The sequence below is a fragment of the Streptomyces hokutonensis genome, assembly GCF_042751305.1.
GTDB lineage: Bacteria > Actinomycetota > Actinomycetes > Streptomycetales > Streptomycetaceae > Streptomyces > Streptomyces hokutonensis_A.
This window is the reverse complement of record NZ_JBHYWD010000010.1, coordinates 128,975-184,425: the sequence shown is the minus strand read 5'-3', so window position 1 is coordinate 184,425 and position 55,451 is coordinate 128,975. Positions and strand designations below refer to the sequence as shown.

Annotated in this window: 56 protein-coding genes and 2 tRNA genes (1 of these 58 cut by a window edge); 34 read left to right on the top strand and 24 right to left on the bottom strand. The window is 70.2% G+C overall.

The genetic code is table 11. The features are described 5' to 3' along the window. The first annotated feature begins 181 nt into the window (after nt 1-181). Both ACFXC1_RS26510 and ACFXC1_RS26505 read left to right on the top strand, forming a co-directional pair. Nucleotides 182-310 (top strand): DLW-39 family protein, encoded by a 129-nt coding sequence (locus ACFXC1_RS26510; RefSeq protein WP_003999697.1) that lies wholly within the window; start codon nt 182-184, stop codon nt 308-310. A gap of 152 nt (nt 311-462) precedes the next feature. Beyond that, nucleotides 463-1,893: a hypothetical protein gene (locus ACFXC1_RS26505; RefSeq protein WP_381246508.1), complete on the top strand. Its 1,431-nt coding sequence runs from the start codon at nt 463-465 to the stop codon at nt 1,891-1,893. A gap of 25 nt (nt 1,894-1,918) precedes the next feature. Here the strand turns inward: ACFXC1_RS26505 and ACFXC1_RS26500 are convergent, their stop codons facing one another. Together ACFXC1_RS26500 and ACFXC1_RS26495 are read right to left on the bottom strand one after the other, a co-directional pair. Next, nucleotides 1,919-3,220 carry a serine/threonine-protein kinase gene (locus ACFXC1_RS26500; protein WP_381246504.1) on the bottom strand — a complete coding sequence of 434 codons (1,302 nt, stop codon included), beginning with the start codon at nt 3,218-3,220 and terminating at the stop codon, nt 1,919-1,921. Between the two features lie 130 nt (nt 3,221-3,350). Further along, complete coding sequence (locus ACFXC1_RS26495; protein ID WP_381246501.1) at nt 3,351-3,899, bottom strand: helix-turn-helix domain-containing protein; 549 nt, start codon at nt 3,897-3,899, stop codon at nt 3,351-3,353. A 180-nt stretch (nt 3,900-4,079) separates the two neighbouring features. Between ACFXC1_RS26495 and ACFXC1_RS26490 the strand changes: the two genes are divergently transcribed. After that, nucleotides 4,080-4,152 (top strand) — tRNA-Ala (locus tag ACFXC1_RS26490). Between the two features lie 419 nt (nt 4,153-4,571). On the opposite strand, the gene ACFXC1_RS26485 is transcribed toward ACFXC1_RS26490, so the two are convergent. Beyond that, a complete protein-coding gene (locus ACFXC1_RS26485) occupies nt 4,572-5,276 on the bottom strand; it encodes a DUF5324 family protein (protein ID WP_381246498.1) in 705 nt (234 codons plus the stop codon). A 326-nt stretch (nt 5,277-5,602) separates the two neighbouring features. On the opposite strand from ACFXC1_RS26485, the gene ACFXC1_RS26480 reads away from it, so the two are divergent. Both ACFXC1_RS26480 and ACFXC1_RS26475 read left to right on the top strand, forming a co-directional pair. Then, on the top strand, nt 5,603-6,130 hold the full coding sequence (locus tag ACFXC1_RS26480) for a peptidylprolyl isomerase (protein ID WP_359610696.1): 528 nt from the start codon (nt 5,603-5,605) through the stop codon (nt 6,128-6,130). A 104-nt stretch (nt 6,131-6,234) separates the two neighbouring features. Beyond that, nucleotides 6,235-7,146 carry a rhomboid family intramembrane serine protease gene (locus ACFXC1_RS26475; protein ID WP_381246494.1) on the top strand — a complete coding sequence of 304 codons (912 nt, stop codon included), beginning with the start codon at nt 6,235-6,237 and terminating at the stop codon, nt 7,144-7,146. Between the two features lie 282 nt (nt 7,147-7,428). On the opposite strand, the gene crgA is transcribed toward ACFXC1_RS26475, so the two are convergent. After that, nucleotides 7,429-7,683 (bottom strand): cell division protein CrgA, encoded by a 255-nt coding sequence (crgA, locus tag ACFXC1_RS26470; protein WP_019073554.1) that lies wholly within the window; start codon nt 7,681-7,683, stop codon nt 7,429-7,431. A 142-nt stretch (nt 7,684-7,825) separates the two neighbouring features. On the opposite strand from crgA, the gene ACFXC1_RS26465 reads away from it, so the two are divergent. Genes ACFXC1_RS26465 through ACFXC1_RS26440 form a run of 6 tightly spaced genes read left to right on the top strand, consistent with a single transcriptional unit; the run spans nt 7,826 to nt 12,021 of the window. Continuing rightward, entirely contained in the window at nt 7,826-8,605 is a 780-nt protein-coding gene (locus tag ACFXC1_RS26465; protein WP_381246491.1) for a DUF881 domain-containing protein, read from the top strand. A 21-nt stretch (nt 8,606-8,626) separates the two neighbouring features. Then, a complete protein-coding gene (locus ACFXC1_RS26460) occupies nt 8,627-9,310 on the top strand; it encodes a class E sortase (protein WP_381246488.1) in 684 nt (227 codons plus the stop codon). Nucleotides 9,311-9,326: 16 nt separating this feature from the next. Next, nucleotides 9,327-9,524 carry a hypothetical protein gene (locus ACFXC1_RS26455; protein WP_174479444.1) on the top strand — a complete coding sequence of 66 codons (198 nt, stop codon included), beginning with the start codon at nt 9,327-9,329 and terminating at the stop codon, nt 9,522-9,524. Further along, nucleotides 9,521-10,159: an aminodeoxychorismate/anthranilate synthase component II gene (locus ACFXC1_RS26450; protein ID WP_381246485.1), complete on the top strand. Its 639-nt coding sequence runs from the start codon at nt 9,521-9,523 to the stop codon at nt 10,157-10,159. Before ACFXC1_RS26455 ends, ACFXC1_RS26450 begins: the two co-directional genes overlap by 4 nt. Next, entirely contained in the window at nt 10,156-11,259 is a 1,104-nt protein-coding gene (locus ACFXC1_RS26445) for a class E sortase (protein WP_381246482.1), read from the top strand. The genes ACFXC1_RS26450 and ACFXC1_RS26445 overlap by 4 nt, the downstream gene beginning before the upstream one ends. Before the next feature lie 6 nt (nt 11,260-11,265). After that, nucleotides 11,266-12,021: a class E sortase gene (locus ACFXC1_RS26440; protein ID WP_381246480.1), complete on the top strand. Its 756-nt coding sequence runs from the start codon at nt 11,266-11,268 to the stop codon at nt 12,019-12,021. A gap of 76 nt (nt 12,022-12,097) precedes the next feature. On the opposite strand, the gene pknB is transcribed toward ACFXC1_RS26440, so the two are convergent. From pknB to ACFXC1_RS26410, 6 genes are all read right to left on the bottom strand, one after another. Further along, on the bottom strand, nt 12,098-14,089 hold the full coding sequence (gene pknB / locus ACFXC1_RS26435; RefSeq protein WP_381246478.1) for a Stk1 family PASTA domain-containing Ser/Thr kinase: 1,992 nt from the start codon (nt 14,087-14,089) through the stop codon (nt 12,098-12,100). Between the two features lie 170 nt (nt 14,090-14,259). After that, a complete protein-coding gene (locus ACFXC1_RS26430) occupies nt 14,260-15,747 on the bottom strand; it encodes a peptidoglycan D,D-transpeptidase FtsI family protein (protein ID WP_381246475.1) in 1,488 nt (495 codons plus the stop codon). Then, complete coding sequence (locus ACFXC1_RS26425; protein WP_381246472.1) at nt 15,744-17,183, bottom strand: FtsW/RodA/SpoVE family cell cycle protein; 1,440 nt, start codon at nt 17,181-17,183, stop codon at nt 15,744-15,746. Before ACFXC1_RS26425 ends, ACFXC1_RS26430 begins: the two co-directional genes overlap by 4 nt. Nucleotides 17,184-17,210: 27 nt before the next feature. Beyond that, nucleotides 17,211-18,740 (bottom strand): Stp1/IreP family PP2C-type Ser/Thr phosphatase, encoded by a 1,530-nt coding sequence (locus ACFXC1_RS26420; protein WP_381246929.1) that lies wholly within the window; start codon nt 18,738-18,740, stop codon nt 17,211-17,213. A 98-nt stretch (nt 18,741-18,838) separates the two neighbouring features. After that, the gene (locus ACFXC1_RS26415) at nt 18,839-19,360 is read right to left on the bottom strand and encodes an FHA domain-containing protein FhaB/FipA (RefSeq protein ID WP_381246469.1); all 522 of its coding nucleotides are present in this window, start codon (nt 19,358-19,360) and stop codon (nt 18,839-18,841) included. A gap of 10 nt (nt 19,361-19,370) precedes the next feature. Next, nucleotides 19,371-20,219, bottom strand: a complete 849-nt coding sequence (locus ACFXC1_RS26410; RefSeq protein ID WP_359610682.1) for a DUF3662 and FHA domain-containing protein — start codon at nt 20,217-20,219, stop codon at nt 19,371-19,373. A gap of 419 nt (nt 20,220-20,638) precedes the next feature. Here ACFXC1_RS26410 and ACFXC1_RS26405 point away from each other — a divergent pair. Then, nucleotides 20,639-20,722 (top strand) — tRNA-Leu (locus ACFXC1_RS26405). Nucleotides 20,723-20,803: 81 nt separating this feature from the next. Here ACFXC1_RS26405 and ACFXC1_RS26400 read toward each other — a convergent pair. After that, nucleotides 20,804-21,457, bottom strand: coding sequence for an FMN-dependent NADH-azoreductase (locus tag ACFXC1_RS26400; RefSeq protein WP_381246467.1), 654 nt, complete (start codon nt 21,455-21,457; stop codon nt 20,804-20,806). 129 nt (nt 21,458-21,586) lie between these two features. Here ACFXC1_RS26400 and ACFXC1_RS26395 point away from each other — a divergent pair, with 129 nt between their 5' ends. The 5 genes from ACFXC1_RS26395 (at nt 21,587) to ACFXC1_RS26375 (ending at nt 25,305) form a co-directional block, all read left to right on the top strand. Continuing rightward, nucleotides 21,587-21,949, top strand: coding sequence for a winged helix-turn-helix transcriptional regulator (locus tag ACFXC1_RS26395; RefSeq protein ID WP_381246464.1), 363 nt, complete (start codon nt 21,587-21,589; stop codon nt 21,947-21,949). A gap of 147 nt (nt 21,950-22,096) precedes the next feature. Next, the gene (locus tag ACFXC1_RS26390; protein ID WP_381246461.1) at nt 22,097-23,506 is read left to right on the top strand and encodes a DUF2252 domain-containing protein; all 1,410 of its coding nucleotides are present in this window, start codon (nt 22,097-22,099) and stop codon (nt 23,504-23,506) included. After that, nucleotides 23,503-24,024, top strand: coding sequence for a hypothetical protein (locus ACFXC1_RS26385; RefSeq protein ID WP_381246458.1), 522 nt, complete (start codon nt 23,503-23,505; stop codon nt 24,022-24,024). The genes ACFXC1_RS26390 and ACFXC1_RS26385 overlap by 4 nt, the downstream gene beginning before the upstream one ends. Beyond that, on the top strand, nt 24,005-24,961 hold the full coding sequence (locus tag ACFXC1_RS26380; protein ID WP_381246455.1) for a J domain-containing protein: 957 nt from the start codon (nt 24,005-24,007) through the stop codon (nt 24,959-24,961). The genes ACFXC1_RS26385 and ACFXC1_RS26380 overlap by 20 nt, the downstream gene beginning before the upstream one ends. Before the next feature lie 14 nt (nt 24,962-24,975). After that, nucleotides 24,976-25,305, top strand: a complete 330-nt coding sequence (locus ACFXC1_RS26375) for a rhodanese-like domain-containing protein (RefSeq protein ID WP_093627907.1) — start codon at nt 24,976-24,978, stop codon at nt 25,303-25,305. A gap of 22 nt (nt 25,306-25,327) precedes the next feature. On the opposite strand, the gene ACFXC1_RS26370 is transcribed toward ACFXC1_RS26375, so the two are convergent. After that, nucleotides 25,328-26,461 (bottom strand): acyl-CoA dehydrogenase family protein, encoded by a 1,134-nt coding sequence (locus ACFXC1_RS26370; RefSeq protein ID WP_381246453.1) that lies wholly within the window; start codon nt 26,459-26,461, stop codon nt 25,328-25,330. Between the two features lie 194 nt (nt 26,462-26,655). Here ACFXC1_RS26370 and ACFXC1_RS26365 point away from each other — a divergent pair, with 194 nt between their 5' ends. The 3 genes from ACFXC1_RS26365 to ACFXC1_RS26355 are packed head-to-tail and all read left to right on the top strand — an operon-like array spanning nt 26,656 to nt 29,370. Further along, nucleotides 26,656-27,423, top strand: a complete 768-nt coding sequence (locus tag ACFXC1_RS26365) for a DUF5819 family protein (RefSeq protein WP_381246450.1) — start codon at nt 26,656-26,658, stop codon at nt 27,421-27,423. Then, a complete protein-coding gene (locus ACFXC1_RS26360) occupies nt 27,420-28,613 on the top strand; it encodes an HTTM domain-containing protein (protein ID WP_381246447.1) in 1,194 nt (397 codons plus the stop codon). The genes ACFXC1_RS26365 and ACFXC1_RS26360 overlap by 4 nt, the downstream gene beginning before the upstream one ends. A 10-nt stretch (nt 28,614-28,623) precedes the next feature. Beyond that, the gene (locus ACFXC1_RS26355) at nt 28,624-29,370 is read left to right on the top strand and encodes a TrmH family RNA methyltransferase (protein WP_381246444.1); all 747 of its coding nucleotides are present in this window, start codon (nt 28,624-28,626) and stop codon (nt 29,368-29,370) included. A gap of 69 nt (nt 29,371-29,439) precedes the next feature. Here ACFXC1_RS26355 and paaN read toward each other — a convergent pair whose 3' ends face one another. Continuing rightward, entirely contained in the window at nt 29,440-31,131 is a 1,692-nt protein-coding gene (gene paaN, locus ACFXC1_RS26350) for a phenylacetic acid degradation protein PaaN (protein ID WP_381246441.1), read from the bottom strand. A gap of 172 nt (nt 31,132-31,303) precedes the next feature. On the opposite strand from paaN, the gene ACFXC1_RS26345 reads away from it, so the two are divergent. Further along, nucleotides 31,304-32,818 (top strand): 3-hydroxyacyl-CoA dehydrogenase, encoded by a 1,515-nt coding sequence (locus tag ACFXC1_RS26345; protein ID WP_381246438.1) that lies wholly within the window; start codon nt 31,304-31,306, stop codon nt 32,816-32,818. Next, nucleotides 32,815-33,405, top strand: coding sequence for a TetR/AcrR family transcriptional regulator (locus ACFXC1_RS26340; protein ID WP_359612912.1), 591 nt, complete (start codon nt 32,815-32,817; stop codon nt 33,403-33,405). Before ACFXC1_RS26345 ends, ACFXC1_RS26340 begins: the two co-directional genes overlap by 4 nt. 6 nt (nt 33,406-33,411) lie before the next feature. On the opposite strand, the gene ACFXC1_RS26335 is transcribed toward ACFXC1_RS26340, so the two are convergent. Then, on the bottom strand, nt 33,412-33,912 hold the full coding sequence (locus ACFXC1_RS26335; protein WP_381246435.1) for an Lrp/AsnC family transcriptional regulator: 501 nt from the start codon (nt 33,910-33,912) through the stop codon (nt 33,412-33,414). Nucleotides 33,913-34,086: 174 nt separating this feature from the next. Here ACFXC1_RS26335 and pdhA (ACFXC1_RS26330) point away from each other — a divergent pair, with 174 nt between their 5' ends. The 7 genes from pdhA (ACFXC1_RS26330) to ACFXC1_RS26300 are packed head-to-tail and all read left to right on the top strand — an operon-like array spanning nt 34,087 to nt 42,078. Then, entirely contained in the window at nt 34,087-35,223 is a 1,137-nt protein-coding gene (gene pdhA, locus ACFXC1_RS26330) for a pyruvate dehydrogenase (acetyl-transferring) E1 component subunit alpha (RefSeq protein ID WP_381246432.1), read from the top strand. Continuing rightward, entirely contained in the window at nt 35,220-36,224 is a 1,005-nt protein-coding gene (locus ACFXC1_RS26325) for an alpha-ketoacid dehydrogenase subunit beta (protein WP_381246430.1), read from the top strand. Before pdhA (ACFXC1_RS26330) ends, ACFXC1_RS26325 begins: the two co-directional genes overlap by 4 nt. After that, on the top strand, nt 36,224-37,567 hold the full coding sequence (locus tag ACFXC1_RS26320; RefSeq protein ID WP_381246427.1) for a dihydrolipoamide acetyltransferase family protein: 1,344 nt from the start codon (nt 36,224-36,226) through the stop codon (nt 37,565-37,567). The genes ACFXC1_RS26325 and ACFXC1_RS26320 overlap by 1 nt, the downstream gene beginning before the upstream one ends. Nucleotides 37,568-37,621: 54 nt before the next feature. Then, complete coding sequence (locus ACFXC1_RS26315; RefSeq protein ID WP_381246424.1) at nt 37,622-38,578, top strand: NTP transferase domain-containing protein; 957 nt, start codon at nt 37,622-37,624, stop codon at nt 38,576-38,578. Next, nucleotides 38,575-39,960 carry a molybdopterin molybdotransferase MoeA gene (locus ACFXC1_RS26310; protein ID WP_381246422.1) on the top strand — a complete coding sequence of 462 codons (1,386 nt, stop codon included), beginning with the start codon at nt 38,575-38,577 and terminating at the stop codon, nt 39,958-39,960. Before ACFXC1_RS26315 ends, ACFXC1_RS26310 begins: the two co-directional genes overlap by 4 nt. Then, entirely contained in the window at nt 39,957-41,051 is a 1,095-nt protein-coding gene (locus ACFXC1_RS26305; RefSeq protein ID WP_381246419.1) for a potassium channel family protein, read from the top strand. The genes ACFXC1_RS26310 and ACFXC1_RS26305 overlap by 4 nt, the downstream gene beginning before the upstream one ends. Before the next feature lie 46 nt (nt 41,052-41,097). After that, nucleotides 41,098-42,078, top strand: a complete 981-nt coding sequence (locus tag ACFXC1_RS26300) for an NAD(P)H-quinone oxidoreductase (protein ID WP_381246416.1) — start codon at nt 41,098-41,100, stop codon at nt 42,076-42,078. Between the two features lie 12 nt (nt 42,079-42,090). Here the strand turns inward: ACFXC1_RS26300 and ACFXC1_RS26295 are convergent, their stop codons facing one another. Then, nucleotides 42,091-42,681 carry a hypothetical protein gene (locus tag ACFXC1_RS26295; protein WP_381246414.1) on the bottom strand — a complete coding sequence of 197 codons (591 nt, stop codon included), beginning with the start codon at nt 42,679-42,681 and terminating at the stop codon, nt 42,091-42,093. A 116-nt stretch (nt 42,682-42,797) separates the two neighbouring features. Between ACFXC1_RS26295 and ACFXC1_RS26290 the strand changes: the two genes are divergently transcribed. Then, nucleotides 42,798-43,337: a bacterial proteasome activator family protein gene (locus ACFXC1_RS26290; RefSeq protein ID WP_019073519.1), complete on the top strand. Its 540-nt coding sequence runs from the start codon at nt 42,798-42,800 to the stop codon at nt 43,335-43,337. A 63-nt stretch (nt 43,338-43,400) separates the two neighbouring features. Here the strand turns inward: ACFXC1_RS26290 and ACFXC1_RS26285 are convergent, their stop codons facing one another. Further along, entirely contained in the window at nt 43,401-45,041 is a 1,641-nt protein-coding gene (locus ACFXC1_RS26285; RefSeq protein ID WP_381246410.1) for a protein kinase domain-containing protein, read from the bottom strand. Between the two features lie 321 nt (nt 45,042-45,362). Here ACFXC1_RS26285 and ACFXC1_RS26280 point away from each other — a divergent pair, with 321 nt between their 5' ends. Further along, on the top strand, nt 45,363-46,943 hold the full coding sequence (locus ACFXC1_RS26280) for a protein kinase domain-containing protein (protein ID WP_381246407.1): 1,581 nt from the start codon (nt 45,363-45,365) through the stop codon (nt 46,941-46,943). A 74-nt stretch (nt 46,944-47,017) separates the two neighbouring features. Here ACFXC1_RS26280 and ACFXC1_RS26275 read toward each other — a convergent pair whose 3' ends face one another. The 3 genes from ACFXC1_RS26275 to ACFXC1_RS26265 all read right to left on the bottom strand — a co-directional run bounded on the left by ACFXC1_RS26275 (nt 47,018) and on the right by ACFXC1_RS26265 (nt 49,249). After that, entirely contained in the window at nt 47,018-48,022 is a 1,005-nt protein-coding gene (locus ACFXC1_RS26275) for a phosphotransferase (RefSeq protein WP_381246404.1), read from the bottom strand. Between the two features lie 113 nt (nt 48,023-48,135). Continuing rightward, complete coding sequence (locus ACFXC1_RS26270; RefSeq protein ID WP_381246401.1) at nt 48,136-48,537, bottom strand: pyridoxamine 5'-phosphate oxidase family protein; 402 nt, start codon at nt 48,535-48,537, stop codon at nt 48,136-48,138. 49 nt (nt 48,538-48,586) lie between these two features. Further along, entirely contained in the window at nt 48,587-49,249 is a 663-nt protein-coding gene (locus tag ACFXC1_RS26265; RefSeq protein ID WP_381246398.1) for a response regulator, read from the bottom strand. A 322-nt stretch (nt 49,250-49,571) separates the two neighbouring features. Here ACFXC1_RS26265 and pdhA (ACFXC1_RS26260) point away from each other — a divergent pair, with 322 nt between their 5' ends. From pdhA (ACFXC1_RS26260) to ACFXC1_RS26250, 3 genes are read left to right on the top strand one after another with little or no spacing between them, the layout of a single operon-like run. Then, nucleotides 49,572-50,729, top strand: coding sequence for a pyruvate dehydrogenase (acetyl-transferring) E1 component subunit alpha (pdhA, locus tag ACFXC1_RS26260; RefSeq protein WP_381246395.1), 1,158 nt, complete (start codon nt 49,572-49,574; stop codon nt 50,727-50,729). 1 nt (nt 50,730) lies between these two features. Continuing rightward, nucleotides 50,731-51,723: an alpha-ketoacid dehydrogenase subunit beta gene (locus ACFXC1_RS26255; RefSeq protein WP_381246392.1), complete on the top strand. Its 993-nt coding sequence runs from the start codon at nt 50,731-50,733 to the stop codon at nt 51,721-51,723. Between the two features lie 10 nt (nt 51,724-51,733). Beyond that, entirely contained in the window at nt 51,734-53,128 is a 1,395-nt protein-coding gene (locus ACFXC1_RS26250) for a dihydrolipoamide acetyltransferase family protein (RefSeq protein WP_381246389.1), read from the top strand. Nucleotides 53,129-53,179: 51 nt separating this feature from the next. Here the strand turns inward: ACFXC1_RS26250 and ACFXC1_RS26245 are convergent, their stop codons facing one another. The 5 genes from ACFXC1_RS26245 to ACFXC1_RS26225 form a co-directional block, all read right to left on the bottom strand. Then, nucleotides 53,180-53,620: a hypothetical protein gene (locus ACFXC1_RS26245; RefSeq protein ID WP_381246386.1), complete on the bottom strand. Its 441-nt coding sequence runs from the start codon at nt 53,618-53,620 to the stop codon at nt 53,180-53,182. Nucleotides 53,621-53,693: 73 nt separating this feature from the next. Further along, entirely contained in the window at nt 53,694-54,374 is a 681-nt protein-coding gene (locus ACFXC1_RS26240; protein WP_381246383.1) for a contact-dependent growth inhibition system immunity protein, read from the bottom strand. Nucleotides 54,375-54,401: 27 nt separating this feature from the next. Then, complete coding sequence (locus tag ACFXC1_RS26235) at nt 54,402-54,701, bottom strand: RNase A-like domain-containing protein (RefSeq protein ID WP_381246380.1); 300 nt, start codon at nt 54,699-54,701, stop codon at nt 54,402-54,404. Nucleotides 54,702-54,714: 13 nt separating this feature from the next. Continuing rightward, the gene (locus ACFXC1_RS26230; protein ID WP_381246377.1) at nt 54,715-55,272 is read right to left on the bottom strand and encodes a hypothetical protein; all 558 of its coding nucleotides are present in this window, start codon (nt 55,270-55,272) and stop codon (nt 54,715-54,717) included. A 28-nt stretch (nt 55,273-55,300) separates the two neighbouring features. Next, a protein-coding gene (locus tag ACFXC1_RS26225; protein ID WP_381246375.1) for an RNase A-like domain-containing protein crosses the window boundary here: on the bottom strand, nt 55,301-55,451 show its end. It continues 1,529 nt past the right edge of the window; only the last 151 of its 1,680 coding nucleotides appear in the window; its start codon lies off the right edge, out of view; the stop codon is at nt 55,301-55,303.

Here is a 55,451-nt window from a genome sequence, read left to right as displayed (position 1 = left end):
TGGGACCAACTTCACGGTCAGTGGAGATGTGATCACCCTCCGATCGGAGCGGTTCCATCCGCTTCTACTGCGCTGTCCCGGGCGGGAGTTGGCCCCGGAGGCAGGTCACCGATCGGTATCGGTCGGTGTGTATAGTCGGGCGACAGAGGTCCCCTACGTCAAGGAAAGACGAGGTCGCGCGGTGAAGAAGCTTCTCCTGGTCGCACTGGCCGCCATCGGCGGGCTCCTCGTGTACCGCCAGATCCAGGCGGATCGCGCCGAGCAGGATCTGTGGACGGAGGCGACCGACTCCGTGCCCACGGGTTCGTGAGTACCGAGATCCAGTTCTGAGCACGCCCCGACCGCCTGGCGGTCGGGGCTTTGTGTTGCGCCGTCACACGAACACGGTTACGGCCGCCACGACCCAGGCGTTTCGGACGCTCGTACGCATTGCCGGGATGCCACGCGCGCGTGCGGGGCAGGATGGGCCACGTCCGGAGCAACGACGAGGGGTGGCGCGTGATGGGGCGGCGGCGTACGGCGTGGTGGCGGACGCGAGCACAGGGCGGCGGCCGTACACCCGTTGCCCGGGCGGCCGTACGACCCGTCGGCGCGGCCGTACGACCCGCCGGTGACGTACGACGGCGCCGGGCCGGTGTCGTACGACGCGTCGGAGCCGTCGTAGCCGTGCTGTGTGCGACCGCGGCCCTGGCCGGGCAGCCCGCCACCGCTGCCGGCACGCCGGGCTCCTACGGCTACGACAAGGGTGACCGGGCCGTCAACGGCGCGACCGTCGCGGACGACGCCGTAGGCCTGAATCCGGGCGGGACGTACCGGAGTTCCCTCCCGAAGGGCGCCAGTTTCTACTACGGCCTCACTCTCGACGCCGTGTCCGACGTCTACGTCTCCGTCACCGCCGTGCCCCCGGCCGGCACCACGGTTGCCGCCACCGACGGGATCAGGGTGTCGCTGCGGGACGCCGGCGGCACCGGCTGCACCCACCAGAGCGCCACCTTCGGGGCCAGCAGGAGCCCGCACCCCGTGGCCGCCTGGGCCGCGCGGGAGACGGGCAGGGCGCTGTGCAAGGGGGCCGGGCAGTACTACGTACTCGTCGAACGCGTCGACGCGTCGGGTTCCTCGTCGGACACCTGGGGACTGGAACTCACCGTGGTGTCGGAGCCGCCGCTCGAGCGGGCCAGTACCTCCGGCGCGCCGCAGGTCTGGGACTCCGAGTCGCCCGAGCCCGTCACGGGGGAGGCCCGCAGCCGTGGCGGCGGCTCGGGGTTCGCCGGGGCGGTCGCCGTGGGACAGGGCGTGTGGCGAGGAGACATCGCGCCCGGCGGGACCCTCTTCTACAAGGTGCCGGTCGACTGGGGGCAGCAGCTCTCCGTCAGCGCCGACCTGGACGCCTCGGACGCCGGCAGCGGCTATGTGAGCCGCGCGCTGGACCTGGCGCTCTACAACCCCGTGCGCGCCTCGGTCGACGAGGCGGGCGTCGGCTATCAGGGCAGTCCGAGATCGGCCGCGCTCGAGGCCCTGCCGCCCGTCGAGTACCGCAACCGCTACTTCGTCGTCGACCACGAGAGCGCGATGCGCTTCGCCGGGTCGTACTACCTCGTCGTGCATCTCGCCGCGCAGGTGGCCGACGACTTCGGCCAGGGGCCGTTCCCGGTGACGCTGCGGGTGCGGGTCGCCGGTACGGCGCACGGCGGGCCCGGGTACGAGGGGCGGTCCGAGCCCCGGAACGTCTTCGACGTCACCTCCCAGGACCGCGCGGCGGCCGTGACGGGGACCGGCGGGGGAGGCGACACCGCGATGAAGGTGCTCGCGGTGGCCGGGATCGGCGCGGGCAGCCTGCTGCTGGCGACACTCGGCGCTTGGACGGTGGCGGCCCGCCGCCGGGCCACGACGTAGCCGTACGCCTTCAGGCACCGGTCGGTCAGACGCGGGTCAGCGCCCAGAACCCCACGGCGTAGCAGGCCAGCGCCAGCAGGAGGACCGGTATCGCCACCTTCGCGGGCGGCCCGGGGCGACGCCGGGCACGCCTGCCATGGTGCTGCGGAAACGGCGGCGCGGTGGGCGGAACCAGCGGGACCTGAGCGGTGTATGAAGCAGTAGAGGGTTCGGCGCGCGGCTGGGGGGAGGGCAGGACATGGGGGATCTGCGGAGTCTGCGGGGGCGGCAGATGGAAGCTGCCGGTGTCCGACATCGGGGTCGGGGTCGGGGAGGACGGCTGGGAGACGACGTCCTGCCGTGGATCGAGAGAGACGGAGCCCGTGCCGTTCGTACCCGTACCGATACCCGTGTCGGGTCCCGTCACCCGCGACAGGGTCGACCCCGTGTCCACCCCGGAAGCCCGGTTCAGCGGACCCTCGGGTGCGAACCCGGCCGGCAGCGGCCCGACTTGGTCGAAGATCTCGATCAACTCGTCGTCGGGGCCGGGCTCCGGCAGGAGTTCCACCGCCGCCGCGAGCGCCTTGCGCGCCCCCGTGGCCGTACGGAAGCGAGCCTGTGGATCAGGCTGCAGCAGCATCGCCACGACCTGCCACAGCGGCTCGGGAACGCCCTTGGGCGCCCCCGGGGTCCCGTGCTCGGCGAAGTACTGGATGAGCGCCTTGGCATCCGGCTTGGCCCCCTCCAGCAGATACAGCGCCACCAGTCCTACGGCGAACAGGTCGGCGGGGAAGTCGGGTTCCGCGCCCATCATCTGCTCGGGCGCGAGGTAACCCGGCGTGCCCACCACGAGGTTGGTCTCCGTCAGGCGCGCTTCGCCCAGCCGCATCGCGATGCCGAAGTCGGACAGGCGCAGCCGCGGACGGGCCGTGCCGGTGGCTTCGAGGAGCAGGTTGGCGGGCTTGATGTCACGGTGCACGACACCCTCCGCGTGCACCGCGGCGAGCCCGGAGAGGAGCTGGTCGAGCAGTGTGCAGACGAACGCGGGGGGCAACGGACCGTAGTCCCCGATGAGATGGACCAGCGAACCGCCGGCCACCAGGTCCATGGTGAACAGGACCTTGTCGTCGTCGGCGGCCCAGCTGGCCGGTGCCAGCACATGGGGGTGGTCGATGCGCAGCGCCTGTTCGCGGACGAAGCGCAGCAGCGAGTGCGCGTCGCTCTGCTGCAGGACCTTGGCCGCGACATAGCGGCGCCGCCGGTGGTCCCAGGCACGCCAGACCGCGCCGACACCCCCGCGCCCGATCGGGTCGACCAGTTCGTACCGGCCGGCGAAGACCTCACCCATGGCTGTCCGTCGCTCCTCCCCCTTCGGCTACCTCCGTTGCTTCCCCCGAGACGAGCGATACGACTCCCCCTCGCGCCAGTTGCCGTGTGCCCGGCTGCCGAACCCCCGATCGACGGCCGGGCCGTGCTGCTCAGCTCTGGTGGGACTGGTAGTGCGCGACCGCGTCGGAGGTACGGCCGGCGCCGTACACCCGCAGGAACTCTGCCAGTTCGGGGTGGCTCGGGGCGAGGGTGTCGGCCGCGTCGATGATGTCGCCGGCGGCGGACACCGAGCGCAGCAGCGACTGGATCTCGCGGACCACCCGTTTGACCGTGGGCGCTCCCGAACTGCTTGTCGTAGTCGTGGTGTTGCTGAGCACCGAGCCCCCCTGGGACTTCTTGATCTCGTCCATCCGCTCGGTAGCCTCGGCCGCGCTCACGCTGCCGTCCGCGACCTGCCCCGCCAGGTCCTGCAGCAACTGCACCCGCTGCACCACCGCGGGATTGCCGATCTTCGCCCGCTGACCGCTCATCAGCTGGGACAGCATCGGCGCCGACAGTCCCAACACCCCCGCGAGACGAGCCTGGTTGAGGCCAAGATCGTCGATGAGCTTACGGAAGAGCGCCCCCAAAGGCTCCCCGTACCAATTCCGCTGCAGCTCCCGCGCTCTGGCGGTGGCTTCCTGCTGTGCGGCGTCCATTGCGTCTCCCCATCGCTTCCCCAAAACCGCGGTTCGCTCTAGCGAACCACGACGAGCATCTTACGGAGAGTGGTCGTCCACCGGGAGCCCCAAGTTTTTGCGAGATACCGGGGGTGACCCGGTAGTCTGGTCTCCGAAGCCCACCGGCGCCCTGTTGTGCCGGTCGGACGCTTCTCTAGCGGGGCCTTAGCTCAGTTGGTAGAGCGCTGTCTTTGCATGGCAGATGTCAGGGGTTCGACTCCCCTAGGCTCCACATCCCGCACCGGCCGGTCGCCCTCAGTGGCGTCCGGCCGGTGTTTGTTTGTGCCCGCGAGGTGACGTGCGTCACATAAAAGGTTGCTCGTCGTTGCAGTTGTTTGCGCAAATATTGAGGCCGGGTGGGGTCTGCCGGGTCGCCGGGGTGGTGATCGGTGCGGTGTGGGGAAGGTGTGTGCCGATGTGCGGGACGTGTGTGAGCTGGCTGAATACGGTCGCGTAATCAGGGGTGTGCGGTCCGTTAAGAGAGTCCCTGCGGTGCTTGTTCACCTGGGGCGTTGCAAACGTCATCGCGGGCAGCTTGCGTAAATCAAGGGAGTTGCCGCGTCCGTGCGACTGTTCCACGTGAAACATCGCGGTGGGGCAGGAGACCCTCAAGTCTCCTGCCCCACCGCGATGTTGACGGTATGTCGGACGTCAGAGGTGCTCGTCGCGGTCCGCGGCTGCCTCGTCCTCGGCCTGCTTCGCCTGGACCTCGGGGTCGAGCACGGACTGGCCGCTGCCGTCCACCGAGGAGAGATGCCCCGTCTCGGGCACCTCGGTCGCGGCCGGGGGCTCGACCAGCCAGTCGGGGTTGGCCTGCTTGTCCCACCACTTCCAGGCGGCGAAAGCGCCGCCCGCCAGGATGCCCAGCACCGCCAGCCCCTTCGCGAGCCGGCCGGCCCTCGCCCGCCGCTCGTGCTTGCGGACCAGCTTCTGGATCTCCTTGGGCGAGACCTGGCCGCGCAGCGCGGCGAGCGCCGCCGCACCGCGCGCGGCGGCCTCGTCCCTGACCGGACCGGCGGCGGCGACCGCCTGCTCGATCCGCGGCCGGGAGTACTCGGCGGCCTGCTGAGCGGCCTTGCGGGTGCGGACGGCGGCCTCCTGTGCGGCCTGGTCCACCTTCGGCGGTACATGGGTGCGGGCCTGTTCCAGACGCGGTGCGAGATGGGCGTCGTACTGCACACGGGCCTGGTCGGCGGCCAGGGACACCTTGGGCGCGAGTCGTACGCGTGCCTCATGGGCGTAGAACGCGGCCTTGTCCTTGGCCGTGTCGGCGTAGGGCGCCACCACTTCCGCGGCGTGCAGCACGCTGTCCTTCGCCGAGCCGGTCGCGGAGCGCACGCTGTCGATGCGGGTCACGGGTTCCTCCTCCTCGGTGGCGTACGTTTCTTCGTCTGTCCACCCAAATAGGGATCATGCCTGCCAGAGGGCCACTGGGCATGTGAGGGCGGGCATCCGGGTCACGATCACGGGTCATAGCGGATGAATACGGGGGAACGGGGGGAACGGGGGCTTGTCGTCGACAATGCCACGGATCCCCGCCGCCTGCCCCTGTCCCGGAGTCACTCGGCCGGTTTTCTGCAAGCGGTTCGGGTGGAAAGGTCCCCGCGCGCGGCCACCGGGCGACTGGGCCCGGCCGGCGTGCGAGGATCTGGGAGTCACAGGAAGACAACGGAAGGCAGACCGTGGCCGAGCAGCTTTACGCCACCCTGAAGACCAACCTTGGCGACATCGAAATCCGGCTGCTGCCGAACCACGCGCCCAAGACGGTCCGGAACTTCGTCGAGCTCGCCACGGGTGAGCGGGAGTGGACCAACCCCGAGACGGGCGAGAAGTCCAAGGACAAGCTCTACGACGGCACGGTCTTCCACCGGGTGATCAGCGGCTTCATGATCCAGGGCGGTGACCCGCTGGGCAACGGCACGGGCGGCCCGGGCTACCAGTTCGAGGACGAGTTCCACCCGGACCTCCGCTTCGACAAGCCCTATCTGCTCGCCATGGCCAACGCCGGTCCGGGCACCAACGGCTCGCAGTTCTTCGTCACCGTCTCCCCGACGGCCTGGCTGACCCGCAAGCACACCATCTTCGGCGAGGTCACCGACGCGGCCAGCCAGAAGGTCGTCGACACCATCGCGGCCACGAAGACCAACCCGCGCACCGACCGCCCGCTCGAGGACGTAGTCATCGAGTCGGTCGTCGTCGAGACCCGCTAGATCACAGGGCCGGCACCAGTACTTACCGGCGGGAACCAAACGCCCCGTTCATCCGTAAGGATGGGCGGGGCGGTGCATTGCGTACGAAGGATTGAGGGGACCCCATGGACCAGGCGCCAGGCAGCCCGCAGGGCCCGGAGGAACAGCGGCCCCCGGACGCCCAGAGCCTGCCGGGCTGCTATCGACACCCGGACCGCGAGACCGGCGTCCGCTGCACCCGCTGCGAGCGCCCGATCTGCCCCGAGTGCATGGTCAGCGCCTCGGTCGGTTTCCAGTGCCCGGAATGTGTGCGCGAAGGCTCCGGCACGGGGCACGCCCCGACGGCCGCCCAGCCCCGCACGATCGCCGGGGGCACGGTGGTGGCGGATCCACGGCTCGTCACCAAGATCCTGATCGGTCTCTGCATCGCCTTCTATCTGCTCCAGCAGGTGGTGGGCGACAGCTTCACCGAGCGCCTCGAACTGCTCGGCCAGGCCTACGTCCCGCAGTTCGGCTCCGTCGAGGGCGTCGCCGAGGGCCAGCCCTACCGGCTGCTGACCGCGATGTTCCTGCACGGCAGCGTGATCCACATCCTCTTCAACATGATGAGCCTGTGGTGGATCGGCGGTCCCCTGGAGGCGGCCCTCGGCCGTGCCCGCTATCTCGCGCTCTACTTCGTCTCGGGTCTCGCGGGCAGCGCCCTCACCTACCTGATCGCCGCCCCGAACCAGCCCTCGCTGGGTGCCTCCGGTGCCATCTTCGGGCTCTTCGGCGCGACCGCCGTGCTCATGCGCCGGCTCAGGTACGACATGCGGCCGATCATCGCCCTGCTGGTGATCAACCTCATCTTCACCTTCGGCTGGGCCAACATCGCCTGGCAGGCCCACATCGGCGGCCTCGTCGCCGGCGTCGTCACCGGCTACGCGATGGTCCACGCTCCGCGCGAGCGCCGCGCCCTGATCCAGTACGGCACCTGTGCGGTCGTACTCGTGATCGTCGTGGTGTTGACGCTGATCAGGACGGCTCAGCTCAGCTGATACCAAACCGTTGTCCACAGTGCGTGGCGGATCTTGTGCATACCGTGGAGAACAGCTGTGCCCCCTGTCACCGACCCGTGTTTGTGCAGGTCAGGCAGGGGGCGAACAGGCTTACGGTTGCCGGTGTGTCAGTCACACCGGCGTCAACACTCAGTGGGTTATCCACAGATCGTCGTTCTTTTTCCCCAGGCCCGCTGTGGATACTTCTCTGGCCTGTGGATAACTCAGTGGAAAGCCGTGGGCAGAGCTGCGTTCACCGGGTGGCGGCCGCAGGTTCGGCCGCTACTTCCACTGGGTCGAGACACCGAACCCGGCGGCGATGAAGCCGAAGCCCACCACGATGTTCCAGTTGTCCAGGCTGTCGATGGGCATGGAGCCGTCGGTGACGTAGAAGACGACGATCCAGGCCAGTCCGATGACGAACATGGCCAGCATGACCGGAGCGACCCAGGCACGGCTGTTCAACTTGATGGCGGTCGCCGTCTTCGCCGGCGGCGGCGTGTAGTCGGCCTTCTTGCGGATACGTGACTTCGGCACGAGGGTCTCTCCTGTCGATGCGCTGCGTGGCCGCGCAGGGAACTGGGGCGGGCTCCGGGGCAGCGTACAAGGGGACACTGAGTGCTCCCCCGGGCGTCCGTTAGCGTAGTGCTTCCGCGGCGCCGAAGGAGATAAGGGTACGTTGAGCAATTCTGCCGACTCCCCCGGGACGGGTACCAGTCCTGCCGGTATCCGCCGTTTCCGTCCCGTGCGGATTCTCACGGTGGCCGTCTTCGCCCTCGCGGGGCTCATCTTCTTCACCAGTTTCAACACCGCCAAGGGCACCAACATCCGCACGGACTCCTCCCTGCTGAAGCTGTCCGACCTCATCCAGAACCGCAGCGAGAAGAACGGCCGGCTGGGCGACGCCAACAGCGTCCTGCGCGACGAGGTCGACGCGCTCCGCAAGGAGGACGACACCGGCACGGGCGCCGACAACGAGAAGCTGACGAAGCTGGAGCAGAGCGCGGGCGCGCAGAAGCTGAAGGGCAAGGCCGTCACCGTCACCCTCAACGACGCCCCGCCCAACGCCACCGCCAAGCTCCCCGGCTATCCCGAGCCGCAGCCCGACTACCTGGTCATCCACCAGCAGGACCTCCAGGCCGTGGTGAACGCCCTCTGGCAGGGCGGCGCCCGGGGCATCAAGGTCATGGACCAGCGGCTGATCGCGACCAGCGCCGTGCGCTGTGTGGGCAACACCCTGATCCTCCAGGGCCGCGTCTACTCACCGCCGTACAAGATCACGGCCGTGGGCGACCCGGGGAAGCTGCAGCAGGCGCTGGCGGCGTCCAAGGCGATCCAGAACTACATGGTGTACGTCAACGTCTACGGGCTCGGGTGGAAAGTGACCGACGACGGGACGGTGACTCTTCCCGGGTACTCGGGCACAGTGGATCTGCACTACGCGAAGCCAGTGGAGTAGGCGTCCGTACGGGAGCTGCCGGTGCGCGTGATCGTCAGGAGCGTCAGCGAACTCTGCATCACCGTAGGCACCCTGATCGTCCTCTTCGTGGTCTACGTGCTCTTCTGGACCGGCGTGAAGGCCGACCACACGATGAGCGACCAGATCCACCAACTGCAGAACCAGTGGTCGCGGCAGACCGCGCGCCCGAAGGCGGCCCCCACACCCACCGCCCCGGCGAAGCCGGCCGCTTACCAGGACGGCAAGCCCTTCGCGATCATGTACATCCCGCGGCTTGGTTTCACGTGGAACAAGCCGGTCCTCGAGGACACGTCCGTGGACACCCTCAAGAAGGGGCTGGGGCACTACGCGGGAACCGCACAGCTCGGGCAGGTCGGGAACTTCGCGGTGGCCGGGCACCGGCGGACCTACGGCAACCCCTTCGTGGACTTTCCCGAGCTCCGCAAGGGTGACGCGGTGGTGCTGACGGACGGCACGACCTGGTTCACGTATCGGATCGACAAAGGGCCTTACAAAACAGTGCCGACTGACATTGAGGTGATCGATCCTGTGCCACGTAAGTCCGGGTACACGGTCTCGGGCCGCTATCTCACGCTGACCACGTGCGATCCGGAGTGGGGGCACAGCCACCGGCTGATCGTCTGGGCACACCTGGACTCCACACAGCCTGTGGAGGCCGGGAAACCAGCCGCGCTGCGCCGTTAGTCTGGTGGCGTACGGCGTGAGTCTGGTGCCGTGGTGCGACGGAAGGGACGGCATGTACGGCTGGATCTGGCGGCATCTGCCGGGCAACGCGTGGGTCAAGGCGCTGATTTCGCTCGTCCTTGCCCTGGCCGTGGTCTACATCCTCTTCCAGTACGTCTTCCCGTGGGCCGAACCGCTGCTGCCCTTCAACGATGTGACGGTGGACAACCAGTGAGTGCACGGATTCTCGTCGTCGACAACTACGACAGCTTCGTCTTCAACCTGGTCCAGTACCTGTACCAGCTGGGCGCCGAGTGCGAGGTGCTGCGCAACGACGAGGTGTCGACGGCGCACGCCCAGGACGGCTTCGACGGCGTCCTCCTCTCGCCCGGCCCCGGCACCCCCGAGGAGGCCGGCGTCTGCATCGAGATGGTGCGGCACTGCGCCTCGACCGGGGTGCCCGTCTTCGGCGTCTGCCTCGGCATGCAGTCGATGCAGGTGGCCTACGGCGGCGTCGTGGACCGCGCTCCCGAACTGCTGCACGGCAAGACCTCGCTCGTCGAGCACGAAAGCAGGGGCGTCTTCGCCGGACTGCCCTCGCCCTTCACCGCGACCCGCTACCACTCCCTGGCGGCCGAGCCGGCGACGGTCCCGGCCGAGCTGGAAGTCACCGCCCGGACGCACGACGGCATCATCATGGGCCTGCGCCACCGCGAACTGCCCGTCGAGGGCGTCCAGTTCCACCCGGAGTCGGTGCTCACCGAGCACGGCCACCGGATGCTGGCCAACTGGCTGGTGGAGTGCGGCGACCAGGGTGCCGTGGCGAGGTCGGCGGGGCTCGCCCCGGTGGTGGGCAGGGCCACGGCGTGACCGCGCTGCGCCCCGAGCGCGAGTCCGAGGCCTCGTACGGGGAGCAGCCGTACGGGGAGCCGGGCGCGTTCGAGGAGTGGTACGACGCGTCGGCCCAGGGTGTGTCCGGGGTGCCGTACGGTCCGGTCGACGAAGAGACCATGGCGCTGCGGATACCGGATCCGCCGCCGGTACGGAGAGGCCACGGCCGGTCCATACCGGCCTCTGACGCCCCATCCGCCTCTTCCGCCACAGGAACCCCCACGGGTGGCCGTGCGGCCCGCAGAAAGGCCGCCAAGGGCCGTCACGGGCGTCATGGGGGCACCGGGTCGGCGGAGGAGACGGCTGAGGGACTCGAATCCGGTGCCGTCGGCGCGTCCGGCGCGTCCGGCGGTTCCGGCGCGCCCGTCTCGCGGGTCGAGGCGCGACGACGGCAGCGGGCGAACAAGCCGGGTGCCGCGGTCGTCGCGAGCCGCGCGATCGGTGAGGTGTTCATCACCACCGGCGTGCTGATGCTGCTGTTCGTCACCTACCAGCTGTGGTGGACGAACGTACGGGCGCACGCGCAGGCCGGCAGCGAGGCGAGCCAGCTCCAGAACGACTGGGCGAGCGGCAAGCGCGCGCCCGGGGAGTTCGAGCCGGGGCAGGGCTTCGCCATCCTGCACATCCCCAAGCTGGACGTGATCGCGCCGATCGCCCAGGGCGTCAGCAACAAGAACGTGCTCGACAAGGGCATGGTCGGGCACTACAGCGAGGGCGCCCTCAAGACCGCGATGCCGGACGCCAAGACCGGCAACTTCGCGCTCGCCGCGCACCGCAACACCCATGGCGAACCGTTCCGGTACATCAACCAGCTCAAGCCCGGCGACGAGGTCGTCGTAGAGACCCAGACCACGTACTACGTCTACAAGATGACGAAGACGCTGCCCGTGACGTCGCCGAGCAACACCAGCGTCATCGACCCCATCCCGAAGGGCTCCGGTTTCACCACGCCCGGCCGGTACATCACGCTGACGACCTGTACGCCGGAGTTCACCAGCAAGTACCGGTTGATCGTCTGGGGCAAGATGGTCGAGGAACGGCCGCGCAGCAAGGGCAAGCCGGATGCGCTCATCGAGTAGGGGCAGATGAACGTGGCAGCGACCACCGACGACACCGAAGAGCAGACCGACACGCCCGCGTCGCCGCCGGACCGCCCCCGCGGCACCGGCCCGGTCGCGACCGCGGTCAGCCTCTTCGGCGAACTCCTCATCACGGCGGGCCTGATCCTCGGCCTGTTCGTCGTCTACTCCCTGTGGTGGACGAACGTCGTCGCCGACCGCACGGCCGACAAACAGGCCGACAAGGTCCGTGACAACTGGTCCAAGGACAAAGACACCGGCCCCGGCGCGCTCGACACCAAGGACGGCATCGGCTTCCTGCACGTGCCCGCCATGAAGAACGGCGAGGTGCTGGTCGAGAAGGGCACCGAGACGAAGGTCCTCAACGACGGCGTCGCCGGCTACTACACCGACCCCGTCAAGGCCGTCCTGCCCACCACGGGCAAGACCGGCAACTTCACCCTCGCCGCCCACCGCGACGGCCACGGCGCCAAGTTCCACAACATCGACAAGCTCAAGAAGGGCGACCCGATCGTCTTCGAGACGAAGGACAAGTGGTACGTCTACAAGGTCTACGACATCCTTCCCGAGACCTCGAAGTACAACGTGAAGACCCTCGCCCAGATCCCCGTGGAGTCCGGCAGGAAGAAGGCCGGCCACTACATCACCCTGACGACCTGCACGCCGGTGTACACCTCCCGGTACCGGTACGTGGTGTGGGGGGAGTTGGTGCGGGTGGACAAGGTGGACAGTGCGCGGACGCCGCCGAAGGAACTGCGCTAGGAATTCGGCACGAGAGAGCCCCGGCACCCTCCTCAGGGTGCCGGGGCTCTCTCGTGTCCATACTCCGGGTGCCCGACTAGCCGTTCGTCCCGCCGAAGAAGCCCCCGTTGTTGCCCCCGTTGTTGTTGCCGTTTCCGAAACTCACGGTGGTGAGGGTGATCGTCGTGTTGCTCGGGTCGACCGTGTTGCCCGCGCCCGGGTCGATCTGGGTCACGATCGCGTTGTCGCTCTGGTCGCTGCCGTCGGCGAACTGGATGTTGGTGAAGCCCTGCTGCTGAAGCTGCTGCTTGGCGTTCTTCACCGTCTGGGTGACGACGTTCGGGACCTGGACCTGCGACGACTTGCCGATCTGGATGTTGACCGTGGAGTTCTTGTCGACCTGGGTGCCGATCGCGGGATCGGTCGAGACGACCTTGCCGACCAGGTTCGGGTCGTTGGTGTCGACCTCGGTGCAGTTGCCGACGAGGTTGTTCTGCGTCATCTGCGCCTTGGCGTCGTCACAGCTCTTGCCGCTGACGTCCGGGACCGTGGACTTCGCCTGGGCCTTGGCGACGGTGAGGGTGATGGTGGTGCCCTTCTCCACCTCCGCGCCGAGCTTCGGGTTCTGCTCCAGGACGGTGCCCGGGTCCTCGGCGGACACCTTCTGCTGCGTCTCCACCTTGAACTGGTACTTGTCGCCTTCAAGGGTCGAGGTGGCGTCGTCGACGTTCTGGCCGAGGACGCTCGGTACGACCACCTTCGGGGCGCCGGTCGAGACGACCAGGTTGACGGTGTCGCCCTTTTTGACGTCGACACCCGCCTTCGGGTCCTGCGAGCAGACGCTGCCCTTCGGCGCGTTCTCGCATGCCTTGCGGGTGGGCTCGGCCAGCTTCAGGCCGGAGTTGACGGCCATGGTCTTCGCGGTGTCGTAGGTCTGGCCCACGAAGTTGGGTGCCGCGAACGGTTTGTCCGCGCCGCCGTTCCCGCTGAACGCCCACTTCCCGATCAGGATCGCGCCCACCAGCACCAGGACCGCCGCCACGACCAGCAGGATCGTCGAGGTGTTCGTCTTCTTCTTCTGCTGGCGGCGCCGGTCGGGGCGGTCGTCGTAGCCGAAGCCGCCGTCGTCCGGGTTCATCGGGGGCAGCATCGTGGTGGCGCCGGCGTCGGCGCGCAGGGCCGTGGTGGCCTGGTCGTCGCCGTAGCCGCCGTAGCCGACCGAACCCATCGCCGCCGTCGCCGCGACCGGCTGGCCGTCGAGGCAGGCCTCGATGTCCATGCGCATGTCGTCGGCGGACTGGTAGCGGTAGTTGGGGTCCTTGACCAGGGCCCGCAGCACGATCGCGTCCATCTCGGGCGTGATCTCGGGGTCGAACACGGACGGCGGCTGCGGCTCCTCGCGCACGTGCTGGTACGCGACCGCGACCGGGGAGTCGCCCACGAACGGCGGCCGTACGGTCAGCAGTTCGTAGAGGAGACAGCCCGTCGAGTAGAGGTCCGAGCGGGCGTCGACCTGCTCGCCCTTCGCCTGCTCCGGGGAGAGGTACTGGGCGGTGCCGATGACCGCGGACGTCTGCGTCATCGTCATGCCCGAGTCGCCCATCGCGCGGGCGATGCCGAAGTCCATCACCTTGACCTGGCCGGTGCGCGTCAGCATGACGTTGGCCGGCTTGATGTCGCGGTGCACGATGCCGTTGCGGTGCGAGTACTCCAGGGCCTGGAGGATGCCGATGGTCATCTCCATGGAGCGCTCCGGCAGCAGCTTGCGGCCACTGTGGAGAAGCTCACGGAGGGTGGAACCGTCGACGTACTCCATGACGATGTACGGGATCGAGACCCCGTCGACGTAGTCCTCGCCCGTGTCGTAGACCGCGACGATCGCGGGATGGTTGAGCGAGGCGGCCGACTGGGCCTCCCGGCGGAACCGGGCCTGGAAGGAAGGGTCGCGCGCAAGGTCGACGCGCAGCGTCTTCACCGCCACCGTGCGGCCGAGGCGTGTGTCATGGGCGAGGTAGACCTCCGCCATGCCACCGCGGCCGAGCACCTGGCCCAGCTCGTACCGGCCGCCGAGGCGACGCGGCTCTTCCATAGTTCCCTACCAGCCCTCTCCGTCGGTCCCGACCCGCACGGATGTGCGGTCGGAGGCTAGCCGTCCGGGCCTACCGTACCCGGCTGGCTTTGTGTGACCTGGCCAAGCCCGTCACCCGATACAGGACCGGTATCGCAACGTGCACCGATGTGAAGGGAACGTGAGCGGGGTCACTTCTTGCTGTTGATGACCGCCTCCATCACGCTCTTCGCGATGGGGGCCGCGAGACCGCCGCCGGAGATGTCGTCACGGTTGGCGCTGGAGTCCTCGATGACCACGGCCACGGCCACCGGCGAACTGCCGTCGGCGAGCTTGGCGTAGGACAGGAACCAGGCGTACGGGTTCTCGCTGTTGGCGACACCGTGCTGGGCGGTACCCGTCTTGCCGCCGACCGTGACGCCGTTGATCTGCGCCTTCTTGCCGGTGCCGTCCTTGACGACCGTCTCCATCATCGACTGCAGGATCTGCGCGTTCTTCGACGACAGCGGCTGGCTCAGCTCCTGCGGCTCGGTCTGCGCGATGGTGTCGACGTTCGACGACTGGAGCTTGTCGACCATGTACGGCTTCATCAGCTTGCCGTCGTTGGCGACCGCGGAGGCGACCATGGCCATCTGAAGCGGGGTGGCGGCGGTGTTGAACTGGCCGATCGAGGACAGCGCGGTCTGCGAGGAGTTCATGTTGTCGGAGAAGACCGAGGCGCTGGAGCGGACCGGCGTGAACTGCTCGGAGTCGAAGCCGAACTTCTTCGCCTCGGCCAGCATCTTGGCGTTGCCGAGGTCCGATCCGATCTTGCCGAAGACGGTGTTGCAGGAGTACTGCAGCGCGACGCGCATGGTCGCGTTCTTGCAGGGGATGTTGCCCTCGTTCTTCAGCTCGGTCGTGGTGCCCTTCATGATGTAGGGCAGCGGCGAGTCGGTCGCCGTGTCGGCCGACGAGTACAGGTTGTTCTCCAGGGCGGCGGCCGCGGTGACCACCTTGAAGGTGGAGCCCGGCGGGTAGGTCTCGCGCAGCGCCCGGTTGAGCATCGGGTCGTTCGGGTCGTACTTCTTCTGCAGCTTCTGCCAGGCCTTGGCGTCCGTGGTGGTGGAGTTCCCGGCGAACGTCGACGGGTCGTACGACGGGTAGGACGCCAGCGCCAGGATCTTGCCGGTGGACGGGTCGAGGGCGACGACCGCGCCCTTGCCGCCCTGCTTCGTCAGACCGCTCCACGCGGCCTTCTGCGCGGCCTCGTTCAGGGTGGTGACGACATCGCCGCCGGACTTGTCCTTGCCCGTGATCATGTCGAGGGTGTTGCGGAAGAAGAGCCGGTCGTCGGTGCCGGAGAGGATGCCGTCCTCGATGGACTCCAGCTGGTTGGCGCCGAAGGCCTGCGAGGCGTATCCCGTGACCGGCGCCCACATCGCGCCGTTCTTGTACGTGCGCTTGTACTTGAGGTCGTTCAGCCCGGAGGTGCTGGTCTCGGTGGAACCGGTGATCGGGCTGCCGTCCACGATGATGTCGCCGCGCGGGGTCGAGTAGCGCGCGATGGTGACCCGGCGGTTCTTCGGGTCGTCCTTGAGACTGTCGGCCTTGACGTACTGGAGCCAGTTGTCGCGCAGCAGCAGGGTGAGGACCAGCAGACCGCAGAAGAGCGCGATCCGGCGCAGGGGCTTGTTCATGACGGGCGGACCACCTGGGTCATCTCGGCGTCGGGGCTGGGGGCGGGCGTGGGGGCCGGCCGGCGGGCGGTGTCGCTGATGCGGATCAGGATGCCGATCAGGGCCCAGTTGGCCAGCACGGAGGAACCGCCGTAGGCCATGAAGGGCATGGTCATACCGGTCAGCGGGATGAGGCCCATGACACCGCCGGCCACCACGAAGACCTGGAGGGCGAAAGCGCCGGACAGGCCGACGGCGAGCAGTTTGCCGAACGGGTCGCGGGCGGCGAGCGCGGTGCGCACACCGCGTTCCACGATCAGGCCGTAGATCAGCAGGATCGCCATGATGCCGGCGAGGCCCAGTTCCTCGCCGAAGGTGGCGAGGATGAAGTCCGAGTTGGCGGCGAACCGGATGAGGTCGGAGTGGCCCTGGCCGAGACCGGTGCCGAGGGTGCCGCCGGAGCCGAAGGCCCACAGGGCCTCCATCGACTGCGCCGAGTGACCCGCGACGGTCTTGCTGAGCGTGTACTCCTTCATCGGGTTCAGCCAGGCCTGCACACGCTGCTGGACGTGCGGTTCGAAGGTGGCCACACCGACCGCGCCGGCCGCCGACATCAGCAGACCGAAGACGATCCAGCTGGTCCGCTCGGTGGCGACGTACAGCATGATGATGAACATTCCGAAGAACAGCAGCGAGGTGCCGAGGTCCGTCTCGAAGACCAGGATCAGGATCGAGATGAACCAGACGACCAGGATCGGGCCGAGGTCGCGGCCTCGCGGCAGGTACAGGCCCATGAAGCGGCGGCTGGCCAGCGCGAGCGCGTCGCGCTTCACCATCAGGTAGCCGGCGAAGAAGATCGCGAGGACGATCTTCGCGAACTCGCCGGGCTGGAGGGAACCGAGGCCGGGGATCTTGATCCAGATCTTGGCGCCGTAGATGTTGGCGCCGAGGCCGGGCACCAGCGGGAGCAGGAGCAGCACCAGGGCGGCGAACATCGAGATGTAGGTGTAGCGCTGAAGGACGCGGTGGTCCTTGAGGAAGATCAGCACGACCACGAAGAACGCGATGCCCAGCGCGGTGTACAGCAGCTGCCGGGGCGCGGCGCTGCCCGCCTGGCCGATGGACTGGAGCAGCTTCGACTGGTCGAGCCGCCAGATGACGACGAGCCCGAGGCCGTTGAGCAGAGTGGCCAGCGGCAGCAGCAGCGGGTCCGCGTACGGCGCGAACTTGCGCACGCCCAGGTGTGCGACGCCGGCCAGGAGGCCCAGGCCCAGGCCGTAACTCAGCAGCCCGGTCGGCACCTTGCCATCGATGGCCAGGCCCACGTTGGCGTACGCGAAGACCGGGATGACGACCGCGAACAGCAGCAGCGCCAACTCGGTGTTGCGTCTGCTCGGTGCGCCGATGGCGCCGATCGTGGACGTGTGGTGCGTCGGCGAATTGGTTGAACTGCTCATCGTGTGACGGGGCCTCTCACGGCTTGCCTATTGCTTGCTGCACTGCGAGACGACCTGCTGCTCTTCCTCCGAAAGACTGGGACCGGGGCTGGGAGTTGCAGACTTGGTCGGGGACGGGGACGTCGTGGCCGAAGGTGACGGCGTGGCCTTGGACGTGAGGGAGGTGCTGGTGGTTCCCGTGGTGCCACTGGCCTTGCCGGCGGCGGCCTCGCGCTCGGACTGCTTCTTGCACGCGGAGGCCTGCACCGCCAGGTCGTCGATCTTCTTCTGGGCGTCCTGGAGACCGCCCTCGGCGATCGTCGCCTTGACCTGCTTCTGCTGGTAGGGCGGCAGGTACTTGAGTTCGATGTCGGGGTGGTCCTTCTCCACCTTCGACAGCGAGACCCAGGCGAGGTCCTGGCTGATGCCCCGGTACAGCGCGACGTGCTCGCCGTTGGCGCCGACGAAGTACTGCGTCTGCGTCCAGCGCCAGCCGCCGTAGAGACCGCCGCCGATGACGGCCAGCGTCAGCACGGTGTAGAAGGATCTCTTCAGCCACTTGCGGCTCTTGGAGGGCTTCACGAAGTCGTCGTCGGTGTAGTCCCCGAAGCTGCCCGCGGGGACGTAGCCGGTGGTGTCGCCGGAGCCGGGCGGGCCGAACTCGCCGCCCCCGCCGCCCTGTCCCGGCACCTGGCGGCCGAGCCCGGAGGCGCGGCCGGCCGGGGTCTGCATGATGCCGTTGTCGTGCAGGTGGAGCTGGTTCTCGGCGACCGCGCCGACGATGACCGGGGTGTCCGACAGCTGCGCGGCGAGGGTGTCGCCGGTGTCGAGGTCCAGGACGTCGGCGATGATCACCGTGATGTTGTCGGGGCCGCCGCCGCGCAGGGCGAGCTGGATCAGCTCCTGCACGGTCTCCTGGGGGCCCTGGTAGCTGGCGAGGGTGTCCTCCATCGTCTGGTGGGAGACGACTCCGGACAGCCCGTCGGAGCAGATCAGGTACCGGTCGCCGGCGCGGACCTCACGGATCGACAGGTCCGGCTCGACGTGGTCGCCGCTGCCGAGCGCGCGCATCAGGAGGGCGCGCTGCGGGTGGGTGGTGGCCTCTTCCTCGGTGATCCGGCCCTCGTCGACGAGGCGCTGCACCCAGGTGTGGTCCTGCGTGATCTGGGTCAGCACGCCGTCGCGCAGCAGGTAGGCGCGGGAGTCGCCGACATGGACGAGGCCGAGCCGCTGCCCGGTCCACAGCAGGGCGGTCAGGGTGGTCCCCATGCCCTCCAGCTGGGGGTCCTCCTCGACCATCATCCGCAACTGGTCGTTGGCCCGCTGCACGGCGGTGCCGAGCGAGGTGAGGATGTCGGAGCCGGGCACGTCGTCGTCGAGCGAGACGATGGTGGAGATCACCTCGGAGGAGGCGACCTCACCGGCGGCCTGGCCGCCCATGCCGTCGGCGATCGCGAGGAGGCGTGGACCGGCGTAGCCCGAGTCCTCATTGCCCTCGCGGATCATGCCTTTGTGCGATCCGGCGGCGAAGCGCAGTGACAGACTCATGCGCACCTCGCCCGTCGGCTCCGGGTACATCCGCACGGTGCCCACCCTCCGGTCGGGAGCGCGCCGGGGTCCGCCAGGCGGTCCGCCGGTGCGTGCTCGCTCCGCTCGCGCTCATTCATGACGTGGCACTACTTCCGCAGCTCGATGACGGTCTTGCCGATGCGGATCGGCGCGCCCAGCGGAATCGGTGTGGGGGTCGTCAGCCGGGACCGGTCCAGGTACGTGCCGTTGGTGGATCCGAGGTCCTCGACGATCCACTGGCCGTCGCGGTCCGGGTAGATCCTGGCATGCCGGCTGGAGGCGTAGTCGTCGTCCAGCACGATCGTCGAATCGTGCGCCCGGCCCAGGGTGATGGTCTGGCCCTGGAGGGCGACGGTCGTACCCGTGAGGATTCCCTCACTGACGACGAGTTTGGTGGGGGCGTTACGGCCCCGCCGGCCGCCCCCGCTCGCTTGCTGCTGGCGCTGCTGCGGAGGCGCCGCCTGCCGGGCGGCCTGCTGCTGCGGCCGTCCCGCGTCCCGTCGCGAGCCGCGCTGTGTGACACGCGTTCCGAACAGGTCGCTGCGGATGACCTGCACGGCCACGATCACGAACAGCCACAGTACGGCCAGGAAACCCAGCCGCATGACCGTCAGGGTCAGCTCTGACATTGCCCCCGCTTCACCCTTCGGCTTGCCGGTAAATGATGGTGGTGCTGCCCACGACGATCCGCGAGCCGTCGCGGAGCGTAGCGCGGGTGGTGTGCTGCCCGTCCACCACGATGCCGTTGGTGGACCCGAGATCCTGGATCGTCGAGGGCGTTCCGGTCCGGATCTCACAGTGCCGGCGGGATACGCCGGGGTCGTCGATCCGCACGTCGGCTTCGGTGCTGCGGCCCATCACCAACGTCGCGCGGGAGATCTGATGGCGGGCGCCGTTGATCTCCACCCAGTACCGCATCCGCACACCGGGCGCCGGGGCGGCGGGCGCGGGCTGGAGGTACGGCGCCGAGCCGCGGCCGCCGGGCGGCGGTGCGGCCGGCATGGGCGGCGGGGCGCTCGCGGGGGCGGCGGCGGGCGGATAGCCGTAGCCGCCGGGCCGTCCCGCGGCCGGCGGTGCCGCCGGAGCGGGGGTGCCGGGTGCCTGCTGGTTGGTGGAGGAGGCGAGCGTACGACTGCGCACCCGGTACAGACCGGTGTCGAGGTCCTCCGCCTTCTCCAGGTGGACCTTGATGGGTCCCATGAAGGTGTAGCGCTGCTGCTTGGCGTAGTCGCGGACCATGCCGGCGAGCTCGTCGCCGAGCTGGCCGGAGTAGGGGCTGAGCCGCTCGAAGTCCGGCGTGCTCAGCTCCACGATGAAGTCGTTGGGTACGACGGTCCGGTCGCGGTTCCAGATCGTCGCGTTGTTGTCGCACTCGCGCTGGAGCGCGCCGGCGATCTCGACGGGCTGGACCTCGGACTTGAACACCTTGGCGAAGGTGCCGTTGACCAGACCTTCGAGGCGTTGCTCGAACTTCTTCAGGACTCCCATGGGGCACCTCCTCCGTCGTTGCCGCACTGGTTGCCGTGCCGGCTGCCTTGGTACTGCTTACTGATCGTATCCACGCGCCGGTAAATCGGCTGGTTCCCCCTTGTCGGCCCGTCGAACTCCTTCTGCACTACTCCTGCCCAGGATCGTAGAGGGGGCCGCAGACAAGTGTCCCGCACCTGACTGTGGACCTTGTCCCCCTCCTGGGGAGATGGCCGCTACCGGTACGAGGTTGATACGTGAACCGGCCCACGTTGATACGTAGCGGGAGGTGCGGGGTGTTCGGAGGGGGTGCCGGTGGTCCCCGGGGCAGGTCACGGGGTGCCGATAAGGGATGTGAATCCACCCCGGGCACCGTGCTAATCTTCTGCATGTCGGAAGGCGCCAGCCCCTCAGGGGAACAGCCCGAAGACACACCCAATGCGCGGGTGGCGGAATAGGCAGACGCGCTGGATTCAGGTTCCAGTGCCCGAAAGGGCGTGGGGGTTCAACTCCCCCCTCGCGCACAGACAGAAGCCCCTCAGGTCCCGGACCTGAGGGGCTTCTTCTTGTGTGGTTCTCACCTCAGGTGAGGACAATCACAGCTTCTAGGCGGCCAGCCGCTCCGCCAGTTCCTTCGCCTTGGTCGCCGCGTCGTCGAGGGCGCGCTCGCGGGACGCCTCGTAGAGGGGGACCAGGTCGGACATCGCCGGGTTCTGCGGGGCCATGGTGAGCTCCGGGACGATGAACTCCAGTTCCGTGCCGAGGGCGTCGGTGAAGACCGCGCGGAGATACGTCTGCACGTACTCGAAGCCCTCGCGCGGGGTGCCGGGTCCGTAGGCGCCGCCGCGGCTGGCGATGACCGTGACCGGGGTGCCCTTGATCCTCGAGTCCTCGGTGCCGGCGGTGCGGCCCATGAGGATCACGTTGTCCAGCCAGGCCTTCAGGGTCGAGGGGATGGCGAAGTTGTACATCGGGGCGCCGATCAGCACCGCGTCCGCCTGCTCCAGCTCCTCTATGAGCTTCACGCGCTCGGCGAAGGCCGCCGCCTGCTCGGGCGTGTGCGTGGCCGGATCGGCGAAGCCGGCGGTGTGGGCGTCGGCGGTGATGTGCGGGACGGGGTTCGCGGCGAGGTCGCGGTGGATCACCGTGCCCTCCGGGTGCTGTTCCTCCCAGGACGTGCGGAAGGCGTCGGCGACGGCGCGGGAGGCGGAGGCGCCGGCGGGGAACACGGAGGAGTCGATGTGCAGAAGCGTGGCCATGGGGGTCTCCGGGGGCTGGGCGTGCCGGGCAATCACTTTGCTCAGCAGCTGAAGTTTCGTACTCGACTATGAATAACACAGCTACTTACTTTTTTTCATCCCCGTTCCGGAGGGCAGTACCCTGAGGTCATGACGGTCGAGCAGGAACACGGCACAGACCTGTGCAAGCAGGTCGACAAGGGCATCACCCGTGTCTTCCAGCTGTTCGGAAAGCGCTGGACCGGGCCGATCGTGGCCGTCCTGATGGCACAGCCCATGCACTTCTCCGACCTGCGCCGGGCCATCCCGGGCATCAGCGAGCGCATGCTCTCCGACCGGCTCACCGAGCTCGGCGCCGCCGGCCTGCTCGTCCGCGAGGTCGACGAGGGGCCGCCGCTGCGCGTCTCGTACCGGCTGACAGCGGCCGGAAAGGCCCTGGACCCGGCGCTCCGGGAGCTCGGCGCGTGGGCCAAGGTGCATCTGCCCGAGGGGTGGGATTCGGGCAACTGCTGAGGCCCGGCACGCGCTTGGCCCGCCGGGCGCCGTGGGTTTTCCACAGGCGCCGAGTTGTCCACAGGGTCTGACGAGTTTTCGCCACCGGCTGTACGGTCGTCGCGAGTTGATGTTCGTGCGTGCGCGAGTGCGGGGGAGGCGGTCGGTATGACCGAGGCCGGAATCGGTGTGGGGCGCAGGCTGCCCGGAGTGCGGGGCTTCGCCACGTGGCCGGTGGAGGGATCGCCCAAGGAAGAGGGCAGGGCGCTGCGGGAGAGCGTCCCGCGCAGCGCGCACGCCGCGCTCGACCTGGACGGCTCCCGCCCCGACGCGGTGACCGCCGTCGAGGAATCCGGCCGCGGCCGCATCCCCGGGCTCACACCGATACGGGTGGGCCGGATGGCGGCCACCCCCTTCGCCTTCCTGCGCGGCTCGGCCGGCCTGATGGCCCACGACCTCGCCCGTACCCCCATGACCCGGATCGGCGCCCAGATCTGCGGCGACGCCCACGCGGCCAACTTCGGCCTGTACGGCGACGCGCGCGGCGGCCTGGTCATCGACCTGAACGACTTCGACGAGACCGTGCACGGCCCCTGGGAGTGGGACCTCAAGCGGCTCGCCGCCTCGCTGGTGCTCGCGGGCCGGGAGGCCGGCGCAGACGAGGACACCTGCCGTACGGCGGCGCACGGCGCGGTGGGCTCCTACCGCCGCACCATGCGGCTGCTGGCGAAGCTCCCGGTGCTGGACGCGTGGAACGCCATCGCGGACGAGGAGCTGGTCTCCCACGCCGACGCCCGCGACCTGCTCGGCACGCTGGAGCGGGTCTCCGAGAAGGCGCGGGGCAACACCAGCGGGCGGTTCGCGGCCAGGTCGACCGAAGCCGCCGAGGACGGCGGGCGCCGCTTCGTCGACGCCTCACCAGTGTTGCGCCGGATCCCGGACGAGGAGGCCGCGGCGGTCGCGGCGTCCCTGGAGTCGTATCTCGGCACGCTCTCCGAGGACCGCCTTCCGCTGCTCGCCCGGCACACGGTGCACGACGTCGCCTTCCGCGTCGTCGGCACGGGCAGCGTCGGCACGCGGTCGTACGTCGTGCTGCTCCTCGACCACCGCGGCGAACCGCTCGTCCTCCAGGTCAAGGAGGCCCGCCCCTCCGCGCTGGTGCCGCATTTGCTGACCGCCGGGTTCGAGGCGCCGCCCGTCCCGCACGAGGGCCGGCGCGTGGTGCTCGGGCAGAAGCGGATGCAGGTCGTCAGCGACATCCTGCTGGGCTGGACGACGGTCGACGGACTGCCGTTCCAGGTACGGCAGTTCCGCAACCGCAAGGGCAGCGTCGACCCCGCCGCCCTCGCCGCCGACCAGATCGACGACTACGGCCGGATGACCGGCGCCCTCCTGGCCCGCGCCCACGCCCACAGCGCCGACCCGCGCCTGGTCGCCGGCTACTGCGGCAAGAACGACGAACTGGACGAGGCGATAGCGACGTTCGCCGTCGCCTACGCCGACCGCACCGAGGCGGACCACGCGGAACTGGTGGCGGCGGTGCGATCGGGGCGGATCGCGGCGGAGCTCGGGGTGTGAGGTACGTCGAACTCGACGGACGTGCGGGCGAGGTCACGGGGGTGATCGACCCCCGGCCGTATCTGGCGGAGCTGGCCGGGTTCGCGGAGCTACTGCCGCCGGGGGCACGGGAGTTCGCCACGGACCCCGATCACTACGACTTCGGCGGCAGGCGGTGCGTGAAGGACCTGAAGCCGCAGAGTGTCGTGCGCGTCGGTGACGACAGCATGGAGATCCGGTTCGGCCACAACTGCTGGAAGCACGACGACGACCTGCTCGTCCGGTACACCGGCGTCCTCCGCTTCCAGGCGGACGTGCCGGACGTCCGTGACCTGTCCGCCGACCTGTCCGCCCTGGGCGACGTGATCCTGGACGAGGTGCTCCCGGCCCCCGGCGGCTGCACCCATGAGATCGGCTGCCGCCCCGGCACGCTGTTCGTCGCCTGCCGGGACCTGTCGGCCGAGTGGTCGGTGGCCGACTGTCCGGAGGCGAGGGGCGGCCGTGGCCTACGCTGGTCGGGTGACGACCCCGGAAGCTGAGCAGTCCCAGTCCGCGCCCGTTGGAGAACCGGTGCCGGAGCAGGCGGGCGCCGAGGTGCCGTCTGCCGCCGGAGTCGAGGTGGGCGCCGGTGCCGTCGGTGACGGGGGCGAGCCCGCCGCGCCCCGGCCCGAGGAGCGGCTGGAGCGGGCCGTACGGGCCGCCGAGCAGGCGTTGATCGAGTACGAGATCGCGGTGGACACCTTCCGCATCGAGGTCGAGAACTTCTCGCGGCTGCACCACCAGAAACTCGGCCCGATGTACTCCAGGCTCGACGAGCTGGACGCGCGGATCGCCGAGGCCAGGGCAGCGCGCAGCGGTGACCCCGAGGACATCCGGCTGGCGGACGAGGCCCGGGCGCGGGTGATGCCGATGCCGGGGGTCGAGGAGCTGTTCCACGGCTGGATGGACGGCGACGGCCTGTTCCCGGAGGCCGCGGCCATGCTCACGGACCAGCCGGTGCGGCCCCCGCAGCGGGTGCGCCCCAGCGAGGAGGCCCGCAAGCTCTACCGCGAGCTGGCCCGCAAGGCACACCCCGACCTGGCGCAGGATGACGACGAGCGCAAGCGGCGTGAGGAGTTCATCACCCGGGTCAACGCCGCCTACAGCCGCGGCGACGCCCCGCTGCTGCGCGAGCTGGCCGAGGAGTGGGCCGCCGGCCCGGCCCCGGCGGAGCGCGGCCCGAGCCCCAGCGAGGAGCTCTACGCCCGCCTCGAATGGCTTGCCCAGCGCAAGGAACTGCTCACCCTCGTCGCCCGGGAACTGGAGGAGGGTGCCATCGGCTCCATGCTCCGGATCGCACCGGACGACCCCGACCGGCTCCTGGACGAGATCGCTGACCAGCTGCTCGCCCAAGTCGCCGAGCGGGAGGCCGAGTTGGCGGCCCTGCTCGGGGAGCCCGACACGTCGGCGGGGCAGTCGGGTAGCGTCGAGTCATGAGTTTCGGAGCTGGTGTGCCCACGGTCGAGGTCGGCGACCTCAAGGACGGCGACTTCCTGCTGGACGTCCGCGAGGACGACGAGTGGCAGGCGGGTCACGCCACGGGGGCGCTGCACATCCCCCTCAGTGAATTCGTGGCCCGGTACGGCGAGTTGACCGAGGCGGCGCCGCAGGACGGCAGGGTCCATGTGATCTGCCGCTCCGGCGGGCGCTCCGCCCAGGTCACGAACTATCTGACCCAGCAGGGCATCGACGCCGTGAACGTCGACGGCGGCATGCAGGTGTGGGCCGCCGCGGGCCGCCCGGTCGTCACGGACGAGGGCGAACCGGGCTTCGTGCTGTAGCTGTCCTTGTGTCCGGCGGGGTCTACGCCAGCGGATGGGCCGCCAGCAGGTCCCCCAGCGCCTCCTCGTGTGCCGCCGCCGGGCCGAGCGACAGCTCCAGGTGCTTGGCCCAGGCGTGGTACCGGTGCAGGGGGTAGTCCGTGTCGGCGCCGAACCCCCCGTGCAGATGCTGCGCGGTCTGCACGACCCGTCGTACCCCCTCCGCCGCCCAGATCTTGGCCACGGCCAGGTCCGCGGCGGCGGGCAGCGCGCCCGGTGCGGCCGAGGCGATGCGCCACGCGGCCTGCCACAGCGTGGCCTCCATCGCGAGCAGGTCGATGTACCGGTCGGCGGCCTGCACGGCGACGGCCTGGAAGGTCGCGACGGGGAACCCGAACTGCTCGCGCTTGCCCGTGTATTCGGCGGTCATCCGCAGGACGGCGGTGCCGAGCCCGAGGGCCAGCGCGCAGGTGCCGGCGGTCAGCAGGTCGCGCAGCCACTCCCAGGCGCCGTCGGCGTCGATGACGTCGACCACCGCGATCGGCACGGATTCCAGGCGCAGTTCGGCGAGCCGTTCGCCGGTGGTGGAGATCTGTTCGGCGAGTACGACGCCGTCGCGGTCCGGGGCGACCAGCGCGAGGACGCTCCGGTCGGCGTCGGTGTGCGCCGGTACGACGACCAGGTCCGCGTTGAAGGCCCACGGCACCGCCGTCTGCACCCCGTCCAGCAGCCACCGGTCGCCGTCCCGCCGCGCGGTCACGGCGAGCTCGGCCGGGTCGTGCCCGGTCCGTCCGTGCGCGGCGACGGTCAGCACCAGCTCGCCGCGGCCCGCCCGGGCGAGCACGCCGGACCTCAGCTCCTTGCTCCCGAAGGCTTGTACGGTCGCCGCCGCGGCGCTGCTCTCCAGGAGCGGCACCCTGGCCAGCACCTTCGCGGACTCGCGCAGCAGCAGACAGAGGGCGACGGCGTCCAGGCCCGCTCCGCCGTACTCCTCGTCGAGCAGCAGGCTCAGCAGGTCGGCCTCGGCGAGCCTGGCCCACAGCGCCCGGTCGAAGTCCTCGGCGACGGCGCCCGTGGTGTCCGCCGGACTGGGCACGGAGTCCGGCACGACGTCGGCGAACACCCCCGCCGCCGCCTCGGCCGCCGCCTGCTGCTCCTCGCTGAAGGTGAAGTCCACGGTTCCCGTCCTTCCGCAAGACCTGATCTGACGGAGCGTCAAGATAGAACACGTTCTAGAAGAAGGGAACGGGTCGGCAGGTCGTCCCACGGACAACATGACAACGTGCATGGCCTGTGGGGATCGGGACTGTGCCCGGAGCGTGCGGCTGAGTACCGTTCCGTGCGACGGACCGGAATCGGAGACGGGGCGGCATGGACGCGAACGACGGAGGCTCGACCGCCCCCGAGGGGGAGCAGACGCCTGCCGCCCCCGAGGGGCCGCACGTGCCCGCGCAGCAGCCCCCGCACCCGCCTCCGTCCGCACCGGACCCGCCCGTCGGTGTCGCCGCGCTGTCCCTGCGCTACCAGGTGGGTGCCGCGCTGGCGGTCGCGGTCGTCGCGGTCGCCGCCCTGGTCCACCTCGGGATGGTGTTCCTGCACGTCGCGCCCTCGAACACGGTCACGAAGCAGCACGGCAAGGCGATCGACGAGTGGATCTACCCGGAGTTCGAGCAGAACTGGAAGCTGTTCGCGCCGAACCCCTTGCAGCAGAACATCGAGGTCCAGGTGCGCGCCGACATCCGCACGGCGGCCGGTGAGACCCGTACGACCGGCTGGTACGACCTGTCGGCCGAGGACGGCTCGGCCATCGACGGCAATCTGCTGCCGAGCCACACCGAGCAGAACGAGCTGCGCCGGGCCTGGGACTTCCTGACCGCCACCCACGACGGCGAGAACCGCGCGATCGGTGTGCGCGGCACACTCGCGGAGACGTATCTGCGCCGCATCGTCGTGCTGCGCCTGGGCCGGGACGACGCGGCCGGAGCGGGCGGCACAGTCCAGCGCGTCCAGGTCCGCTCCGTCACCACCAATGTGCGCCCGCCCGAGTGGAGTGACGAGCAGGTGTCGACCACGCCCCAGTACCGCACGCTGCCCTGGTGGACGGTTCCGGCGGCCGAGGGCACGGGGGGTGTCCGGTGAGCGGTTTCGCCCCGTCGGTCTCGCGCGGCATCGCCCGCGTCACCGAGTCGGCCCTCGGCCCCTACCAGAGCGCCGTGATCCGCATCGGCTTCGCCGCGACCTGGCTGCTGTTCCTGCTGCGCGAACTGCCCCACCGCCAGGAGCTCTACGGCCCCGACGGACCCTGGAGCTGGGACCTCGCCCGCCGGCTGATCGCGGACAACGGCGCGTTCACGGCCCTGATGTGGTCGGACGGGCAGCTCTGGTTCGAGACGGTGTACGCGCTGGCCGTACTGGCGAGCGTCCTGCTCCTGCTCGGCTGGCGCACCCGCACGACGTCCGTGCTCTTCATGGTCGGCGTCCTCTCGCTCCAGAACCGCAGCGTCTTCATGGGCGACGGCGGCGACAACGTCCTGCACCTGATGTCGATCTACCTGGTGTTCACCCGCTGCGGCCAGGTCTGGTCCCTCGACGCGCGCCGGGCCACCCGCGCGCGTGGGGGGCGGATTTCCGACCGGGTGGGACCCGTCCTGTGGGTCGTGCTCGGCGCGATGCTTCTCGCGGTGACGGTGGCCGGCCGGTTCGACAGCGACTGGTTCGTGCCCGCCCTCCTGTGGGGCGTCTGGCTGGCGCAGGCCCTGTGGTGGGCGGTCGGGCGCTACGCGAAGTCGTACGAGCCCCGGGTGCTGCTGGACGTCGTGGCGAACGTGATCCACAACGGCGCCCTGTTCGTCATCGCGTCCGAGGCCTGTCTGATCTACGCGACGGCCGGCTGGTACAAGATCCAGGGCTCCCGCTGGCAGGACGGCACCGCCGTCTACTACCCGCTCCACCTCGACTACTTCTCCCCCTGGCCAGGCCTCGCCGGCGTGCTGTCCTCCAGCGGCACGATGGTGATGCTCGTGACCTACGGGACGGTGATCGTGCAGGTCGCCTTCCCGTTCACGCTCTTCAACCGGCGGGTCAAGAACGTCCTGCTGGCCCTGATGATGACCGAGCACGCGGCGATCGCCGTGCTCCTGGGGCTGCCGTTCTTCTCCCTGGCGATGATCGCGACGGACGCGGTCTTCCTGCCGACGTCGTTCCTGCGCCGGCTCGGCGGCTGGGCGGCACGCGCGCGTGCACGCTGGTTCACGCGGGGCGGCCGTACGGTCCCGGACGGGGACCTGGAGAGCCGCGCAGCCCGGAGAACCCCGAGCACAGCCACGTAGGCTTCACCGCATGACCGACCCCGCAGCGGCCGACTGGCACCGGCTCGCCGAGACCGCCGTACTGCTCGACGGCTTCCACGCCCTCAAGCACGCGCTGCGCTTCGGCGCCGAGGTCCCGCTGGCGGTCACCACGGACCGGGCGGCGACCCTCGCGCTCGCCGCCGACCTGGCCCCCGACGTACGGGAGACCCTGGACGCACTGCTGACGGAGGTCCCGGAGACCACGTACCGCGCCTTCGTGCCGCGCCCCCACCCGACAGCGGTGGCGGCTCTGGCGGTACGTCCCGCGCGCGCGGCCAACCTGGAGAAGATCGCGCACACGCCCCGCAGCACGCCTGTCGTGGTCCTGGACAACCCGCGCAACCTCGGCAACGCGGGCGCCGTGATCCGCCTCGCCGCCGGTTTCGGCGCGACCGGGGTGGTCACCACCGGCACGCTCGACCCCTGGCACCCCACGGTCGTACGCGCCGGGGCGGGCCTGCACTACGCGACCGCCGTGGAACGCCTGACGGTGGCCGAACTGCCCCCCGGCCCGCTGTTCGCCCTGGACCCGGAGGGCGACGACATCCGGGGCCTGAAGCTCCCGGACGACGCCGTCCTCGCCTTCGGTTCCGAACGCAGCGGCCTGTCGCCGGAACTACGCGCGCGTACCGACCACTTGGTGTCCTTGCCGATGCGCCCTCAGGTCTCCAGCTACAACCTGGCGACAAGCGTGGCGATGACCTTGTATCACTGGTCCACTGGAGCGCCCCTCTAGGGGCGCGGGGAACTGCGCGGCAAGCCACAACGGACCTTTGGCCGCGCAGAAACCGTACCCCCCGAGCTCTTAGCCGTCCCGACGTACTTCGACGACACGGAACCGGTTGGCCACGAATGCGCCGTCGGTCAGCGCAGCGTTAGCCGCCGGGTTGCCACCCGACCCGTGGAAGTCCGAGAACGCAGCCGTCTGATTGACGAACACCCCACCCGTCAGGTTCAGCGACAACTGCGCCGCCTCCTCCAGGCAGACCTCCTCGACGGCCTTCTCGACACCCTCGTCCGTGGTGTACGCCCCAACCGTCATCGCCCCCTTCTCCCGCACCGTCCGCCGCAGCAGCTCGACCGCGTCGGACGCCGAGTCGACCGCGACGGCGAAGGAGACGGGCCCGAAGCACTCGCTCATGTAGGCGGCCTCGTCGTCGGGCTTGGCCCCGTCCAGCTTCACGATCACCGGTGTCCGCACGACCGCGTCCGGGAACTCCGGGTTGGTGATCTCCCGTGAGGCGAGGGCGACTTCACCCAGCCCGGCAGCCGCCTCCAGGCGGGCCTTCACGTCCGGGTTGACGATCGCGCCGAGGAGACCGTTCGCGCGGGCGTCGTCGCCCAGGAGGCCGTCCACGGAGCGGGCGAGGTCGGCGACGACCTCGTCGTAGGACTTGGGGCCCTGGTCGGTGGTGATGCCGTCGCGGGGGATCAGCAGGTTCTGCGGGGTGGTGCACATCTGGCCGCTGTACAGGGACAGCGAGAAGGCGAGGTTGGACAGCATGCCCTTGTAGTCGTCGGTCGACTCGACGACGACCGTGTTGACGCCGGCCTTCTCCGTGTAGACCTGCGCCTGGCGGGCGTTGGCCTCCAGCCAGTCGCCGAAACCGGTCGAGCCCGTGTAGTCGATGATCCGGATCTCGGGGCGGGTGGCGAGCGTCTTCGCGATGCCCTCGCCGGGGCGCTCGGCGGCGAGGGCCACCAGGTTCGGGTCGAAGCCGGCTTCGGTGAGCACCTCGCGGGCGATCTGCACGGTGAGCGCGAGCGGCAGTACCGCGCGCGGGTGGGGCTTCACCAGGACCGTGTTGCCGGTGGCGAGGGAAGCGAACAGGCCCGGATAGCCGTTCCACGTCGGGAAGGTGTTGCAGCCGATGACCAGGGCGGTGCCGCGCGGGACCGGTGTGAACTCCTTGTTCATGACGAGCGGGTCGCGCTTGCCCTGGGGCTTGGTCCACTCCGCGACGGCGGGCGTGCGGACCTGCTCGGCGTACGCGTACGCCACTGCCTCCAGACCGCGGTCCTGGGCGTGCGGGCCGCCCGCCTGGAACGCCATCATGAAGGCCTGGCCGCTGGTGTGCATGACCGCGTGGGCGAACTCGTGCGTCCGGTCGCTGATCCGCTTGAGGATCTCGATGGAGACCACGGCACGCGTCTCCGCGCCCGCGTCCCGCCAGGCCCGCTGTCCGGCGCGCATGGCCGGCAGCAGGACGTCGAGGTCGGCGTGCGGGTAGGTCACGCCCAACTCGATGCCGTACGGCGACACTTCGCCGCCCACCCAGTCGTCGGTGCCGGGCTGGCCGAGGTCGAGGCGGGTGCCCAGGAGGGCGTCGAAGGCGACCTTGCCCGCCGCCGCGTCCAGGCTGCCGTGCTCGCCGTAGGCCTTGGGGTGCTCGGGGTGGGGGGACCAGTACGCGCGCGTGCGGATCGCTTCGAGCGCCTGGTCGAGTGTCGGCCGGTGCCGGGCGATCAGCTCTTGCGCGGTCGGTTCGGCGGCCATGCGGGACCAACTCCTCTTCTCAAGAACTCGTCTGCGAGCTCATGACCTGGGCAGGAACAGGGGAAGGATCAGGGGCGGAAACGGGCGGTCAGAGTTAGAGTAACCGAACGATCGGTCGGGACAAGGGGGTCCGCCGCATCTGTGGAAAACCCTGTGCGGGAGGATCGCGGACATGACAGCACTGGACCTCAGCAGCCCCGTGGCCGTCGTCGGCACCGGCACCATGGGCCAGGGCATCGCCCAGGTCGCGCTGACCGCGGGTCACGTCGTACGGCTGTACGACTCCGTTCCGGGGCGGGCCCGGGACGCGACCGAAGCGATCCACGCCCGGCTCGACCGCCTCGTCGAGAAGGACCGGTTCACCGCCGCCGACCGGGACGCCGCACACGCCCGTCTGCTGCCCGCCGAGACCCTCGCCGAGCTCGCGGACTGCACCCTGGTCGTCGAGGCCGTGCTGGAGCGGCTGGACGTCAAACAGCAGCTGATGCGCGACCTGGAGGACATCGTCGGCGAGGACTGTCTGCTCGCCACCAACACCTCGTCCCTCTCGGTGACGGCCATCGGTGCGGCCCTGCGCAACCCCGGCCGCTTCGTGGGCCTGCACTTCTTCAACCCGGCCCCGCTGCTGCCGCTCGTCGAGGTCGTCTCCGGGTTCGCCACCGACGTCACGTCGGCCACGCGCGCGTACGAGATGTCCCGCGCCTGGGGCAAGACCCCCGTCGCCTGCGCGGACACCCCCGGCTTCATCGTCAACCGCATCGCCCGGCCCTTCTACGCCGAGGCCTTCGCGGCCTACGAGGCACAGGCCGCCGACCCGGCCACCATCGACGCGATCCTGCGCGAGTCCGGCGGCTTCAAAATGGGCGCCTTCGAACTGACCGACCTCATCGGCCAGGACGTCAACGAGTCCGTCACGCACTCCGTGTGGCAGTCCTTCTTCCAGGACGTCCGCTTCACGCCCTCGCTCGCCCAGCGCCGCCTGGTCGAGTCCGGCCGCCTCGGCCGCAAGACCGGGCAGGGCTGGTACCACTACGGGGACGACGCCGAGCTGCCCGAGCCGCACACCGCGGAACCGTCCCAGGCGCCCGCCTACGTCGTCGTCGAGGGCGACATGGGCCCCGCCGCCGACCTGGTCGCGCTGATCCGCGAGGCGGGCATCGTCGTCCGCGAGGAGGAAGAGGACCACGGCACCCGCATGGTGCTGCCCGGCGGCGGACAGCTGGCGCTCGCCGACGGACAGACCTCCGTGGAGTTCCGTGACGTCGTCTACTTCGACCTCGCCCTCGACTACCGCAGGGCCGGCCGCATCGCCCTGTCCGCCTCCCAGGACACCGCCTCAGGGACCCTCTCCGAGGCGATCGGCCTCTTCCAGGCGCTCGGCAAGGACGTCAGCGTCATCGGGGACGCCCCCGGGATGATCGTCGCCCGCACGGTCGCCCGGATCGTCGACCTGGCGCACGACGCCGTCGCCAAGGGCGTCGCCACCGAGGAGGACGTCGACACCGCGATGCGCCTTGGTGTCAACTACCCCCTGGGTCCGTTCGAATGGAGCCGCAGGCTCGGCCGCAGCTGGGCCTACGACCTCCTGGACGACCTGCACCTGCGTGATCCGTCGGGACGGTACGCGCCGTCCCTGGCGCTCTACCGCCACGCGTACGCCACCGAGAAGCGGGAGGGCACCCCATGACCACCGCCAAGCGCGACACGTACACCCCTGAGAGCCTGCTCTCCGTCGCCGTCCAGGTCTTCATCGAGCGCGGCTACGACGGCACCTCAATGGAGCACCTCGCCAAAGCGGCCGGCATCTCCAAGTCGTCGATCTACCACCACGTGACCGGCAAGGAGGAGCTGCTGCGCCGCGCGGTGAGCCGTGCCCTGGACGGTCTCTTCGGGATCCTCGACGAGGAGCACGCGCGCGTGGGGCGTGCCGTCGAGCGGCTGGAGTACGTCGTGCGGCGGATGGTCGAGGTGCTGACCTCGGAGCTGCCGTACGTGACGCTGCTGCTGCGGGTGCGCGGCAACACCGACACCGAGCGGTGGGCGCTGGAGCGGCGCCGGGACTTCGACCACCGGGTGGCCGACCTGCTGAAGGCCGCGGCGGCCGACGGCGATCTCCGCGGCGACGTGGAGGTGCGGCTGGCGACCCGGCTCGTCTTCGGGATGATCAACTCCATCGTGGAGTGGTACCGGCCCGACGGACGGGGCATGGGCGAGCGCGAAGTGGCCGACGCGGTGGCCCAGTTGGTGTTCGCCGGACTGCGCGCCCCGCACTGAGCCCGGTCAGCTCTGGGGCTCCAGGTCCTCCTCCTCGAACACCAGCAGGGTGCGTGAACTCAGCACCTCGGGGATGGCCTGGAGTCGGGTGAGCACCAGCTCGCGCAGCGCCCGGTTGTCCGGGGTGTGCACCAGCAGCAGGACGTCGAAGTCGCCGCCCACCAGCGCGATGTGCGATGCGCCCGGCAGCAGCCTCAGCTGCTCGCGGACCGTGCGCCAGGAGTTCTGCACGATCTTCAGGGTGATGTACGCCGACGTGCCCTGACCCGCGCGTTCATGGTCGACCCGGGCACCGAAGCCGCGGATGACGCCGTCCTCGATGAGCCGGTTGATCCGCGCGTAGGCGTTGGCGCGCGACACGTGCACCCGCTCGGCGACGGACCTTATCGACGCGCGGCCGTCCGCCTGGAGCATCTGGAGGATGTCCTGATCGATGGCGTCGAGCGGACGCGGGGGCGGCAGCTCACGTCCCGCCTCCGGGCCGTCGGCCATTTGTTCAGGTGCCATGTCCCCCCGCCTCCCTACCATGGACGTACTGCGTTCATTCCAGGTTGTGGAGAACCGTTTGTCCACAGCCTGGAGCCGCGTGTAGCCAAAATGTGCCGACGACCGAACAATCGGTAGGGAGGCGCCGCACGTCCGAGGCGTCTCTCCGAGCCACTCCCATGAGGAGGTGCCGTCATGACGGTCATGGAGCAGCGGGGCGCGTACCGGCCCACACCGCCGCCCGCCTGGCAGCCGCGCACGGACCCCGCGCCGCTGCTGCCCGACGCCGCGCCCTACCGCGTCCTCGGCACCGAGGCCGCCGCACAGGCCGACCCGGGGCTGCTGCGCCGCCTGTACGCCCAGCTGGTGTCCGGCCGCCGGTACAACGCGCAGGCCACCGCCCTCACCAAGCAGGGCCGACTCGCCGTGTATCCCTCCACCACCGGCCAGGAGGCCTGCGAGGTCGCCGCCGCGCTGGTCCTCCAGGAGCAGGACTGGCTCTTCCCCAGCTACCGCGACACGCTCGCCGCCGTCGCCCGCGGCCTGGACCCCGTGCAGGCCCTCACCCTGCTGCGCGGCGACTGGCACACCGGCTACGACCCGCGCGAGCACCGCATCGCCCCCCTGTGCACCCCCCTCGCCACCCAACTCCCGCACGCCGTCGGTCTCGCCCACGCGGCCCGTCTCAAGGGTGACGACGTGGTCGCGCTCGCCATGGTCGGCGACGGCGGCACCAGCGAGGGCGACTTCCACGAGGCGCTGAACTTCGCCGCCGTCTGGCAGGCCCCGGTCGTCTTCCTGGTCCAGAACAACGGCTTCGCGATCTCCGTCCCGCTCGCCAAGCAGACCGCGGCCCCGTCGCTGGCCCACAAGGCCGTCGGCTACGGCATGCCCGGCCGCCTGGTCGACGGCAACGACGCGGTCGCCGTGCACGAGGTCCTCGCCGACGCCGTACGGCACGCGCGCGAGGGCGGCGGTCCCACGCTCGTCGAGGCGATCACCTACCGCATCGAGGCCCACACCAACGCCGACGACGCGACCCGCTACCGCGGCGACTCCGAGGTCGAGGCCTGGCGGGCGCACGACCCGATCGCCCTCCTGGAGCACGAGCTGACCGAGCGCGGGCTCATCGACGAGGCCGGCATCCGGGCCGCCCGCGACGCCGCCGACGCCATGGCGGCCGAGCTGCGCGCCCACATGAACCAGGACCCGGTCCTCGACCCCATGGACCTGTTCGCCGACGTGTACGCCGAACCCACCCCTCAACTGCGCGAACAGCGCGAACAGTTGGCGGCCGAGCTCGCGGCCGAGCGGGAGGGGACGCACTCATGACCACCGTCGCCCTCAAACCCGCCACCATGGCGCAGGCCCTCACGCGCGCGCTCCGCGACGCCATGGCCGCCGACCCCACCGTGCACGTCATGGGCGAGGACGTCGGCACCCTCGGCGGAGTCTTCCGCGTCACCGACGGCCTGGCGAAGGAGTTCGGCGAGGACCGCTGCACCGACACCCCCCTCGCCGAGGCCGGAATCCTCGGCACGGCCGTCGGCATGGCGATGTACGGCCTGCGCCCGGTCGTCGAGATGCAGTTCGACGCGTTCGCCTACCCGGCCTTCGAGCAACTGATCAGCCATGTCTCCCGCATGCGCAACCGCACGCGTGGGGCGATGCCTCTCCCGATCACCATCCGGGTCCCCTACGGCGGCGGCATCGGCGGCGTCGAGCACCACAGCGACTCCTCCGAGGCCTACTACATGGCGACCCCGGGCCTGCACGTCGTCACCCCCGCGACCGTCGCCGACGCCTACGGCCTGCTGCGCGCCGCGATCGCCTCCGACGACCCGGTCGTCTTCCTGGAGCCCAAGCGCCTGTACTGGTCGAAGGACACCTGGAACCCCGACGAGCCCTCACCCGTTGAACCGATAGGCCGCGCCGTGGTCCGCCGCCCGGGCAGCAGCGCGACACTCCTCACCTACGGCCCCTCCCTCCCCGTCTGCCTCGAAGCCGCCGAGGCGGCCCGGGCCGAGGGCTGGGACCTCGAAGTCGTCGACCTGCGCTCCCTGGTGCCCTTCGACGACGAGACGGTGTGCGCGTCGGTACGGCGGACCGGCCGCGCACTCGTCGTGCACGAGTCGGGCGGCTACGGCGGCCCGGGCGGCGAGATCGCGGCTCGTGTCACGGAGCGCTGCTTCCACCACCTGGAGGCACCGGTGCTGCGCGTCGCCGGGTTCGACATCCCGTATCCGCCGCCGATGCTGGAGCGGCACCACCTGCCCGGCGTCGACCGGATCCTGGACGCCGTGGGACGGCTGCAATGGGAGGCCGACAACTGATGGCACAGGTACTGGAGTTCAGGCTCCCCGACCTCGGCGAGGGCCTCACCGAGGCGGAGATCGTGCGCTGGCTGGTCCAGGTCGGCGATGTCGTCGCCATCGACCAGCCGGTCGTCGAGGTCGAGACGGCCAAGGCGATGGTCGAGGTCCCCTGCCCCTACGGCGGCGTCGTCACGGCCCGCTACGGCGAGGAGGGCACCGAACTGCCCGTCGGCGCCCCGCTGTTGACGGTCGCGGTGGGCGCACCGGCCACCGACACCGAAGCGGAGACCGAGGGCTCGGGGAACGTGCTGGTGGGCTACGGCACGGGGGCGCCTCCCGCGCGGCGGCGCAGGGTCCGGCGCATGGCGGCGGACGTCGTGACCTCGATGGCGGACGCCCCAGACCCAGCCCCGGCCCCCGCCGCCGGGACCGGCAGCCGCAGCGACGGCCCCGTCCCCGTGATCTCGCCCCTCGTACGACGGCTCGCGCGTGAGAACGGCCTGGAACTGCGGGAGTTGACGGGCTCCGGACGGGACGGCCTGATCCTGCGGGCGGACGTCGAGAAGGCGCTCCGCGCGGCGGCGGCCCAGGAGGCGACCGCGCAGGAAGCGGCACTCCTCCCACCGGCGACGCCTCCCACCGCGCCGGCCGCGGCAACGACCACTGCCGACGGAGTCACCCGCACCCCCCTCCGCGGCATACGGGGAGCCGTGGCCGACAAGCTCTCCCGCAGTCGCCGCGAGATCCCCGACGCGACCTGCTGGGTGGACGCCGACGCGACCGAGCTGATGCGTACCCGCGCGGCCATGAACTCCGCCGCCGGGCCCAAGATCTCCGTACTGGCCCTCCTCGCCCGGATCTGCACGGCCGCGCTGGCCCGGTTCCCCGAGCTCAACTCCAGCGTGGACATGGAGGCGAGGGAGGTGGTCCGGTTCGACCGGGTGCACCTCGGCTTCGCCGCGCAGACCGAGCGCGGACTCGTCGTACCCGTCGTGCGGGACGCGGGCGCACGGAACGCGGAGGCGCTGAGCGCGGAGTTCGCCCGGCTCACCGAGGCGGCCCGGGCCGGGACGCTGACCCCCGGGGACCTCACCGGCGGAACCTTCACGCTGAACAACTACGGGGTGTTCGGCGTCGACGGTTCCACACCGATCATCAACCACCCCGAGGCGGCGATGCTCGGGGTCGGCCGGATCGTCCCCAAACCGTGGGTGCACGAGGGCGAGTTGGCGGTGCGCCAGGTCGTGCAACTCTCGCTCACCTTCGACCACCGGGTCTGTGACGGCGGTACGGCGGGCGGTTTCCTGCGGTATGTGGCGGACTGTGTGGAACAGCCGGCGGTGCTGCTGCGCAACCTGTGATCACGGAAGCCCGCACAAGTTCCCTGTGATCAGGGCGGCACGCATACTCGGGGGGTGACCGCGTACGAGCCCCCCGACACCGTACCCGGCGACGCGTACGACGCCGTTGTGCTCGCCGGTGGCGGTGCCCGGCGGCTCGGCGGAGCCGACAAACCCGGGCTGCGGGTGGGCGGCCGGGCCCTCCTCGACCGGGTGCTCACCGCCTGCGCCGGCGCCCGGACCACCGTCGTGGTCGCCGACCCCCGGCCCACCCCTCGGCCGGTGCGCTGGGCGCGCGAGGACCCGCCCGGCGCGGGCCCGGTCGCCGCGCTCGCCGCCGGTCTGCGCCACACCACGGCCGACACCGTCCTGGTCCTCTCCGCCGACCTGCCGTTCCTCGAACCGGCCACCGTACGGCGGCTGTTGACCGCCCTGCGGACCGACGGCACCGAAGGCGCGCTGCTCACCGACGCCGACGGACGCGACCAGCCCCTCGTGGCCGCGTACCGCGCGCAGGCACTCCGCCGCGAGCTGACCGCACTCACCACAGCTGCGTCTATCAGCGGCTCCGCCGCGGGCGGCGGCCTCACCGGGCTGCCCCTGCGCCGACTCACCGCCGCGCTCGAACTCACCCGCGTCCCCGACCCCGTCGCGTCCTTCGACTGCGACACCTGGGACGACCTCGCCATCGCCAGGGCACGCATCAGGGAGCATGGGCACGTGTTGGATGAATGGATTTCCGCAGTCAAGGACGAACTGGGTGTCGACCTGGACGTCGACACCGGCATCCTGCTCGACCTCGCCCGCGACGCCGCGCACGGAGTGGCCAGGCCCGCCGCCCCGCTGACCACCTTCCTGGTCGGCTACGCGGCGGCACAGGGCAAGGGCGGCCCTGAGGCGGTCGCCGAGGCGGCCCGCAAGGCCGCCGCCCTCGCGCTGCGCTGGGCCGACGAGGACACCCCCGACGCCAAGCCGGAGACCCCGTCGAAAGCTCCGTCCGCCCCCGCCCCCGGTCCGGACGCCGCCGGATGACCGCGCGCGGTACGCACACGCACGCCGGCGAGCACGCCCAGGACGTCGAGGACCTCGACGTCGAGGAGGTACTCGCCCTCGTGAACGAAGCCGGCACCGGCGGACACGCCGAGCCCCCGCCGACACCCCAGGGCACGTCTCCGGCCCCCGGCGCACCCCGCGAGCCGGACACCCGTCAGCACAAGGCCACCCCGTGGCCCGAGGCCCGTGCCGTCGCCGCGCGCGCCGCACGGTCCGGCGGCCACCGCGCCCCCGTCTCCGTGCCCCTCGACGCCGCCCTCGGCCTGGTCCTGGCCGCGCCCCTCGTCGCCCTGAGCGACCTGCCCTCGTTCGACACCTCCGCGATGGACGGCTGGGCGGTCGCAGGCCCCGGCCCCTGGGCCGTGCGCGAGGACGGGGTGCTCGCCGGGCACGCGGAGTCGGAGCCGCTCAGCGACGGCGAGGCCGTGCGGATCGCGACCGGTGCGCGGGTCCCCGCCGACACCACCGCCGTCATCCGCAGCGAACACGGCCGCACCGACGACAAGTGCCGGCTGCACGCGGCCCGCGATGTCGGACACGGCCAGGACATCCGCCCGCGCGGCCAGGAGTGCCGCAGCGGCGACCACCTCCTGCCCGGCGGCACCCTGGTGACCCCCGCGGTGCTCGGCCTCGCCGCGGCCGCCGGCTACGACACGCTCACCGCCGTACCCCGCCCCCGGGTCGAAGTCCTCATCCTTGGCGACGAGTTGCTCACCGAGGGGCTGCCTCACGACGGGCTCATCCGGGACGCGCTCGGCCCGATGCTGCCGTCCTGGCTGCGCGCGCTCGGCGCCGAGGTCATCGCGGTCCGCCGGCTCCGCGACGACGAGAAGGCGCTGCACAAGGCGATCACGGCCAGCACCGCCGACCTCGTCATCACCACCGGCGGCACCGCCTCCGGCCCGGTCGACCACGTCCACCCCACCCTGAGCCGGCTCGGCGCCGAACTCCTCGTGGACGGCGTCAAGGTGCGCCCCGGCCACCCCATGCTGCTGGCCCGTATCAAGGACGACCAGCACCTCGTGGGCCTGCCCGGAAACCCGCTCGCCGCGATCTCCGGCCTGCTCACCCTCGCCGAACCGCTGCTGCGGACCCTGTCGGCACACCCCGCCCCGGAGCCGTACGAGCTGCCCCTCCAGGAGGCGGTGCACGGGCACCCGTACGACACCCGGCTCATCCCCGCCGTCCTGCGGGGCGACTCCGCGGTCCCGCTGCACTACAACGGCCCGGCGATGCTGCGAGGGATCGCTGCGGCCGACGCACTCGCGGTCGTACCGCCGGGCGGGGCGCGGCAGGGGCAGCGGACGGAGCTGATCGATCTGCCCTGGGCGGTCGCCGGAATCGGGGTGTGTTTCACGTGAAACAGTCGGGCCATGATGCGATCGCCCGCCAGGCGGACGAACATCTTGTGACCCATCGGGTGAAACTCCCGAAGAAAGTGGTCGAGCACCCCTTCCAGCAGGTCGCCAAACGGCTGTCCATCGCCCTGTGCCTGCTGATCGCGACCGCGCTGATCGTCTATGCCGACCACGACGGCTACAACGACAACTCGGACGGCTCGGTCGACTTCCTCGACGCGCTGTACTACGCCACGGTCACCCTCTCGACCACGGGCTACGGCGACATCACCCCGGTCAGCGACAGCGCCCGGCTCACCAACATCCTCGTCGTCACGCCCCTGCGCGTGCTGTTCCTGATCGTCCTGGTCGGCACCACTCTCGAAGTCCTCACCGAACGCACGCGGGAGGAATGGCGTTTGAACCGCTGGAGGTCCACCTTGCGGGATCACACCGTCGTCGTCGGCTTCGGTACGAAGGGGCGGTCGGCGATCCAGACCGTGTGCGCGACGGGGCTGAAGAAGGAACAGGTCGTCGTGGTCGACCCCAGTGCGAAGGCGATCGAGGCCGCGAGCAGTGACGGGTACGTCGGGGTCGTCGGGGACGCCACCCGCAGCGAGGTCCTGAAGCGCGCCGAGGTGCACAAGGCACGGCAGATCATCATCGCGACCCAGCGCGACGACACGGCCGTGCTGGTGACCCTCACGGCCCGGCAGCTCAACCGCGGCGCGAAGATCGTGGCCGCCGTGCGCGAGGAGGAGAACGCGCCGCTGCTCAAGCAGTCCGGTGCGGACGCCGTCATCACCAGTGCCAGTGCGGCCGGCCGGCTGCTCGGCCTGTCCGTGCTCAGCCCCGCCGCCGGCATGGTCATGGAGGACCTCATCCAGCAGGGCAGCGGGCTCGACATGACCGAACGCCCGGTCATAAAGGCCGAGGTGGGCAAGACTCCCCGAGAGACGGACGACCTGGTGGTGAGCGTCGTACGCGGGCACCGGGTGCTCGGCTACGACGACCCGTCGATCGGCACGCTGCAGCTGACGGACCGGCTCATCACCATCGTGCGGGTCTCACCGGGCTCGCAGATCGCGCCGGACACCCGGCCGCTGCCGGAGTGATCGACCCTCGGCTTTCCATCGTGTGACGAGGAGTAGCGTCGGGCTCATGCATGCGATCACGATTTCCGAACCTGGTGGGCCCGAGGCGCTGGTGTGGGACGAGGTCCCCGATCCGGTGGCCGGCGAGGGCGAGGTCCTGGTCGAGGTGGTGGCCACGGCCGTCAACCGGGCCGACATCATGCAGCGCCAGGGTTTCTACGACCCGCCGCCCGGCGCGTCCCGCTACCCCGGCCTCGAATGCTCCGGCCGGATCACCGAGGTCGGCCCCGGGGTCTCCGGATGGTCGGTCGGCGACGAGGTGTGCGCGCTGCTCGCGGGCGGCGGTTATGCCGAGAAGGTCGCCGTGCCGGCCGGGCAGCTGTTGCCGGTGCCGCAGGGCGTCGACCTCAGGCAGGCCGCCGCGCTGCCCGAGGTGGTCTGCACGGTCTGGTCGAACGTCTTCATGGTCGCCCACCTCCGCCCGGCCGAGACCCTGCTCGTGCACGGTGGCTCCAGCGGGATCGGCACCATGGCGATCCAGCTGGGCAAGGCGGTCGGCGCGAGGGTCGCCGTCACGGCCGGCACCAAGGAGAAGCTGGACTACTGCGCCGAGCTGGGCGCGGATGTCCTCATCAACTACCGCGAGCAGGACTTCGTCGCCGAGGTCGCGCGGGCCACGGAAGGTGGGGGCGCCGACGTCATCCTCGACAACATGGGCGCCAAGTACCTGGACCGCAATGTCCAGGCCCTCGCCGTCAACGGGCGGCTCGCGATCATCGGGCTGCAGGGCGGCATCAAGGCCGAACTCAACATCGCCGCCCTCCTCGGCAAGCGGGCCGCGATCAGCGCGACCTCGCTGCGGGCCCGCCCGCTCGGCGAGAAGGCGGCCATCGTCGCCGCCGTACGCGAGCATGTGTGGCCGCTGATCGCCTCCGGCCAGATCCGTCCGGTCGTCGACCGGGAGCTGCCGATGAACGAGGCGGCGGCAGCGCACCAGGTGGTCGAGGACAGCGGCCACATCGGAAAAGTGCTGCTCGTCGCGCCGTAGGCCGGACGCTCCTCAGCCCCGGCGCACCCGGAGACCGATGAAGGCGAGGCCCAGGCCGAGTCCGATGAGGATCAGGCCGCTGCCCAGCGGCAGGATCCGCAGCACGGGCTCGGTGGGGTCCTCGGCGTGGGCGACGGTCTGGTGCACGGGCTGGAGCGGCGGCGAGGACGGCACGACCGCAGCTTCCTGGGACGGTGACGCGGAGTCGGCGGGCGTCGGAACGGCCGAAGCGCCGTCCTCGTCGGCCGCCGGCTCGGCGGTGTCCCCGTCGTCGGCTCCGTTCTCGTCCTCCTCCGCGCTCGGCCGAGCCGTCCGCCCCGGCCGTTCCCGCCCTTCGCCGGCCTGACTTCCGGCCCGGGAGGGCTCGGCGGGGGCCTGGGCGGGGGCCTGATCGTGGTGATCGGGACCGGAAGCGGGCCTCAGGGCGGAGGAAGCGGTGGCGGAGGCCGACGGAGAAGACGGGGCATGGGGGGCGCCGGACGCGGGTGCACCCCCGGCGCCGCCCACTTCCACGCCGTACGCCAGGACACCCCCGTACGGATTGATCACCGCGCCGGTGCCCAGCACAAGGAGCAGTCCCGCGGTGCGTAGCCATGGAGTCACGGGACAAGCGTCACATCGGGCGGGTTTCCCGGCATTCCGGGTTCGGGCAAACGGTGGATCACCTTACGAGGGGGGCACCACGGTGGTGAGGTGTACGGGTGCGAGAGAATGGCGGCATGGAGATGCCGAGGAACGAAAGGTCACCGGAGAAGCCTCAGATCCTGGTCGTGGGCCAGGACGGGATGGCGCTCGGTGGCACCGGGGACGAGGACTCCCGCGAGATCCCGGTGACGGAGATGGTGGAACAGCCCGCCAAGGTCATGCGGATCGGCAGCATGATCAAGCAGCTCCTGGAGGAGGTGCGTGCGGCTCCTCTCGACGAGGCGAGCCGGGTGCGGCTCAAGGAGATCCACGCCAGCTCGGTGAAGGAGCTGGAGGACGGTCTGGCGCCGGAGCTGGTCGAGGAGCTGGAGCGGCTCTCGCTGCCCTTCACGGACACGGCGATCCCGAGCGACGCGGAACTCCGTATCGCGCAGGCTCAGTTGGTGGGCTGGCTGGAGGGACTCTTCCACGGGATCCAGACCACGCTGTTCGCCCAGCAGATGGCCGCGCGGGCGCAGCTGGAGCAGATGCGCCGGGCGCTGCCGCCGGGTGTCGGTGACGGCGGCGAGGAGGGCCAGCCGGGCGGGGGCCGGGTGGGCGGCCCGTACCTGTAGACACCCCCCACATGTTCAAAGGGCCCGGCAGCGACCGCTGCCGGGCCCTTCCGTGTCACGGGGTCAGGACGGGTTGCCCGTGGAGACGCCCAGCTGGATCTCGGGCATGTCCCTGGGGTCCACGTCCGTGTCGGCCGCCGGGAACTGCTCCATGACCGTGCCCTGGCCGTAGGTGTTCTCGGCCTCGTGCTTGATCTTCACCTTCCAGCCCGCGGCCTGGAGGCAGGACTTGACCGAGTCGATGTACTTGAACTGGAAGTCCGGGACCCGGATCTTGGTGGAGTCGTTGTACGACTCCTCCGGCTCCGTGCACGCGGTCGTCTCGATCGTCTTCGAGGTGTCGCCGTCGCGGTGGCCCTCCACCGCCGTCACCGAACTGCTCGCACTGGAGCCGCCGCCGCTGCCGCCCAGGTCGTCCGAGTTGTTGCCCGCGTTCGCCAGGGCCGCGATCAGCGAGCCGATCGCGATGAGGGCGACGATGATCGCGCCGATGACCACCGGTTTGTTGCTCCGGCCGCCGCCTGCCCCGGGGGTCGGCGTCGGGTGCTGCGGGTTCAGGTTGTACGGCGGCGGGGTCGAGAGGCCCTGCTGCCCGAACCCGACCGAGGCCGGCGTCTGGTAGCCCGGCTGCTGCGGATAGCCGTAGGCGGGCGAGGGCGGCGTGGGCGCCGGAGTGCCGTGGTGGTACGGGCCCGGGTGGTACGGCGTCTGTACCGGGCCGGTGGGCGCCGGGGCCGCCTGGTCGACCGGCGGGAACACCGCGGAGCCGACGCCGGAGCCGCTCTGCGCGGGCGCGCCCGGCACGATGCTCGGGGGCGCCGCGTGCAGCGAGGACGCCACGCGCAGACACTCCTCGCGCATGGACTCGGCGTTCGGGAAGCGCTCGTTCGGGTTCTTCTTCAGCGCGCGGGCGACCAGCGCGTCCACGGCCGGCGGCAGCGAACGGTTGATCGAGGAGGGCGCGACCGGCTCCTCCTGCACATGCGCGTACGCGATGGCCAGCGGCGAGTCCGCGTCGAACGGGAGCCGCCCGGTGACCAGTTGGAACAGCATGATGCCGACCGAGTACAGGTCGCTGCGCGCGTCCACACCGCGGCCGAGCGCCTGCTCCGGGGAGAGGTACTGCGGGGTGCCGACGACCATGCCGGTCTGTGTCATCGAGGTGACCCCGGACTGCATGGCGCGGGCGATGCCGAAGTCCATGACCTTCACGACGCCGCGCTTGGTCATCATCACGTTGCCCGGCTTGATGTCCCGGTGGACCAGGCCCATCTCGTGGCTGATGTCCAGCGCCGCCAGCACGTCCGCGGTGATCTTCAGCGCCTTGTCGGCGGGCATCGCGCCGAACTGCCGTACGTCCTCGTCGAGTACAGAGCCCAGGGGGCGGCCCTCGACGTACTCCATGACGATGTACGGCATCGTCGAGCCGTCGAGCGCGTCCTCGCCGGTGTCGAAGACGGAGACGATGTTGGTGTGCGTGAGCTTGGCCACGGCCTGGGCCTCGCGGCGGAAGCGCTCGCGGAAGGCCTGTTCACGGCCGAGCTCGGTGTGGAGGGTCTTGATCGCGACCTGGCGGTCGAGCACCGAGTCGTAGGCGAGGTGCACCGAGGCCATGCCGCCCTCGCCGAGCAGGTCGCGCAGCTGGTACCGGCCACCCGCCAGCGCGCGCCCCGTATACCGGCCGCGTGGGCCGTCCTGGCTCATGTTCCGTGTCCCCCATCGGCGCCGGCTCGGTGATCGAATGTGCCATTCCCGGCCAAGTCTGCCGGAGGGCACTGACACGTCAAGCGCGGTGCCCGTTCCGTGACCGTACGCGAAAGAAGAGTCGTGGAAGCGTTACAGGTGCTGTACCGGCGGTACACAGAATTTGCACGACGGCACGTGATACCGATTTGATGGCCGGTCCGTCTCAGGACGATTCCGGCACTGATCCCGGAACGGCGGCTTGCGCCGAGCCTGTAGCGTGGCCGACGGAGACCGTGACAACACCGCGCGCACCGCGGGCAGAAACGACGGCGAGGACTGATGGCACAGCAGCACGCTCAGGGCCCGTCCGACCCCGAGGCGGCTGGCGGCGGAATGTCGGACGCACCGGAACTGTGGGGCAACGGCGGACTGGTCGGCGACGGCCGCTACCGGCTCACCCACAGACTGGGCCGGGGCGGTATGGCCGAGGTTTTCGCGGCCGAGGACGTCCGGCTCGGGCGCACGGTCGCGGTCAAGCTGCTCCGCTCCGACCTGGCCGAGGACCCGACCTCCAAGGCCCGCTTCACGCGTGAGGCCCAGTCGGTGGCCGGGCTCAACCACCACGCGATCGTCGCCGTGTACGACTCCGGCGAGGACACGGTGTCCACGGGCGGCTACGGCACGGGCGGCGGCCAGTCCGTGCCCTACATCGTCATGGAGATCGTCGAGGGGCGCACGATCCGCGACCTGCTCCTGAACGCCGAGGCGCCCGGGCCCGAGCAGGCCCTGATCATCGTCTCCGGTGTCCTGGAGGCGCTCGCCTACTCGCACCAGCACGGCATCGTGCACCGCGACATCAAGCCCGCGAACGTGATCATCACGCACAACGGCGCCGTCAAGGTCATGGACTTCGGCATCGCGCGCGCCCTGCACGGGGCGTCCACGACGATGACGCAGACCGGCATGGTCATGGGCACGCCCCAGTACCTCTCCCCGGAGCAGGCGCTCGGCAAGGCCGTCGACCACCGCTCCGACCTGTACGCGACGGGCTGCCTCCTCTACGAACTCCTCGCGCTGCGGCCCCCGTTCACCGGTGAGACCCCGCTGTCGGTGGTCTACCAGCACGTCCAGGACATCCCGGTCCCGCCGTCTCAGACCTCGAACGGCGTCTGCCCGCCGGAGCTCGACGGCCTCGTCATGCGCTCCCTCGCCAAGGACCCGGACGACCGTTTCCAGACGGCCGAGGAGATGCGCGGGCTGGTCCAGTACGGCCTCCAGATGCTCTACGACCAGGGCGGCCACACCGGAACCTGGAACACCGGCCCGGTGACCGTGGCGAACGGCCAGGGGACCCCGCCGGGCGGCTTCGGCGGCACGGCGATGATGCCGCAGGACGCCTCCGGCACCACACAGATCCCGCAGCCGATCCTGCCGGGCGGCTACGGCAACGGCGACGACGGCGGCTTCGAGGGGCACGGCAACCACGGCAGCGGCCGGGGCAAGCTGTGGATCCTCGCCGTGCTCGCGGTGATCGCCATCGCGGCGGGTGTGGCGCTGGCCATGAACAACACCGGCAACGGTACCGGCGGTTCGGGCACCTCGCAGTCGCCGACGACCTCGCAGTCCGCGACCGACGACCAGTCCTCCGAGACGCCGAGCGACGAGGCGTCGGCCACGCCGTCGGACACGCAGACGGACGACAGCGGTTCGAATTCCGGTTCGGGGTACACGCCGTCGCCCACGCCCTCGTACACCCAGTCCGAGACGGCCTCCGAGAAGCCGTCGAACACCCCGACCCCGTCCGCCACGAAGCCGTCGGACACTCCGACTGCGAGCACCTCTCCGGATCCGACGGACTCGGGCGACCCCGGTGCCGACGGCGGTACCGGCACCGTCGCCGGAACCCTGGGCGGCGGCTGACCTCCACGCACCCCGACACGCGCGCGTGCGCCCCGTAACAGGGGTCCACGCGCGCGTGCCGTTTCCGCCGTCCTCTAGGGGGCGCACTCCGTGAAGGCCTCGCACACCGCGTCGTACTCCCGGGTCCACCACACGGCGAGCGCCGAGGCGGCCGGGAACTGGGGGTCCGCGCGGGTGTCGCCGCGTTCGTAGTGCCAGCGCAGCATCCAGAAGTCGTTGAGCCGCTCCCACCACACCCGGTGCACGGCGGCGGCGAGTTCGGAGGGCGTGGCCCGCGCGGCCCGCCGGTACGCGAGCGCGTACGCCCGCACCTTCGGCAGGTCGAGCGCCCCGTCGGGCCGTACGAAGAAGATCGCGGCGGCGCGTACGGCCTCCTCGGCGCGGGGCTGTACGCCGAGCCGGTCCCAGTCGACGATCGCGGCGGGGGCGTCGCCCTTGTAGAGCAGGTTGAACGGGTGGAAGTCCCCGTGCACCCACCCCACGGAAGCCCCGCTCGGTGGCCGTCGGTCCGCGTGCCGCTCCAGCAGCTCCCGCCGCTCCAGCAGCCGGCGCCGGGCCAGTTCGTCGAAGTCGTCGGCGGGCCGGTGCCTGCGGACGTGCCCGAGCAGGTCGTCGATGAGGGCGAAGGTGTCGGCGGGGTCGGCCCCCGGCAGGCACTGCGCGCGCTGTCCCGGCATCACCCGTTCCAGGCTCGCGTGGACGACCCCCAGGAGCGCGCCGAGGCGTCCGCACTGGACGGTGGTCAGCTGGCCGCCGTGGCGGTGGCGGCCGTCGATCCAGGGGTGCAGGGCGTAGGCGTGACCGCCCACGACGGCGACCGTACGGCCGTCGCGGTCCGGGACCGGCGGGGCGACGGGGACGCCGAGGTCGGCGAGGCGCCGGGTCGCGGCGTGCTGGCGGGCGATCGCCGCCGGGTCCGCGGTCTCGGGGTCGAAGTGGTGCTTGAGGAAGTAGCGGCCCCGGGTGGTGCGGAGCCGGTAGCCGCGGTTCAGGAGGCCCTGTTCGACGGGTTCGCAGGCGACGGCGGACCCGGCGGCGTACTGGCTCAGGAGGGCGCCCAGCGGGGGCGCGTGGGGCATAGGGGGTGGTACACGTAAGCGCGGCACGCGGCCGATGCTAGGGCACGGAGCGGGCCCCTGAGCTGCGGTTTGTCACAGAAAGTCACCGGTCGGTCGTCGATGGTCGCTTTCGGTCACAGGGTGGGCCCGAAGCGCCGTTCCAGGCCGCCGTCCACCGGGTGCACGGTGCCGAGCCGGGGTTCGATGCGCAGGTAGACCATCGCGTCCCGGGCCGGGCCGAAACGTTCGACCTGGTCGGCCGTCGGCTCGTGCGGTTCGCAGGTGCCGATCACCTGCACGGACCACAGCTCCTCGCCCGGCCCGGCCGAGTCCAGGTTGTCGGCCCCGTAGGCGACGACGCTGCCCACGCACGCGTGGTGGTGGCCGTGGCTCCGGGGCATGCGCAGCACCAGCCGGCCGTCCTGGACGATATGGCCGGCGAGGGCCAGGAAGGGCAGCGCCCGCAGAGTGGTCGCCACCCTGCCGTGGCCGGTGCGGGAGAGCAGCGCGATGGCCGGCTGTGCGTCCTCGGACATGTGACCACTGTCGGCGTGTCCGGCCTCCCGGGGGAGAGGTCTTTGGTCCCTAATCGCGCCGCCGCTCGGCCTGTCTGCGGGCCACGTAGGCCGCCGCCTGCGAGCGCCGCTCCATACCGAGTTTGGAAAGCAGACTCGACACGTAGTTCTTGATGGTCTTCTCCGCGAGGTGCAGCCGCTCGCCGATCGCCCTGTTGGTGAGCCCCTCCCCGATCAGGTCGAGGATCCTGCGCTCCTGGTCGGTGAGCCCTTCGAACCCGTCGTCCGGCCTGGCCCCGCCGTTGCGCAGCCGCTCCAGGACCCGGGCGGTCGCCACCGGGTCCAGCAGCGACCTCCCGGCCGCGACATCCCGTACGGCGCTCAGCAGTTCGTTCCCCCGGATGGCCTTCAGGACATACCCGGAGGCGCCCGCCATGATCGCGTCGAACAGGGCCTCGTCGTCCGCGAACGAGGTCAGCATCAGGCACTGCACCGACTCGTCCCGCGCGCGGATCTCCCGGCACACCTCGACCCCGCTGCCGTCCGGGAGCCGTACGTCGAGAATCGCGACGTCGGGGCGCACGGCCGGGATCCGCACCAGGGCGTCGGCCGCCGTGCCGGCCTCGCCGACCACCTTGATGTCGTCCTCCACGGAGAGCAACTCGTGGACACCTCTGCGTACCACTTCATGGTCATCGAGGAGAAAAACACTGATTTTTCCGTCTTCGCGCACGCCGCAAGTCTCACACGCGACCTCTTCCCGTGCCCGAGGTGACCGGGATAACGTGCCGTTGTTCCGGCCCCCTGCAAGGCTGTGACCAGGAGTTGTTCCCGACTTTGCCGATTTACTTGGAAATCCAAGCAAAATCGCAGGTCAGGAGGGGTTTCACAGAATTGTGGAGCACTGGGTAACGTGCCTGTTGCAGGGCGCTCGCCGGGGCACCTGTCACGCCTGCTCCCGACGAACCGCACCCACCCTGTGCGTCCGTGGGGCGCAGGTGAGCCGCACTGGCACCCGGCGAACCCGGGGAGCCGGACCGACGGAGGAGCACACGTTGACCGTGGAGAGCACTGCCACGCGCAAGCCGCGACGCAGCGCCGGAAGCAAGGCCAAGGGCGCCGACCCGGACCTCGTCCAGCTGCTGACGCCCGAGGGCAAGCGAGTCAAGAACGCGAAGACCGCCCCGTACGACAAGTACGTCGCTGGCATCACCCCCGATGAGCTCCGCGGCCTCTACCGCGACATGGTGCTCACCCGCCGCTTCGACGCCGAGGCCACCGCCCTCCAGCGCCAGGGCGAACTGGGCCTGTGGGCCTCGCTGCTCGGCCAGGAGGCCGCCCAGATCGGCTCCGGGCGGGCCACCCGCGAGGACGACTACGTCTTCCCGACCTACCGCGAGCACGGCGTCGCCTGGTGCAGGGGGGTCGATCCGACCAACCTGCTGGGCATGTTCCGGGGCGTCAACCACGGCGGCTGGGACCCCACCGTCAACAACTTCCACCTGTACACGATCGTCATCGGCTCGCAGACGCTGCACGCCACCGGCTACGCGATGGGCGTGACCATGGACGGCGCCGACAGCGCCGTCATCGCGTACTTCGGGGACGGCGCCTCCAGCCAGGGCGACGTCGCCGAGTCGTTCACCTTCTCCGCGGTCTACAACGCCCCGGTCGTGTTCTTCTGCCAGAACAACCAGTGGGCCATCTCCGAGCCCACCGAGAAGCAGACCCGCGTCCCGCTCTACCAGCGCGCGCAGGGCTACGGCTTCCCGGGCGTCCGCGTCGACGGCAACGACGTGCTGGCCTGCCTCGCGGTCACCAAGTGGGCGCTGGAGCGGGCCCGCAGCGGCGAGGGCCCGACGCTCGTCGAGGCGTACACGTACCGCATGGGCGCCCACACCACCTCGGACGACCCGACGAAGTACCGGGCCGACGAGGAGCGCGAGTCCTGGGAGGCGAAGGACCCGATCCTGCGGCTGCGCCGGTACCTGGAGGCCTCAAACCACGCGGACGAGGGATTTTTCGCGGAACTCGAAGCCGAGTCCGAGGCGTTGGGCAGGCGAGTACGCGAAGCGGTCCGTGCCATGCCGGACCCGGACCGGTTCGCACTCTTCGAGCACGTGTACGCGGACGGGCACGCGCTCGTCGACGAGGAGAGGGCCCAGTTCGCCGCCTACCAGGCGTCGTTCGCGGACGAAGAAGGGGGTAAGTGACATGGCGGAGACCGCGACTTCCAAGAACCTGCCGCTCGCCAAGGCGATCAACGAATCGCTGCGCGCCGCCCTGGAGTCCGACCCCAAGGTCCTCATCATGGGTGAGGACGTCGGCAAGCTCGGCGGCGTCTTCCGCGTCACGGACGGCCTTCAGAAGGACTTCGGCGAGAGCCGGGTCGTCGACACCCCGCTCGCCGAGTCGGGCATCGTAGGCACTGCCATCGGATTGGCACTCCGCGGCTACCGCCCGGTCGTGGAGATCCAGTTCGACGGCTTCGTCTTCCCGGCCTACGACCAGATCGTCACCCAGCTCGCCAAGATGCACGCGCGCTCCCTGGGCAAGGTCAAGCTCCCGATCGTCGTCCGCATCCCCTACGGCGGCGGAATCGGCGCGGTCGAACACCACTCGGAGTCCCCCGAGGCCCTGTTCGCCCATGTGGCCGGCCTGAAGATCGTCAGCCCGTCGAACGCGTCGGACGCCTACTGGATGATGCAGCAGGCCATCCAGAGCGACGACCCGGTGATCTTCTTCGAACCCAAGCGGCGCTACTGGGACAAGGGCGAGGTCAACACGGAGGCCATCCCCGGCCCCCTGCACAAGGCCCGCGTCGTCCGCGAGGGCACCGCCCTGACCCTCGCCGCCTACGGCCCGATGGTGAAGCTCTGCCAGGAGGTCGCCGACGCGGCGGCCGAGGAGGGCAAGTCGCTGGAGATCCTGGACCTGCGCTCGGTGTCCCCGCTGGACTTCGACGCGATCCAGGCCTCGGTCGAGAAGACCCGCCGCCTGGTCGTGGTCCACGAGGCGCCGGTGTTCTTCGGCTCCGGCGCGGAGATCGCGGCCCGCATCACCGAGCGCTGCTTCTACCACCTGGAGGCGCCGGTCCTCAGGGTCGGCGGCTATCACGCCCCGTACCCGCCGGCCCGCCTGGAGGAGGAGTACCTGCCGAGCCTGGACCGGGTGCTCGACGCCGTCGACCGCGCTCTGGCGTACTGAGGAGAGGGTCGTGACGACGATGACTGAAGCGTCCGTACGCGAGTTCAAGATGCCGGACGTGGGTGAGGGTCTCACCGAGGCCGAGATCCTCAAGTGGTACGTCCAGCCCGGCGACACCGTCACCGACGGCCAGGTCGTCTGCGAGGTGGAGACGGCCAAGGCGGCGGTGGAACTCCCCATCCCCTACGACGGCGTGGTCCACGAACTCCGCTTCCCCGAGGGGACGACGGTGGCGGTGGGCACGTCCATCATCGCGGTGTCGGTGGCGGGCGGCGGTGCCGCTCCCGAGGAGACTCCGGCCGCTCCCGTGGCCGCTCCCGTACAGGAGGAGGCGAAGCCCGCGGCCCCGGCCCGCACACCGGTGCTGGTGGGCTACGGCGTCTCCACGTCCGCCACGAAGCGCCGCCCCCGCAAGGGCGCGGAGATCCCGGCCCAGGAGGCGTCGGCGGCGGTCCAGGCGGAGCTGAACGGCCACGCGGGGACCGCTGTCGTGGAGCGACGCCCCCTCGCGAAGCCGCCGGTGCGCAAGCTGGCGAAGGACCTGGGCGTCGACCTGGCGACGGTGACCCCGTCGGGCCCGGACGGCATCATCACCCGCGAGGACGTGCACGCGGCGGTGGCTCCGGCTCCGGCACCAGCGCCGGAACCGGTGCAGGCGCCCCAGCCGGTCGCCCTTTCGCCGGCCCCCGCGACGTACGACACGACCCGGGAGACCCGTATCCCGGTCAAGGGCGTCCGCAAGGCGACGGCGGCGGCGATGGTCGGCTCGGCGTTCACGGCACCGCATGTCACGGAGTTCGTGACGGTCGACGTGACGCGCACGATGAAGCTGGTCGAGGAACTCAAGCAGGACAAGGAGATGCAGGGCCGCCGGGTCAACCCGCTCCTGCTGATCGCCAAGGCCCTGCTGGTGGCCGTCAAGCGCAACCCGGACATCAACGCGTCCTGGGACGAGGCCGCGCAGGAGATCGTCCTCAAGCACTACGTCAACCTCGGCATCGCGGCGGCGACCCCGCGCGGCCTGATCGTCCCGAACATCAAGGACGCCCACGCGAAGACACTCCCGCAACTGGCCGATTCCCTGGGCGAGTTGGTGTCCACGGCGCGCGACGGCAAGACGTCCCCCGCGGCGATGCAGGGCGGCACGGTGACCATCACCAACGTCGGCGTCTTCGGCATCGACACCGGCACCCCGATCCTCAACCCCGGCGAGTCGGCGATCCTCGCGATCGGCACGATCAGACTCCAACCGTGGGTCCACAAGGGCAAGGTGAAGCCGCGCCAGGTGACGACGCTGGCGTTGTCCTTCGACCACCGGTTGGTGGACGGGGAGTTGGGGTCGAAGGTGCTGGCGGATGTGGCGGCGATTCTTGAGCAGCCGAAGCGGTTGATCACCTGGGGGTAGGTGGCAGGGGCCGCGCGTCTCAATGAGTCGGGGGTGCGCGGCTCGGTGTTCTCAGTCTTCGCCGACCTGTATGAGCATGGCGAAGCGCCGGCTATCGGTGCCGACGACCAAGCCGTCGAAGGTACAGGCGGACACGGCGGTCCAACTGTGTTCGTCGCCGTTGGACCACCACAGGGCGTCCGGCCCGAGGATTTCCACCACCTGGCCCGCGACGGTGTCGGCCTCGGTGCGCTCCATGAACGTGAACTCCGGCCAGACGAGGGACTGCGAGGCGAGACGGCCCATCATGGCCGCGGCGTTCTTCGTGTAAATGGGCTCCAACGCCTCCTCGACCTGTCCGACGGGTGCCGGACCGTCCGAGCTACTGGCGTGCTGCCGCCAGTCCTTCTCGTGCAACTGCCCGACGAGGATGTGCGTTTCAGCGGCGACGGCGGTCAGGACGCCGCTCGCACCGCCACTGGTCGTACGCAGCCACCCTGAGCGGACGTACACGCGCTGTGAGTGGGCCAGTTGCTTCAATAGAACCGACAACTCGTCCCTGTTCCCGGCCACTTGGATGTCCTCCTTACACCGAGGGGCCGTAGTCGGCGCGCGGCGCGGTCAGCCGGTCGGCGACCAGTGCCAGCCAGCCGCTCGGTGAGTACGGTGCCGACGGGTCGACCTCCATGCCCAACTCGGCTACGGCGAGGGCGTAGTCGGACTCGTCGAGGTCCAGGGCGAGCAGTTCGTGCAGCTCGCCGACGAGGCGGGCGACCAACTGCGGGTCGGTCGAGGTCCGGTAGTCGTCGATCGCCGCGTCGTGATCGTCGAACTCGTCCGGCATGTCCTGGGAGAACCACCCGCCGAGGAATTGACCGAGTTCCGGGAAGCGGGCGTGCCATTCCCAGTGGGTGGCGGGGGTGGCCGGGGCCGGGACCTCGCCCTCCTCCACGCTGTGCTTGATGTGGTCGGCGAGGCAGTACAGCCACTGCCGGAGGTCGGCTTCGGGAAGGCCGACGTCCGGGACGGCGTAGAACTCGCCGAGGCGCAGGCGGAGTCGGCCGGGAGGGTTGTCGGCGTACTCACGGAGTTGGCGTTCGGCGACGGCGAGGGCCCAGGGGCGGCTGTGCCAGGTGTGGCGGAGGTAGGCGGTGAGGGCTTCGCTCGCCTTGTCCGGGGTGTCGTCGGCCGGCTGCCCGGCGTAGGCACGGATCACCTGGTCCAACTCGCCGTAGCGGCGGTCGTGTTCTAGGGGGCTCAGGGGCACGCGGATCAGCCTCTACGGATCGGGTCGTTACAGGTAGACGGGGAACGTGGCGTGGACGGCGAAGCCGTGCGGCCGGGACGCGTCCCGCTTCAGGATCACCCGGGCCGCGCGGACGTCCACCGGGTCCCGTCCGGCCAGCATCATCGCCTGGAGCAGGACGCGTCCGACCGGTTCGGGGCGGGAGGGCCACGACGCCTCGATGGTCAGGCGGGGGCGCGTGGACTGGGCGAGCCAGCGGTGGATTGCCTGCTCGTTGGCGGTGACCACCTGTTGGGTGGCCCATTGGGCGGTTTCTCGGTCGGGGTAGGTGGCGGTACGGGTGCGCATTTATTGATCGCTCTCAGTCTTCGTCGAAGGCCCAGAAAACTCCCGCTTCGGAGTCCGAAACAACAATGAGGCCGCAGTCGGTGGTGAAGTTGGAAAGGCAGTTCCATTCAGCATCGGGATTCAGTAGATCCACATCGGGGTCATCCCGGGCGGCAGCCAGGTTGGTGTAGTAGGCGGGTTCTGGGGAAAATCTTGAAATAACCGTTTCGGCGCACTCGAAAAGCCGCTCTTTACGGTTCTCGAAATCCGGGACGTTTGAAGATTGGTAGTATTGTCCTTGCAGGGCGACCAGTAGTTGGGATGCGGATTTCTTTCCCACTCGGTAAAGAAGGGAATCGAACTCGTCGAGGCGTAGGTCGGCGAAGGGCGTTTCTTGTTTCCTGTCGCTGCCGGACCCTGGTGGTGGAAAATTCAGGGAACCCCAATTTCGCGGATCTTTGACTTGAATTTTCATGACGGCCTGCACGTCACGGCGCCAGTCGTCGTGGTTCCTGGGACCCACCGCCGCGAAGGTCCACGCCCCGCCGAAAAGTTCCAGCAGAGCCGATTTCCAGGAAGCGGAATCGATCACCTGTTGCCCTCTCGTAGCTTGTTGTTCCTCATGACTGAACCGTGTCGCTCGGCATCGAAGTGAGGACGACGTAGGGCGGATGTCCGCCGGGGCGTGGTTTCAAGGTCACATTGACGATATGTGAGTCGTGGGCAGCGGAGTCGCCTCGCGTCCACGTCTTGCCCACGGTGTCGTTGAAA

Coding starts and splice junctions, on each gene's coding strand:
- ACFXC1_RS26505 (WP_381246508.1), top strand. CDS start 463: ATGGGCCACGTCCGGAGCAACGACGAGGGGTGGCGCGTGATGGGGCGG.
- ACFXC1_RS26500 (WP_381246504.1), bottom strand. CDS start 3,220: ATGGGTGAGGTCTTCGCCGGCCGGTACGAACTGGTCGACCCGATCGGG.
- ACFXC1_RS26495 (WP_381246501.1), bottom strand. CDS start 3,899: ATGGACGCCGCACAGCAGGAAGCCACCGCCAGAGCGCGGGAGCTGCAG.
- ACFXC1_RS26475 (WP_381246494.1), top strand. CDS start 6,235: ATGGACCAGGCGCCAGGCAGCCCGCAGGGCCCGGAGGAACAGCGGCCC.
- ACFXC1_RS26440 (WP_381246480.1), top strand. CDS start 11,266: ATGAACGTGGCAGCGACCACCGACGACACCGAAGAGCAGACCGACACG.
- pknB (WP_381246478.1), bottom strand. CDS start 14,089: ATGGAAGAGCCGCGTCGCCTCGGCGGCCGGTACGAGCTGGGCCAGGTG.
- ACFXC1_RS26430 (WP_381246475.1), bottom strand. CDS start 15,747: ATGAACAAGCCCCTGCGCCGGATCGCGCTCTTCTGCGGTCTGCTGGTC.
- ACFXC1_RS26425 (WP_381246472.1), bottom strand. CDS start 17,183: ATGAGCAGTTCAACCAATTCGCCGACGCACCACACGTCCACGATCGGC.
- ACFXC1_RS26420 (WP_381246929.1), bottom strand. CDS start 18,740: ATGTACCCGGAGCCGACGGGCGAGGTGCGCATGAGTCTGTCACTGCGC.
- ACFXC1_RS26415 (WP_381246469.1), bottom strand. CDS start 19,360: ATGTCAGAGCTGACCCTGACGGTCATGCGGCTGGGTTTCCTGGCCGTA.
- ACFXC1_RS26410 (WP_359610682.1), bottom strand. CDS start 20,219: ATGGGAGTCCTGAAGAAGTTCGAGCAACGCCTCGAAGGTCTGGTCAAC.
- ACFXC1_RS26400 (WP_381246467.1), bottom strand. CDS start 21,457: ATGGCCACGCTTCTGCACATCGACTCCTCCGTGTTCCCCGCCGGCGCC.
- ACFXC1_RS26395 (WP_381246464.1), top strand. CDS start 21,587: ATGACGGTCGAGCAGGAACACGGCACAGACCTGTGCAAGCAGGTCGAC.
- ACFXC1_RS26390 (WP_381246461.1), top strand. CDS start 22,097: ATGACCGAGGCCGGAATCGGTGTGGGGCGCAGGCTGCCCGGAGTGCGG.
- ACFXC1_RS26365 (WP_381246450.1), top strand. CDS start 26,656: ATGGACGCGAACGACGGAGGCTCGACCGCCCCCGAGGGGGAGCAGACG.
- ACFXC1_RS26355 (WP_381246444.1), top strand. CDS start 28,624: ATGACCGACCCCGCAGCGGCCGACTGGCACCGGCTCGCCGAGACCGCC.
- paaN (WP_381246441.1), bottom strand. CDS start 31,131: ATGGCCGCCGAACCGACCGCGCAAGAGCTGATCGCCCGGCACCGGCCG.
- ACFXC1_RS26345 (WP_381246438.1), top strand. CDS start 31,304: ATGACAGCACTGGACCTCAGCAGCCCCGTGGCCGTCGTCGGCACCGGC.
- ACFXC1_RS26340 (WP_359612912.1), top strand. CDS start 32,815: ATGACCACCGCCAAGCGCGACACGTACACCCCTGAGAGCCTGCTCTCC.
- ACFXC1_RS26335 (WP_381246435.1), bottom strand. CDS start 33,912: ATGGCACCTGAACAAATGGCCGACGGCCCGGAGGCGGGACGTGAGCTG.
- pdhA (WP_381246432.1), top strand. CDS start 34,087: ATGACGGTCATGGAGCAGCGGGGCGCGTACCGGCCCACACCGCCGCCC.
- ACFXC1_RS26325 (WP_381246430.1), top strand. CDS start 35,220: ATGACCACCGTCGCCCTCAAACCCGCCACCATGGCGCAGGCCCTCACG.
- ACFXC1_RS26320 (WP_381246427.1), top strand. CDS start 36,224: ATGGCACAGGTACTGGAGTTCAGGCTCCCCGACCTCGGCGAGGGCCTC.
- ACFXC1_RS26310 (WP_381246422.1), top strand. CDS start 38,575: ATGACCGCGCGCGGTACGCACACGCACGCCGGCGAGCACGCCCAGGAC.
- ACFXC1_RS26300 (WP_381246416.1), top strand. CDS start 41,098: ATGCATGCGATCACGATTTCCGAACCTGGTGGGCCCGAGGCGCTGGTG.
- ACFXC1_RS26290 (WP_019073519.1), top strand. CDS start 42,798: ATGGAGATGCCGAGGAACGAAAGGTCACCGGAGAAGCCTCAGATCCTG.
- ACFXC1_RS26285 (WP_381246410.1), bottom strand. CDS start 45,041: ATGAGCCAGGACGGCCCACGCGGCCGGTATACGGGGCGCGCGCTGGCG.
- ACFXC1_RS26280 (WP_381246407.1), top strand. CDS start 45,363: ATGGCACAGCAGCACGCTCAGGGCCCGTCCGACCCCGAGGCGGCTGGC.
- ACFXC1_RS26275 (WP_381246404.1), bottom strand. CDS start 48,022: ATGCCCCACGCGCCCCCGCTGGGCGCCCTCCTGAGCCAGTACGCCGCC.
- ACFXC1_RS26270 (WP_381246401.1), bottom strand. CDS start 48,537: ATGTCCGAGGACGCACAGCCGGCCATCGCGCTGCTCTCCCGCACCGGC.
- ACFXC1_RS26255 (WP_381246392.1), top strand. CDS start 50,731: ATGGCGGAGACCGCGACTTCCAAGAACCTGCCGCTCGCCAAGGCGATC.
- ACFXC1_RS26235 (WP_381246380.1), bottom strand. CDS start 54,701: ATGCGCACCCGTACCGCCACCTACCCCGACCGAGAAACCGCCCAATGG.